This is a genomic window from Brevibacterium sp. (assembly GCF_052105255.1).
In the GTDB taxonomy this organism is placed as follows: Bacteria; Actinomycetota; Actinomycetes; order Actinomycetales; family Brevibacteriaceae; genus Brevibacterium; species Brevibacterium linens_B.
Genome location: NZ_JBQDYQ010000001.1, coordinates 113,319 through 155,788 on the forward strand (window position 1 = coordinate 113,319; position 42,470 = coordinate 155,788).

Sequence of the window (42,470 nt, forward strand, 5' to 3'; positions counted from 1 at the left end):
ACGGTCACCGAGATCATGACCAACGGCCATGACATCACGCACGGCGGCTACATCTTCCTCTTCGCCGACACGACCTTCGCGATGGCCTGCAACTATCCCGGATCGATCACGGTCGCCTCCGGCGGCGACATCGACTTCCTCAAACCCACGTACCTAGGTGACGAGCTCGTCGCTCGCGGCCATGAGGTCATCAAGCAGGGCCGCTCGGGCATCTACGACGTCACCGTCACCCGCGGCGACGACATCATTGCCACCTACCGCGGCCGCTCCCGCACGCTGCCCGCCCGCAAGTAGACCCGGCCAACCGCACGACTTTCCGACCCGCGTCCGGCTCCCCGCCGAGCCGGACGACCCCCACCGAACCACCCGTCGACGACCGGACACCGAAGAACGGTGGACCACCTCGGCGGTCTTTGGATCTGACACACAGAAGAGATTCGCAAGGAGACGATGATGACTGAGACCGACCTCGACGCCGGCGAACGGATGAGCCTGGACGAGCTGCGCGCCGACCAGCTGACAAACCTCAAGACCACGGTGACCTCGGTGTACGAACGGGTGCCGTTCTACCGGAAGGCCTTCGACGACCTCGGCGTGACTCCCGCCGACATCACGAGCCTCGATGACATTGCGAAGCTGCCGTTCACGACCAAGCAGGACCTGCGTGACAACTACCCGTTCGGGCTCTTCGCCGTCGGGCAGGAGCAGGTCGCGCGCATCCACGCCTCCTCGGGAACGACGGGCCTGCCGACGGTCGTCGGGTACACGATGGGCGATCTCGATCGGTGGGGCAGCCTCATCGCGCGGTCCATCCTCGGTGCCGGCGGCAAGCGCGGGCAGTTGATGCACAACGCCTACGGCTACGGCCTGTTCACCGGCGGTCTCGGCGTCCACGGGGCCGAGCGCCACGGCTTCACTGTCGTCCCGATCTCCGGAGGTCAGACCCCGCGCCAGGTGCAGCTCATCCAGGACTTCAAGCCGGACATCATCACGGCCACCCCGACCTATCTGCTCACGATCCTCGACGAATTCCACAAGCAGGGCATCGACCCGACCTCGACGAGCCTGAAGACCGCGATCTGCGGTGCCGAGCCCTGGACGGACGAGATGCGCAAGGAGATCGAGAGTTCGTTCAACATCAACGCCGTCGACATCTACGGCCTCTCCGAGGTCATGGGACCGGGTGTGGCCTGCGAATCCGCAGTGACGAAGGACGGCCCGACGATCTGGGAGGACCACTTCTACCCGGAGATCGTCGACCCATTCACCGGTGAGGTGCTGCCCGACGGGCAGGAGGGCGAACTCGTCTTCACCTCGCTGACGAAGGAAGCGCTGCCGATCATTCGTTACCGTACGCGTGATCTCGCGACCCTGCTGCCGGGCACCGCTCGCCCGAACTTCCGCCGCATCTCGCGCATCACCGGCCGTTCCGATGACCTCATGATCATCCGCGGCATCAACGTCTACCCCGCGAACGTCGAGACCGTGCTCTTCGAGTTCGCGCCGCTGAGCCCCCACTTCCAGCTCGTCCTCACCCGCCCGGTTCGGATGGACGAGATGACCGTCGAGGTCGAAGCCCGCGACGGCGTCGGTGCCGTCGAGCTCGAGGGTCTCGACAGGCTCGTGGCCGCCCGCATCAAGGAGCGCCTCGGCGTCTCCTGCACCATCGACATCAAGCTGCCCGGCGACCTGCCGCGTTCGGTCGGCAAGATGAAGCGCATCATCGACCGCCGCGAAGGCGTGCGCTGAGATGAGCGCCCCGGATTCGCAGCATGCGCACCGACCTGTGACCGGCATCGCGGCGTGCCGCCCGGCACCTCGTTAGACTGGTGCGCATGCCTGAATCCCCCTCACCTGCGCAGACTTCGCCGGAGACAGCGATGACTGCGAATCCGGCCGCCGCGGCAGACACCCAGTCGTCGACATCGTCAACGGCGTCCGCGTCGACCCCCGCCGAGGCATCCGCCGCCAAACGCTCGCGCCGTGGCCGTCCCGGCTACGATCGTGAGACGCTCATCAACAAGGCCACCGAAGTCTTCGTCTCCCGCGGCTATGACGGCACGTCGATGGACACGGTCGCTCGCGAGCTCGGCATCACGAAGTCCGCGATCTACCATCACGTGAAGTCGAAGGAAGAGCTGCTGCACCTGGCGATCAGCCGCGGCATCCGCGCCCTCGATTCCGCTGTGGAGACCGAGAGCCTGCGTGAGAACGTCACCGCGCTCGAACGCCTGCAGCTGGCCGTGCGCGCCAGCGTCGTCATCCTCATCGAGTACCACCATTCGGTGACCTTGCTGCTGCGCGTGCGCGGAAACTCACCGCTGGAACGCGAAGCCCTCGAGGCCCGACGCAATATCGATTCGAAGGTCCGCGCTCTCGTCGAGGCCGCCATCGCCGAGGGCGGTCTGCGCTCGGACTTCACCCCCGGGCTCATCACCCGACTGCTCTTCGGCATGGTCAACTCGATCACGGAGTGGTACCGGCCCAGCTATCCCGTCGACCCCGACACCATCGCCGAGGCGGTCACGACGATGGCCTTCCAGGGGCTGGAGGCCTAGCTCGAATCGATCATGGCGTTCCGCCGGGAGCATTTGCCGGCTCATCAGGCGCGAATCACGTGCCCGCCGAAATACTGGGCAATCAGCTCGAAGTCTTCATCGTGGTGCGGCACTACGAGTCCATGCACCTCGGCCGTGGCAGCGATGAGCAGGTTCGGAACCGAGATCTGCACCAGACCTCGATACGGTCCAACCACTGCTCCGCCTGCCGCCTGCGGCTGATCCGCGCCAGCGCAGACTTGTCGATCAGCCACGAAGACGCCTTCAGTCCCATGTGCCACTCATCTGATGCTCGTCTGCCAGCAGATCGAATTTGCGCAGATCATCGATCGTCGCTGTCTCATCTGAGCGTGAGGCTTCGCGATCGATTGTTCGGCGCAGATATTCCGCACGGGACAATCCCGCGCGGCTGCAGTCATCCGCCGCGGGAACACTCAGCACAGCGAGAAGGCCCAGTTCCGGACGTTCCGTGCGGTCGAACTGCTCGAAATCCCGCACAGGACGTCCGGAACTCGACATCCTTTTGGACCCTCAGCACTCCTTGGCCACCAGCGTGAGCACGTCGTAGTTCGCGACGGGCTCCTCGTTCTGGTTGACGACCTGCGCGTCCCAGCGGACCTCGCCGTATTCGTCGGTCTCACGCGGGGTGATGCGCTTGGCGGTGAGCGTCACCTTAAGCTTGTCACCTGGGGAGACGGGCGTGATGAAGGTGAGCCCCTCGAGTCCGTAGTTCGCGAGCACCGGGCCCGGGTCCGGCTGGACGAAGAGTCCGGCGGCGAAGGACACGATGAGGTAGCCGTGGGCCACGCGTCCCGGGAAGAACGGGTTCGCGGCGGCCGCCTCCTCGTTCATGTGGGCGTAGAACGTGTCGCCGGTGAAGTTCGCGAAGTGCTCGATATCGTCGAGCGTGACCTCGCGCCATTCCGAATCCAGCGTGTCGCCGATGCGCAGATCGGCAAGCGACTTCGTGAACGGATGCTCGCCGAGGCGGCGCTCCGATCCGTTGACCCATTCCCCGCCGATGGCGGTGAGCATGTCCGGGGAGGCCTGGATCGCGGTGCGCTGCATGAAGTGTGTGATACCGCGCAGTCCGCCCATCTCCTCACCGCCGCCGGCCCGTCCTGGGCCGCCGTGGATGAGGTTCGGAAGCGGCGAACCGTGACCGGTTGACTCTTCGGCATCGTCACGGTCGAGGACGAGCACGCGGCCGTGCCACGGGGCGATCCTGCGGACGAATTCGGCGGCGAACTCACGGTCGTGGGTGACGACGGAGCCGACCAGGGAGCCACGGCCACGGGCGGCCAGACGGACGGCATCCTCGGTGTCGGAATAGGTGATGATCGAGGTCACGGGCCCGAAAGCCTCGATGTCGTGGACGGCATCGGACCAGGCGTCATCGGCCTGGAGGACGGTGGCCGCGACATAGGCTCCACCGTGTTCGGCGGCCAGACGGTCGGATTCCTCACGTCCGCCGGTCAGCAGGTGGGCTCCCCCGGCGATGATCCGGTCGACCGCCTCGAGGACGTCGGTGCGCTGTTTGTCTGAGACGACGGGACCCAGGCGGGTGGATTTCTCGCGCGGATCGCCGACGCCCTGGGTGGCGAGCTTCGCGATGATCGCTTCGCCGACCGCCTCGGCGTGGGCCTTAGGCACGAACGTGCGGCGGATCGCGGTGCACTTCTGTCCGGCCTTGACGGTCATCTCGGCGACGACGCCGGAGACGAAGAGGTCGAACTCCTGCGTGCCGGGCGCGGCGTCGGGACCGAGCAGGGAGAAGTTGAGCGAGTCCGCCTCGACGAAGAAGCGGGTGCCGCGCTGGGTCACACAGTCGAGCGCGGACAGCGTGCGGGCGGTGTTCGCAGAGCCGGTGAAGGCGATCGCGTCCTGTTCGGCGAGGTGGTCGAAGAGCGGGGTGACGTCACCGCTGACCAGCTGGATCGCGCCGTCGGGGAGCAGGCCGGACTCGATCATGTCGGCAACGACGGCGCGGGTCAGGTGGGCGGTGTCTGTGGCGGGCTTGACGACGACGGGGATGCCGGCGACGAACATCGGGCCGAACTTCTCGAGCATGCCCCAGACGGGGAAGTTGAAGGCGTTGATCTGCAGCGCGAGTCCCTGTCGGGAGGTGAGGATGTGGCGGCCGACGAAGGTGCCGTTCTTCGACAGACGCTCGACTCCGCCGTCGAGGTGGACGGTCGAGTTCGGCATCTGGCGGCGGGCGACGCCGGAGTAGGTGAAGAGGGTGCCGATTCCGCCTTCGATGTCGACGAAGGCGTCGCGCTTCGTGGTGCCGGTGGTCAACGAGATCTCATGGTAGTTCTTCGTTCGCTCCATGAGGTAGGTCGCGAGCTTCTTCAGTATCACACCGCGCTGGTGGAAGGTGAGTGCCTGCAGCGCCTCGATGCCGGTGGTCCGGGCATGATCGGCGACGGCGGCGAAGTCGATTCCGGCCGAGCTCACCGAGTGCAGGAGCTCTCCGGTGCCGGCGTCGCGGACGGGTCGGGCGGACTCGGACGCTCCGGGTGTGTGCCAGCCTCCGGCCACATAGGAACTGAGGATTTCGGTCATGCTCTGCTCTCCCTCGCGGAACGACGTCTCCCGGTTCACGGTGGCCGATGTCGGCACCGCTGCCGATTCTCAGAAATATACTAACCAATTGGTCGGTAATTGTCATCGGTCGATGAGCGAACGAGCGACATGTGACACCGTTCACTCACTGCTCTATGATCGGAAGCAATTACTGACCAAACAGTCACCTGAGGTCAGTGAAGCACCGGCAATGTCGCCCGCAACGAAAGTTTCCGCATGTCCTCCACAGCACCCGGCCCTGCCGCAGCGCAGCCGCTCGCACCCCATACGATCTCCCGCGAGGAGCGCAAGGTCCTTGCCGGCACCCTCGTCGGCACGACCATCGAGTGGTACGACTTCTTCATCTACGCTCAGGCCGCCGGCCTCATCCTCTCCGCCCAGTACTTCGGCCCTCTGGCCGCGGACAATCCGGCGCTCGGTCAGATCATGGCGTGGGCGTCTCTGGGCATTTCGTTTCTCTTCCGCCCCCTGGGTGCGATCATCGCCGGCCACCTCGGCGATCGGATCGGACGCAAGAAGATGCTCGTCCTCACGCTAATCCTCATGGGGGCCGCGACCTCGCTCATCGGACTGCTCCCGAACTACGCGATGATCGGTGTCGGCGCCCCGATCCTGCTCACCCTGCTGCGGATCCTCCAGGGCTTCTCCGCCGGCGGCGAATGGGGCGGCGCCGCACTGCTGTCGGTCGAACACGCCCCGATCTCCAAACGCGGCATCTTCGGTGCCTACCCGCAGATCGGCGTGCCCGTGGGCATGATTCTCGCCACCGGCGTCATCTGGATCCTGACCACCGTGCTCAGTCCCGAACAGTTCGCGAGCTTCGGCTGGCGGATTCCGTTCCTCTTCTCCGTGGTCCTCGTGCTCGTCGGCTATTACATCCGCCGCCAGGTCGAGGAGTCACCGGTCTTCGCCGAGCTCGCCGAGCGCAAGGCCGAGTCCTCGGCTCCGCTGGGCACCCTGTTCAAGAAGAACACGAAGGAAGTCGTCCTCTCCGCGCTCATCTTCATCGGCAACAACGCCGTGGGCTACATGATCATCGCGTTCTTCGCCGCCTACGCCTCACGCCCCATCGCCGAGGGCGGATCGGTTGGCCTCGACCGTGCACCCGTACTGTTGGCGACGACGCTCGCGAGCTTCGGCTGGCTGGTGTTCACGATGTGGGGCGGTGCACTGTCGGACAAGCTCGGTCGCGTGCGCACCTTCCAGATCGGGTACGTCCTGCTCATCGTCTGGCTCATCCCGACCTTCCTCATGATCGATATGGCCAACATCTGGATGTACGGCATCGGCATCTTCGTCCTCACCGTCGGCATGGGCCTGTCGTATGGCCCGATGTCGGCGATGTATGCGGAGATGTTCCCTGTCGAGGTCCGCTACTCGGGCGTCTCGATCGGCTACGCGCTCGGAGCGATCCTCGGCGGTGCCTTCGCCCCGACCATCGCCGAGACCCTGCTCGCCGAGACCGGAAAATCGATCTCGATCGCAATCTACATGATCATCGTGTGCATCATCTCGCTCATCGGCGTCAGCCTCGTCAAGGAGACCAAGGGCAACGACCTCGGCTTGACGAAGCACCACTGATCACACGGCACTGAGGTGGCACCGTCCAAGCGGGATCAGCCGACCCCGATAACCGGTTCACCGTAGGCGATGACCTCGGCGTCGACTGTCAGCAGCTCCAGCCCTTCGGTGCGAGCCTGAGCGATGAGGATTCGGTCGAACGGATCCTGGTGGATCGGCGGAAGATCACCGACGGCTATCGCATGCGCCGAGGTGATCGGCAGCTCCCGATATCCGTTCTCCATCAATCCTCGCCGCAAGATTCGGGGATTGATGGAGAAGTCACCCTTCGCAAGTGACGATTTGATCGACACTTCCCATATGCTCGCCGCACTGAACAGCAGGTCGTTGGACTCATCGCCGATTCGGTCACGCGCTTCCGCGCTCAGCTTCTCAGGCTCGTAGGCCGCCCAAAGGAGGAGATGCGTATCAAGCAGAAGCAGCATCGCCGTCCCCGAAAAGAGCAGCGATTCGGTCATCTTCAAGATCGTCGAAGTCGTCGGGGACCGATCCGTGACCGGCAAGGAATCCCAAACGCCGCTCTCGCCCGTCTTCGTCGTACCGAACGAGCCGAGCAACTGGTTTCCCCGCGCGGGCAATCGTCACTGATTCTCCCGCCGCAACAGCTTCGAGCAGGCGGGAGAACTGCGTCTTGGCTTCGTGGATGTTAACCATCGTCATCGGCTTCTCCATTCGCAGATCAGACTTAGTCCACTTGACTTAGTCTATCATCGGTCCGATTGCGGCGGGCTGAGCGACCGCATGACCGCGCCCGTGCGCCCCGCGGGCGGATCCACCCCGAAATCCCCGGAAGAATCACGGCGGATCCACCCACAGGAGACACCTGCCCGGTAACTCTCGCATAGGCTGATGAGATGACTGAGCTGACGTACTGCGACATCGAAGCCGCCTGCGCACGGATCGCCGGCCAGGTACGCCCGGTGACCGTGGCCCCGTCTGGTGAGGACGGCCTGCTCTTCGCCCTCGAGTTCATGCAGTACACCGGCACATTCAAGGCCCGCGGCGCGCAGAATTTCATCCGGGCTCACCTCGAAAACGGCACCTTCCCCGAGGCGGGAGTGACGATCGCCTCGGGCGGCAATGCAGGCCTTGCCTGCGCCTGGGCCGCCCGTGCCGCCGAAGTGCCCGCGACCGTCTTCCTCCCGACCACGGCCCCGAGCGTGAAGGTCGAACGGCTGCGTTCCTATGGGGCGCGTGTGGAGTTGGTCGGTTCCGAATACGCCGAGGCGGCCGCCGCCTGCCAGGAATTCGTCGACTCATCGGGTGCGTTGGCCTCCCATGCCTACGACCATCCGCTCGTCGCGGCCGGCGCGGGCACACTGATGACCGAGATCCTCACGCAGGTGCCCGACCTCGACACGGTCGTCGTCTCCGTCGGAGGCGGCGGACTGTTCGCCGGCGTCGCGACTGCGGCAACTCATCACGGAGTGCGCACTGTCGCGGTTGAGCCGGAGAACTGCCGAGCGCTGAATGCAGCGATTGAGGCGGACGAGCCGGTCGACGTCACGGTCGATTCGGTGGCATCGGATTCGCTCGGTGCCCGTCGTGCCACACCGCTGGCGCTGGAGGCGGCACGGTCGGATCGGGTCACCTCGGTGCTGGTCAGCGATGAGGCGATCATCGGAGCGCGGCAGCACCTGTGGGATGACCACCGGCTGGCGGTCGAGCATGCGGCGGCCACGGCATCGGCGGGAATCCGCGGTGACGACGGCGAGTCGGCGAGCGACGGGAAAACTGTGAGCGGCTATGTGCCGGCTGAGGGCGAGAAAGTCTGCGTCGTCCTCTGCGGGGCGAATACGAGCCTCGGCGATCTCTGAGACGCAGTCAGCGCGGTCGAAGGCAGGAAGTCAGCGCTTTCGGTCGCGGTCCTTGGACTTCAGCGAAGCCTTGATGAGGCCGAAGATCGCGAGCGCCACGACGACGGTGATGATGGCCTTGACGAGGAACCACGCAATGGAGAACGCGACGTTGACCACCCACCACGCGATGATGATGGCGATGATCGCGCCGATGACGCTCCACACGGTACTCATCTTCATGCCTCAAGCCTAGACCCGAGTGCACAGCCGTGCAATGCGCGCGGTGATCGTCCCAGCCGATCTTCAGCACGGAGGCAGTTCGTCAGCCGAGCGCGGCACCGGACCGAACTGCGCGGGCCGACCAGCGGCAGTCGGCGAAGCCCACCTCGATCGGGTGGTCGAAGGCCGCTGAGACCTGCTCGGAGGTGACTACCTCGACGATGGGACCGGCGGCGGTCAGCCGACCGTCGGAGATGAGCGCGGCATGAGTGGTGGTCTCGGGAATCTCTTCGATATGGTGGGTGACCAGCAGTGTTGCCAGCTCCGGCGAGCGCAGCGACAGGGCGTCGATGGTCTCGAGCAGCTGTTCGCGGGCGGCCACGTCGAGGCCTGTGGTCGGTTCGTCGAAGAGCAGCAGCTGCGGGTCGGCGATGAGCGCACGTGCCACGAGCGCACGGCCCCGCTCCCCCTGCGACAGCACCTTCCACCCGGCATCGGCACGGGAGCCCAGACCCACCTCGGCGATCTGGGCATCGGCCTTCACAACATCCTCGGGTGAGGGTTCCCACCGTATGGGGCGCTCGACGGTGCCGGTCAGCCCGGTGAGCACGACCTCGCGGACGGTGAGGTTCGACCGCAGCGGATGGCGCGGGTTGACGTGTCCGATGAGGCGGCGCAGGGCTGCGAGATCGACCCGGCCCATGCGTCCGTCCGGTTGGGCCCATTCGATTCTAAATCTCCCCTCACCGAGACGGCCCCCACCCTGTGATTCCGACGTTTCGCATGGTGGATCAGGAGTTCGCCCCACTGCCGCGGTCTCGTCAGTGCGGTCTCGTCAGTGCAGCGTCGGGCCATAATGGAGACATGCACAACGGCGCCGATTCGAATGAGGACCTCCGCGAGGAATATCGCATCAAGATGCGCGGTCGGCTGCTGCGCCGGTCGGCGTCGTTCAACGTCGCCCACGCCGTCGACAGCCTCGAACCCGGCACCGGCGCGCAGAGCATCCAACGCGCGCTCACGCTGCTCAACCTCGTCGGGCTCATCGCCGGCGAACGCCGTGAGGGCGCGAGCCTGTCCGAGCTCGCCTCGATCAGCGGTCGACCGAAGGCCAGCGTCCACCGCATGCTCCAGGCGCTCATCGCCATGGGCTACGTCGAACGCCTCGAAGAGGGCGGGTATCGCCTCGGCGTGCAGTCGCAGATCCTCGGCCAACTGGCCCAGAAGTCGGTCGATCCCCTGGTCACGGAGTCCGAGTCGAGTCTGCTGCGCCTGGCCGAACTCAGCCAGGACACCGTGTTCCTCACCCTGCGCACGGGCAGCTATTCGATCTGCGCCCGCCGCGAGGAGGGCTTCGGTGAGATCTTCAACAACGCCCTGTCCGTGGGCGACCGACACCCGCTGGGCATCGGCGCCGGATCGCTGGCGATCCTCTCCGAGCTCTCCCCCGCCGAGGTGGACGCCCAGTTCGAGGCCAACGCCGAAATCCTTGCCGAGAGGTATCCGAAGGTCTCCGTCCCGCACCTGCGCGACATCATCGATCAGGCCCGCATCGACGGCTTCGTCCACAATCCGGGGCTCTTCGCCAAGGGGTCGTGGGCGGTGGCGGTGCCGCTGCGCATCCGCGGTTCCCGCCCACGTGCGGCCCTGTCGATCGCCTCGATCGCCGACCGTGTCACCGGGTCCCGAGTCGAACGCCTCGTCGCTCTGCTCCGCCGGGAGTCGAAGGCCATCGCCGAGGCGCTGAGCTCCCAGACCGACCCTGTCCCGGACTCCGGCGACCTCTGACCGACGCCGCGCTTCGGTGCCGTGCGTGACCTCCAGTAGCGTGATGGGCATGCCGGAGACTCCTGACGCTGCGACCGTGTCCCTGACGATTCCCGACCTGCGCGACCTGTGCATCGCTGCGGTCACGGCGGCCGGCGGCTCACCCGCACTGTCGCAGTCACTGGCGGAGGCGACCGTGGCCGCCGAGCGACGGGGTAAGACCGCCGTCGGCACGGCGCACCTCTTCGACTACCTCGACGGTCTCGATGCCGGCCGCATCAACGGGCAGGCACGGCCGCGAGTGACGAACCGCCTGCCCGCCGCGCACCACGTCGATGCCGACCGCGGCACTGCGCAGCTCGCTTTCGATGCCGCTTTCGACGGCTTCGCCTTGTCTGCCGCAGACCTCGGCATCTCCGTGCTCAACATCGCCAACGCCTTCACCGCCGGCGAACTCGGCTATTACACGACCCGATTAGCGGAGCGGGGTCTGCTGGCGTTTGCCGGCGCCAACTCGCCCGCGCTGATGTCGCTGTTCGGCTCACCGGGTGCGGCAACCGGAACGAACCCCTTCTCATTCGCCGTCCCGCACCCCGATGGCCCGCGCATGTTCGACCAGGCGACCAGTGCGACAGCCTGGGTCAACGTCCGCGACGCTGCCGATCGAGGAGAAACGATCCCCGAGGGGTGGGCACAGGACCCGAGCGGGGCGGCCACGGTCGATGCCGAGGCCGCCCTCGCCGGTTCCCTGCTGCCGTTCGGCGGGGTCAAGGGCAGCAATGTGGCTCTCATGATCGAGCTCCTCGCCATCCACGGCGGGGGCCGCTTCTCCGTCGACGCGCCCGCCTTCGACTCGGGGCAGGAGAACCCGGGCACGGGACTGTTCATCATCGCGATCGCGGCAGACCCTTTCGACCCCGACTATTCGCAGCGGGTCACCGACCACCTCGACCGCCTGCACTCCAGCTTCGGCGTCGACTTCGGTCGCAAACGCAGCCTCGAGGTCATCGAACTGCCCCGCGACCTCCATTCAGCACTCCTCAGCCGCAGCTGAGCGGTCGGCGCACCTTCCCAGAACTCGGATGGCCGGATTGGGCTCAGCGACCGGCCCTTCAGGCGCCCAATCCGGCACGGATGCGGCGGACGGCGTCGTCGAAGGACTCTTCGGTCACCTCGGCGGCCGCCCCCGGATCGCCGGCGTCGACGGCATCCATGAGTCGGCGCTGGTGCTTGAGCAGCGGCGCCTTGGCGTCGGCCGCGATCTCCCGCCTGGCACCGACGAGTTTGTACGCCCGACAGCGCAGCCACAGGGTCCGGATCGTCTCGACGAGGACGGGATTGCCCGAGGCGGAATAGATCGTCGCGAGCAGCTCTTCGTCGTGGTCGAGATACTCCGAGGCATCACCGGAGTCGAGAGCCGCCTCCATCGCCGCGAACTCCTCGTCGAGGCGTGCCCGTCCCGCCGCATCGAGCTTCTGCGCGCCCTGGTCCGTCGCTTCGACCTCGAGGATGCGACGCACCGAATAGATCTGCAGCAGCTCCTCGGCGGTGAATTCCTTGACCACGGCCCCACGATGCGGACTGGTCTCGACGAGCCCGACCTCCTCGAGCCTGGCCAGTGACTCCCGCACGGGCATGACGCTCGTGCCCAGGGATGCCGCGAGCTGGCGGATCCGCAGTCGATCTCCGCTGCGATATTCGCCGGAGAGGATGCTCGCCTGCAGCGCTTCGAACACTTGGTCGCCGATGCGCGGGCCGACCTCGGTCTGGGTCTCGCTCATAGTTGACAGTCTATCCACGCCGAGGCGGCATGCGGCCCCTTCAATGAGCTCCGTCCCCTCGGCACCGTGCATACGCCGACCGCTCAGGTTGCCGTCGACCGCTCGCCGCATAACGCGGTACAGCGACGGCAACCTGAGCGGTCGGTGAGGAAGAAGGCTCAGCGCAGGACGATGGTCCTCTTGCCCGAGAGGAACACACGGCCGTCGCAGTGCCACTTCACGGCGTTGGACAGCGCCTTGCACTCGGCATCGCGGCCGGCCGCGACGAGGTCCTCGGGAGTGAAGGCATGGTCGACCTCGACGAGCTGCTGGGCGATGATCGGACCCTCGTCGAGTTCGGAGTTGACGAAGTGCGCGGTCGCCCCGACGGTCTTGACCCCGCGCTCCCACGCCTGGTGGTAGGGCTTCGCCCCCTTGAACGACGGCAGGAACGAGTGGTGGATGTTGATGGCCCGTCCGGTGAGTTCGCGGGCGAGGTCGTCGGAGAGGATCTGCATATAGCGGGCGAGCACCACGAGGTCGACCTCGAAACGGTCGACGAGTTCGAGCAGATTCGCCTCGGCCTCGGGCTTCGTCTCCTTCGTCACCGGGATCCGGAAGAACGGGATTCCGTGCCATTCGACGAGCTCACGGTGATCGGGATGATTCGACACGACCGCGGCGATCTCGATCGGCAGCTCGCCGACCCGGGCGCGGAAGAGCAGGTCGTTGAGGCAGTGCTCGAACTTCGAGACCATGATGAGCACCCGCCGCTTCTGACCCTGCGGCCACAGCTGCCAGGTCGCCCCGAACTCCTCTCCGAGCGCCTCGAAGTCGTTGCGCAGCGCTTCGATCCCGTTGCCGGGCTCGTCGGAGACGCTGAAGTCGATGCGCAGGAACAGCTGCTGGGTCGACTGGTCATCGAACTGTTTGAGTTCCTTGATATCGCCGCCGTGGGTGAGCAGAGCGCCGGTCACCGAGTGGAGGATGCCGGGGCGCTCAGCGCATTCGAGGGTGAAGATGTAGTCCTGCATGTCTGAATCTTCCTGTTCAGTAGTGCCGAGTCCGGGGTGGTGCAATATCTGCAGGCGGCGCGAAAACTGGGAATCGTGCCGATCAGCATTCGATGACATTGACGGCGAGTCCGCCGCGCGATGTCTCCTTGTACTTCGATTTCATATCGGCTCCAGTCTGCCGCATGGTCTCGATCGCCTGGTCGAGACTCACCCGATGGGAGCCGTCACCGTGCATGGCCAGCCGAGCCGCATTGATCGCCTTCACCGAGGCGATGGCGTTGCGTTCGATGCACGGCACCTGCACAAGGCCGCCGACCGGATCGCAGGTCAGCCCGAGGTTGTGCTCGAGTCCGATCTCGGCGGCGTTCTCCACCTGCTCCGGTGTTCCGCCGAGCACGGCGCACAGTCCTGCGGCAGCCATCGCGCAGGCCGATCCGACCTCCCCCTGGCAGCCCACCTCGGCGCCGGAGATCGAAGCATTGCGCTTGAACAGGATTCCGATGGCCCCGGCAGTGAGCAGGAATCGCACGACGGCATCGTCCGACACGCTCGCATCGCCCACGCCGTCGCTCCCGCCGATGACGAACCGGTCCATATAGTGCAGCACCGCGGGAATGATGCCCGCGGCCCCGTTCGTCGGTGCGGTGACGATGCGTCCGCCCGAGGCGTTCTCCTCGTTGACGGCCAGCGCGTAGAGGTTGACCCATTCGAGGGCGTCGAGGGAGCCCGATGCCCGATAGTCCGCGGCTTCGAGCTTTGCCTTCAGTTCCGGGGCGCGGCGGCTCACCTTGAGTCCGCCGGGCAGCGTCGTCTCGGCGCGGGTGCAGCCGTTGTGCACGCATTCGCGCATCACCGCCCAGATCTCGAGCAGTCGGGCCCGCAGGGTCTCATCAGTCTGGCGGGCTCGTTCGTTGACCGCCATGAGATCGGCGATGGACAGTCCGTGCGCCCGGCACTGTGCAAGCAGCTCATCGGCGGTGGAGAATTCGATGACGTCACCGTCCCGCGCTGATCCCCGCGCACTGTCCTCGCCGGATCCGGGACCGCTCGCGGCCGCGTCGATCGCCTCGGCGGCGTCCTTCTCCGCGGCGAGCTCCTCGGCGGTGACGACGAAGCCCCCGCCCACCGAGTAGTACTCGCGCTCGATGAGCTCACCGGCCGCCTCGGCGCTGATGCGCATCCCATTGGGATGGCCGGGCAGGGATTCACGCAGGTGCAGCGTGAGGTCCGATCGAACATCGAAGGGCACATCCCTTCGCCCGCCGAGGTTGAGCGTCCCTTCCTCGCGGACCCTGGCGACCAGCGGGCCCACGGAATCCGGGTCGAGCGTCTCCGGTTCCTTCCCGCTCAGTCCGGCCAGCACGGCGGAGTCCGAGCCGTGCCCGATTCCCGTCGCCCCCAGCGACCCGAAGAGACCGACCCGGATCGCGTCGACGCGATCGAGCAGACCCTCTGCGGCGAGTTCGTCGACGAAGCGCACCGCCGCACGCATCGGTCCCACCGTGTGCGAGGAGGAGGGCCCGATGCCGATCGAGAACAGATCGAGGACCCCGAGTGCCATCAGCCGGCGCCCCCTTCAGAACCCGCCGACGAGCCGTCCGCACCGGCCGCCGCCGCATCCTCATCGAGGAATTCGGCCATTCCGTCGAGCAGCCAGCGGACCGTGAAGTCTGCGAAGCTCGCTCGCGGGTAGACACGGTATTCGAGCACCGAGGAGTGATGGAGGATGACCGGCACCGGGCCGAGCGAGGTCACGATCGCCGTGCCGACGCCGAAGGCCCGCGGGTGGAGGTCGGCGCGGCAGCTCTTCTCGAGCACCTCGCGAGCCTTGGACCCGCTCAGCTGCAGGATGGTGCGGTTGGCCGAGAGGTCGAGGGCCTGCCCGGGCAGTCCTGCGAGTCCCGCCTCGGCGACGAGGGTCTCTCCCGGCTGCTGCTGGCGGGAGACGTCGACGGCGAGGAACTCGTCGGGGCTCAGCCACAGGACGTGCAGACCTGCCTGGTCCCCGGTGACCTCGCCGACGCGGCGCGGCAGGGGCAGACCGAAGGTGTCCTCGAGGGACTTCCACGATGCGGAGTCCGGTTCGGCGCGCAGCCCGAGCTGCACGGAGAACGGCAGTTCGCGCAGGGCCACTGCCTTGCCGCCGGCCTGGCTGGCCGCGGCCATCTCACGGCTGAGGTGGGCGGCCGGGGAGACACGCAGATCGTCGAGACCCGCGGTCGACTTCGCAGGTGAAGTGGTGTAGGTGGTGTCAGCCATCGCGGCGGTTTCCTTCCGGATCGTAGAAGACGGGCGAGGTGATCTCGACATCGATCAAGGTGTCTCCCAGCGGGGACTGAACGATCTCACCTTCACGGTTGCGGCCGTTCTCGACCATCGCCAGACCGAACGGACGGTCGAGGCTCGGCGAGATATAGGACGAGGTGACGTGCCCGATCATCGGCACCGGACCGGCCTCCGGTGTGACCGGGGTGCCCGAGGTGATGAGCTGGGCGCCTTCGGCCAGGCGGGTCGTGCCGTCGACGGGCAGCACTCCGACGAGGTGCTTGCGGTCCTCACGGGCCGTGTCGACTCTGGAGTAGGAGCGTTTGCCGATGAAGTCCTTGACCTTCGACACGATCCACTCCATGCCCGCGTCGGCAGGCGTCACGGTGCCGTCGGTGTCCTGACCGACGATGATGAAGCCCTTCTCGGCACGCAGCACGTGCATGACCTCGGTGCCGTACGGGGTGATGTCGAACTCGGCCCCCGCCTCGGCGACGGCCTCCCAGACGGTCAGCCCGTAGAACGTGTCGACGTTGATCTCGAAGGCGAGCTCACCGGAGAACGAGATCCGGCAGATCCGGGCCGGGATGCCGTTCGCCAGCGTGGTCTCGCGGAAGCCCATGAACTCGAAGGCGTCGTTGGAGACGTCGAGGTTCGGGGCGACCTTCGCGATGACGTCGCGCGACCGGGGGCCGGCCACGGCGACGGTCGACCACTGTTCGGTCACCGAGGTGAAGACGACGTCGAGGTCCGGCCATTCGGTCTGATGCCATTCCTCGAGCCATTCGAGGACGGTCGCCGCTCCGCCGGTGGTCGTCGTCATGTAGTAGCGGTCCTCGGCCACGCGCAGGGTCACCCCGTCGTCGAAGATCATGCCGTCGGGCTTGCACATCAGCCCGTAGCGACCCTTGCCGACCTTGAGCTTCTTGAAGCCATTCGTGTAGATCTGGCCGAGGAACTCTCCGGCGTCGGCCCCGCGGATCTCGATCTTGCCGAGCGTCGAGGCGTCCTGGAAGCCGACGGATTCGCGCACGGCCTTGCCCTCGCGCAGCACCGCCGCCTCCATGTCCTCACCCGGCTTCGGGTAGTACCAGGGCCGCTTCCACTGACCGACGTCTTCGAACTCGGCGCCGTGGGCGACGTGCCAAGGGTGGATCGAGGTGACGCGGGCGGGATCGAAGAGTTCGCCCTTACGCCGTCCGGCCAGTGCCGCGAAGGGCACCGGGGCGAAGGGGGCGCGGAAGGTCGTGTGCCCGACCTGACCGAGGTCGTCGGCCTCCCCCAGCACCGAGGCGATCGCGCCGATCGCGTTGACCGCGGAGGTCTTGCCCTGATCGTTCGCCGTCGAGATCGAGGTGTAGCGCTTGATGTGTTCGACCGAACGCATGCCCGCACCCATCGCCCGCTGCACATCGGCGACGGTCTGGTCACGCTGGAAGTCGATGAAATGCGTGCTCAGGTTCGTGTGATCGTCCTGCGCGGAGGTGACCAGCCACAATGGGCGCGCCGGGGCATACGCCATCGCCGAGGCGGCAGGGACGGTGAGCGCGGCCGGGAAGCCGGTGCGGTTCGCCGCCTGGTTCCCCGCCTCGGCGCCCTGCCGCAGAGCCGCTTCGAGCGAGTAGTCCCCGGTCACGGATCCGACCGTGAACTGGTCACGCACGGGCGTCGTCGGCACGAAGGCCGCAATGTCGACGTTCCAGTGGATCGCGCCCTTGCGCTGACCGTGCAGATGGATTACCGGCGAATGTCCGCCGGAGACCGCGAGCAGATCGACGGCGATGCTCTCACCGTTCTCGGCTGCGACGGCGTCGGCGTCGAGCTCGGCGACGGTGAGGGAGCTGATGCGTCCGGCAGGACCTTCACCGGCGGTGCCGGTGACCGCGGAGCCGAGGATCAGCCGTGTGCCCGTGGCTGCGGTGACGGATTCGGCCACCGCCGAGGCGGTCGGACGGGAATCGATGACCGCAGGGACGGTGATGCCTGCCGCGTGGAGGTCGGTGACGAGATCATAGGCGGAGTCGTTCGTCGTCGCCACGGCCACGTTCTGCCCTGCGGCGACCCCGTAGCGGCCAAGGTAGGTGCGCACGGCCGAGGCGAGCATGATGCCGGGGCGGTCGTTGTCGGCGAAGACGATCGGACGGTCGTGAGAGCCGGTGGCGAGCACGACCTGACCGGCGCGAATGTGCCAGACCTTCTGGCGCACTCCGTGACCGCCGGCGGCGGCAACCGCGTCGGTGCGGTCTTCGAGGGCGACGAAGTAGTTCGAGTCGTAGCTGCCGAAGACCGTGGTGCTCGGGACATAGGTGAGTTCTTCGTGCTCGGCGAATCCGGCGACGGTGGACTCGACCCACTCCAGGGCGTCGACGTCGTCGATGGTCTCGGCCGTGGCCGGTCCCGCCGCGAGCAGCGAGCCGCCGGGCAGCGACTGGTCGTCGAGGAGCAGGGTACGGGCACCGGACTTGCCGGCCTCGCGTGCGGCGGCGAGTCCGGCGGGGCCGGCGCCGACGATGAGGACGTCGGTGTGCACATGCTTGTGCTCGTAGGTCAGTTCGTCCTGGCCGGGGTCGAGGATGCCGAGTCCGGCGAGGTAGTCGGCCTCGAGCCCTTCGGCGATGGCGACGCGGGTGGCGGGCAGCATCGACTCGGAGACGTCTCCGGGGAACCGGGAGTGCACGCGCACGAGCGCATTGGACTCCTCGACGCCGGCGCCGAGGATGCCGCGGGCGCGTCCGAGGTAGGTCGAATTGCCGCAGTCGATGCGGCCGGAGGCGATCAGCGCGCTGGCGATCGTGTCACCGGCGAAGCCCGAGTAGGCCTGTCCGTCGACGGTGAAGTCGATCGGGCGGGTGGTGTCGATGCCGGTGGCAGAGGGCAGACGAGACGCGGAGTGCAGACGGGTGGTGTTCGTCATCGAACCTCTCCTTGTGTGTCGGGACGGGGCGAGCCGATCGGGTAGATCGCGGTGAAGTCGTAGGTGGCCGTGTCGCGGACGGCATTGAACCACTTCCGGCAGCCGGCGCTGTGGCTCCACATCTCGGCGAAGGCGCCGCGGCTGTTCTCACGGTAGAAGAGGTACTCGGCCCATTCCCTGTCGGTCAGGGCGTACGGGTCTTCGGGGTAGGCAACGTGGGCCTGTCCGCCGTAGTGGAATTCGGTTTCGTCGCGTGGCCCGCAGTTCGGGCAGTGGATGAGCAGCATGTCGGTGTCTCTTTCCTTCCGCTCAGTGGGCCACGGCTGCGGCGCCGTGTTCGTCGATGAGGTGGCCGGTTTCGAAGCGGTCGAGGGCGAATGGGGCGTTGAGCGGGTGGGGTTCGTCGTTCGCGATGGTGTGGGCGTAGGTGAAGCCCGCCGCCGGTGTTCCCTTGAAGCCGCCGGTGCCCCAGCCGCAGTTGGCGTAGAGTCCGTCGACCTCGGTCTTCGACACGATCGGTGAGGCGTCGAGGGTGACGTCGACGTTGCCGCCCCAGGTGCGCAGCACATGGGCGCGGGCGAAGATCGGGAAGAGCTCGACCGCGGCGGCCAGCTGTTCCTCGATGACGTGGAAGCCGCCTCGTTGGCCGTATCCGTTGTAGGAGTCGACGCCGGCGCCCATGACGAGTTCGCCCTTGTGCGCCTGGGAGACGTAGACGTGGACGTGGTTGGACATGACCACGGTCGGGTGCACGGGTTCGAAGAGTTCGGAGACCAGTGCCTGCAGCGGGTGAGTCTGGATCGGCAGGCGGATCCCGGCCATGTCGGCGAGCACCGAGGAGTCCCCGGCCACGGCCAACGCGACCTTCTCGGTGGCGATCGGTCCGCGGTTCGTCTGCACGCCCACGACCTGATCGCCGATGCGTTCGATGCCGGTGACCTCGCAGTTCTGGATGATGTCGACACCCATTTCGTCGGCCTTGCGGGCGAAGGCCCAGGCGACGTGATCGTGCTTGGCGATGCCGGCGCGCGGCTGATAGGTGCCGCCCATCACGGGGTAGCGGAGGTCGTCGCCGATGTTGATGATCGGGCAGACTTCCTTGACTTGGCTTGCATCGAGCCATTCGGCGTCGACGCCGTTGAGCGTGTTCGCATTCACCCGGCGCTGGGATTCGCGGACATCCTGGAGGGTGTGGGCGAGGTTGAGCACACCGCGCTGGGAGAAGAGGAAGTCGTAGTCGAGCTCTTCGGGCAGCTGCTCCCAGAGCTTGAGGGACTTCTCGTAGATCGCGGCGGATTCGTCCCACAGATAGTTCGAGCGGATGATCGTCGTATTGCGGGCCATGTTGCCCCCGGCGAGCCAACCGCGCTCGAGAATGGCGATGTTCGTCATTCCGTGGTTCTTCGCCAGGTAGTAGGCGGTGGCGAGGCCGTGTCCGCCGCCGCCGACGATGACGGCTTCGTAGGACTTCTTCGGCTCCGGATTGCGCCACAGGAAGTCGGGGTGTTCGGGAAGCTGGTCAGCCATCAGCGTGCTCCGATCTCGGTGAGGGTGGGGTACAGGGGGTGGTCGTTCGCGAGTCGGGTGACGCGTTCGCTCAGTTCGGCGATGATCTCCGGGCTCGCGCCGTTCTCGTCGGTGCCGGCCTTGAGCACTTGCGCGATGATGTCGGCGACCTCGACGAAGGCTGCGGAACCGAAGCCGCGGCTGGCCAGTGCCGGGGTGCCGATCCGCAGTCCGGAGGTGACCATCGGCGGTCGGGGGTCATCGGGGACGGCGTTGCGGTTGACGGTGATGCCGATCTGGGCGAGCAGATCTTCGGCCTGGGCTCCGTCGAGGGTCGAGTTGCGCAGATCGACGAGGACGAGGTGGACGTCGGTGCCGCCAGTGAGGACGGAGATCCCGCGCTCGGCGACATCGCTTTCGGTCAGGCGGCGGGCGAGTTCAGAAGCCCCGGCCAGGGTCCGCTTCTGCTTGTCGACGAACGTGTCGGTGGCGGCCAGGCCGAAGGCCACGGCCTTGCCGGCGATCACGTGTTCGAGGGGCCCGCCCTGCTGACCGGGGAAGACGGCGGAGTTGATCTTCTTTGCGATGTCCGCGTCATTGGTGAGGATGATGCCGCCTCGGGGGCCGCCGAGGGTCTTGTGCGTCGTCGAGGACACGACGTGGGCGTGCGGGACCGGTGAGGGGTGGAGGCCCGCGGCGACGAGTCCGGCGAAGTGGGCCATGTCGACCATGAGGTAGGCACCGACGGAGTCGGCGATGCGGCGGAACTCGGCGAAGTCGAGCTGCCGGGTGTAGGCCGACCAGCCGGCGACGATGAGCTTCGGCTGGTGCTCGCGGGCGAGGCGTTCGACCTCGGCCATGTCGACACGTCCGGTCTCGGCGTCGAGGCCGTAGGGGACGATCGAGTAGAGGCGGCCGGAGAAGTTGATCTTCATCCCGTGAGTGAGGTGGCCGCCGTGAGCGAGGTTAAGGCCGAGGACGGTGTCGCCGGGACGGATGAGGGCGTGCATGACCGAGGCGTTGGCCTGGGCACCGGAGTGCGGCTGGACGTTGGCGTATGCGGCGCCGAAGAGGGCCTTGACGCGGTCGATGGCGATGCGTTCGATCTCATCGACGTGTTCGCAGCCGCCGTAGTAGCGGCGGCCCGGGTAGCCCTCGGCGTACTTGTTCGTGAGCACCGACCCTTGAGCTTCCATGACGGCCGAGGCGGTGTGGTTCTCCGAGGCGATCATCTCCAGGCCCTCGCGCTGCCGGGCCAGTTCGGCGTCGATGAATCCGGCGATCTGCGGATCAAGTTCAGCGATCGAGGTGCTCAGTTCGACGGGTTCGCGGCTGGGGAAGGTCCCAGCGGAAGCGCCTGCCGGGGCACTGGCCGTGCCGGCTGCGGCGGGATTGGCGAGTTGCTCTGTCATGGATCTCCTTCGACCTGTCGCGATCAGCCCTTCTCGTCTGATCGTCAACTAATATATCAGCTGCGTTCCTGTAGTGTAGGCAGAGAATTCCAACCGATGCAATACATCTGCCGCAGAGATTATGAGGGGTCTTCCCATGGGCACATCCGCCGACGCGACGTCACCGACGACGTCCTTGGCGAATCACGCCTACGAGATCCTGCGGCACCGGCTCATCATGCTCGACATCGATCCGGGCGATCCGATCAACGAGGCGGTCCTTAGTGCCGAGCTCGAGGTCGGCCGCACGCCGATCCGCGAGGCCCTCAAGCGACTCGAACGCGATCATCTCGTGGTGTCCTATCCGCGGCGCGGCACCTTCGCCACCAACGTCGACCTCACCGATCTGTCGACGATCTCCGAGATGCGCGAAGCACTCGAGCCCATCGCCGCCAGGCGTGCGGCTCGCAACCTCACGCCGGAGCGTCGCGCGGATTTCACGGCAGCGATCGCCGATCTCAAGGCACTCGAGGCGACCGACGAGCAGCGGACCCTCATGGAACGCGATCTCGACGTCCACCGCCTCATCTACAGCTCGGTGGACAATCCGCACCTATCGGAGACGCTCATCCGCCTCGACGACCTTGCTACCCGCATCTGGTGCCTCGTCATCCCGGGGATTCCGGATCTCGTCACTCACATCCGCGAGCACATCGATCTGCTCGAGGCGATCCTCGACGGGGACGAACAGACCGTGGCCGCCCGCGCCGCCGAGCACGTCCGCGAGTTCGACAAGACCGTCCGCTCCACCTTGCGCTGACGCCGGCCAGGACCGGACCCGCGCTTCACGGTCCCGTCATCGCACACTGTTGCAGAGTCGCTACCGCTCTGAGCCACCAAGCCGCAACGACACCCGCTCCGCAGCCTGCACACACTGATTGCCGAGCTGGGCGATGCGGGAGGCATCGGTACGGAACTTCGGTGCGGCGATGAGGACGGCCGCGACCACCTCGCCGCGATGGTCGTACACGGGCGCGGCGATGCCGACCTCGTTCGGCGAGGTCTCAGCATCGTTGAGAGCATAAGCGGTGCCGGTGGTGGGTTCCGGGCCGTCGCCGGCGTCGCGGAACACCTTCACCGAGGCACTTCCCTCCGTCCGGTATCGCGACCCCAGGCTGGACGTGTGCTTGACCGGCTCTGGACTTGGCACCTGTTCGACGGTGACCGCCTCGGCGCCATCCCATACCATCAGCGCACTCGTCTCAGACGTGGCCCGCGTGAGCGCCTGCAGGATGGGATACGCCGCCCTGCGAACATCAAGATCGGCCAACAGAGGGCCCGCAATCGCAATGATCCCCAGCCCCAGTCGATACCGTTTGGACGGAGCCTGTTCGACGATCCCCTCCTGCTCGAGTGAGGCGAGAATGCGCGACACAGAGCTTTTGTGCAACCCCACGCGCGGTGCGATCTCGGTGACACCGAGCTCCTGTCGGTCCGGCGCGAAACAGCGCAGGATGGCGACGGTGTTTTCGATGACCGAGGCACCGCGGCGAGGGTTGTCAGGCGATTGTCGGGACATGGTGTGAGTATATTCGGCGGCGCGGCCTCAGGCCGGAATGATGTTGTGTTCGGGACCGAAGGGGAACTTCGTGATGTCCTCGGATTCGTCCTCCCCGACGACGACGATGTCGTGTTCGCGGTATCCGCCGGCGCCCGGCTGCCCCTCGGGAATGGTGATCATCGGTTCCATGGAGATGACCATGCCCGGCTCGATGACGGTGTCGATGTCCTCGCGCAGTTCGAGCCCGGCCTCGCGCCCGTAGTAGTGGCTGAGCACACCGAAGGAATGCCCGTAGCCGAAGGTGCGGTTGGCGAAGAGCCCGTGCTCGAGATAGATCTCGTTGAGCTCGGCCGCGATGTCCTTGCACACGGCGCCCGGCTTGATGAGTTCGATGCCGCGCTTGTGCACCTCGACGTTGACATTCCACAGCTCGAGCGAACGCTCATCGGGCTGGCCGTAGAAGAGTGTGCGCTCCAGTGCCGTGTAGTAGCCGGTCGGCATCGGGAAGCAGTTGAGGCTGAGGATGTCACCCTTGCGGACCTTGCGTGTGGTCGCCCAGTTGTGGGCGCCGTCGGTGTTGATCCCCGATTGGAACCACACCCACGTGTCTCGAACCTCCTGGTCGGGGAAGGTCTTCGCGATCTCGTGGACCATCGCCTCGGTGCCGATGAGAGCGACCTCGTATTCGCTGATCCCTTCGGTGATCGCCTCTCTGATCGCCTCGCCGCCGAGGTCGCCGATTCTAGCGCTGTGCTTGATCACCTCGATCTCCTCGGCAGACTTGATCATCCGCTGGCGCATGGCCTCGTGGGAGACGTCGACGAGCGTTGCGTGCGGGAATGCACCCTGGATCCGGTTGCGGTTCTCCAGCGGCAGATTGTCGTCCTCGACGCCGAGGCGGCGGGGATTGTCGATCCCACGTTGACGCAATCCCTCTTGGATCGCGAAGTAGTAGTTGTCCCGACGCCAATCGGTGTAGACGATGTTTTCGCCGTAGCTGGTCCGCCAGGGCATGCCGGCGTCGATGTTCGCAGTGATGGTGACCGTGTCGTCGGGCGTGACGACCATGGCATAGGACCTGCCGAAGTAGGTGAAGAGGAAGTCCGAATAGTACTTGATGTTGTGGTACGAGGTGAGGATCACGGCGTCGAGCTCCTTCTCGGCCATGATCGAGCGCAGTCCGGTCAGCCTGCGCTCCATCTCCGCGTCGGAGAACGTCAGTGGTGTCTTCGACCCGTTGTGCAGGACCTTGATTCGCTCCAGGTCGGCGACGGAGGCGTTGTCGGCGAAGGTGGTCATCGTTTTCTCCTATTCGTTCGGCACGGCTGCGCGTCGGGCACTGCCGCATGTGATTGACAGCTGCGCGTCCGGCGAGCTGTGAGAGTGGCGGCTGCGCTCGTCAGACTTCGCGCAGGGGTTTGTGGAAGGTCTCCTTGGCGCATATGACGGCGCCCAAGCAGACGGCCGCGGCGGCCATGAGGTACCAGCCGGGAGCCAGGTTCGAGTTAGTCACCCCGATGAGCAGAGTGGCCATGAACGGCGCCGTACCGCCGAACAGCGCGTTCGAGACGTTGAAGCTCACGGCGAATCCGGTGTAGCGGATCCGGGTCGGGAACATCTCCGCGAGGAAGCTCGGCAGGGTGCCGTCGTTGAGCGTGAGCATGGCCCCGAGGGCGATCTCGATGAGGACGACGACGGCGAAGCTTCCGGTATCGAGCAGCATGAAGGCAGGCACCGTGAGGACGATGAAGCAGATGGAGGCGATGGTGAGCATTCGTTTGCGCCCGAACCGGTCGGAGGCCAGACCGGTGAGCAGGATGAAGCCGATGTAGGTCACAAGAGCAATGGTCGTGGCGATGAATGATTCCGTCGCCCCGTAGCCGAGTTCCGTGGTGAGATATGTGGGCATGTAGGTGAGGACGACGTAGAAGCCGACGGCATTGAGCAGGACCGCGCACATCGCGATGAGCAGCGGCCGCCAGTGATCACGGAACATCGCGAACACCGGGGCCTTGATGACCTCATCCTGCTGCGCGAGCTCACGGAAGGCCGGGGTGTCCTCGAGCCGGGTGCGGATGTAGCGTCCGATGAGCCCCATGGGCGCGGCGAGGAAGAACGGGAGCCTCCAACCCCAGGTCTCCAGCTGAACGTCGGTGAGGGCAGAGGACAGCACCGCGGCCAGCACGGAGCCCAGCAGCAGGCCGGTCGCCGTGCTGGCGGGAACCACTGCCGCGTACAGTCCGCGTCGCCGCGGTGGTGCGTATTCGACGAGGAACGCCGAGGCGCCCGCATATTCGCCTGCCGCAGAGAATCCTTGGACGAGGCGGACGACGAGCAGCAGCACCGGAGCGAGGAAGCCGGCGACCGCGAAGCTCGGCAGCAGACCGATCGCAAAGGTCGAGACCGACATGATGAGGATCGACACGGACAGTGCGGAGCGACGTCCGATCTTGTCCCCGATGTGCCCCCAGATGAAGCCGCCGATGGGACGAACGACGAAGGAAACGGCAAAGACCGCGAAGGTCGACAGGAGAGCGAGATTGCCTTCGGACCTGGGAAAGAAGACGAGCGAGATCGTGGTGGCGAAATAGCCGTATACCCCGTAGTCGAACCATTCGACGAAGTTGCCGACGAAGCTGGCCGAGACGACACGTCGCAGCGTCCGCTTCTGTTCGAGTGTGGGGTGCTCGGACGATGACGGCCTCGTCTTCGCTGCGTCATTGTCCTCTGGAGCCAGGTCCGACTTCATTGTCTTCTCCGATGTGGTGGGCGGCTGAGATTCCGCGAGTTGCATTTATTGCAACTCGGTTGCATCCAACACTAAGGTCATCACAATCCCCGGTCAAGAGATTTCTGTCAGGAATGCGAAAGGACAGCGATCAGGCCCTGTCGGATTCAATATCCGACAGGGCCTGATCGCCGTCCATCTCGGCCTGACCGGCCGAGTGATGAGTGTCTGTCCTACCTGCTCGAAACGCGTCCGAAGAGATTCGCGATCGGCGCCAGCAGCAACGGCCTGGCCGCGAACCACCCAGCCACGACCACGACCATCGCGACGAGGAACCAGATGAGGCCGGCCCAACCGAGCACGTTAGTGCCCGCGAACATGTACCCGAGATTCTGCCGCAGTCCGGTCGTGAACACGAGAAACACGTGGACGAGGATGAAGAACACGAAGAACAGCATCGTCGGGAAATGGATCGCCCGAGCCAACGGCGCCGGGTAGAACTTGTTCAGCGTCGCAGCGTTCTTCGGCCACCACTCGCTCATCCGCACACCCGTGATCGCCGCCAACGGAGCCGCGATGAACACAACGATGAAGTACATCAGCTGCTGGAGAGCGTTGTAGTTGACCCACGCCTCTTCCATCGGCCATTCCATCGTCGCGTACTGCAGCATCGCCGAGACCGCGTTCGGGAACACTTCCCAACTGGTCGGCACGATGCGCGCCCAGTGCCCGGACACGAAGAGCAGCACGACGAAGACCACACCATTGGCCAGCCACAGCAGATCGAGGCTCGTGTGCAGCCAGAGGTTGATGCTGATCTTCTTCCCACCCTTCTTCGGGGTGTAGAACGCCGGCGGCTTCTGCTGGTGACGCACCTGCAGACCCGAACGGATGATGAGCACCATGAAGAAGATGTTGAGGAAGTGCGTCCACCGCACCCAGCCCGGGAAACCGGGATCGACGAATTCCGGGATGTGGTATTCGCCCGGGTAGCGCTCGAGGAACTCCGGCACGCCCGGCAGAGTCGTGACACCACGGGCGGCGAGGATGAGGATCCCGGCCACGACGATGAGTCCGCCGAGTCCCAGTCCGACGATCTTCGACCACTGTCCCAGCGACTTCGAACCGATCATGACCGGTTCCTTCTTCGCTGCGGGCTTCGCCGAGGCAGTACTGCCCGAACCGGACGATGTGGCCTTCGCGGCCGGTGCCGTCTTCGCAGCCGGCTTGTCCGCGGTGCGTGCGGCAGCCTTGTCGTCCGCCTTCGCGGCGGGCTTGGCCATCGGTTTGCGCTGGGCAGGCTTGTCCGCGGTCTTCGCCGCGGGGTTGCCCATCGGCTTGCGCTGAGCGGGCTTCTTCTCGGCTTCGTCGGATTTCTTCTCCGACGCCGAGGCGGCTCCCGCTGCGGCGGCACCTGCACCGGCGGCGGCTCCCGCACCTGCGGCTGCCGCACCGACGCCGCCGATTCCGGTGCGTCGGCCTTGGGGTTTCTTCTCAGCGGATTCGTCAGCTGCAGCCGGCTTCGCCTCGGCCGGCTTGCCCGCCGTGGCAGACGCAGCATCGGTCGACTTAGCGTCAGCGGCCTTTTCTTCAGCCGGAGCCGAAGCGGCGGCCGAGCCTGCGGCGGGCTTGGCAGCGCGTGCGGGTGCAAAGCCTTCCGGTGGCCAGGGGTCTCCCCCGGCGGTGCGGGGAAGTCCGCGGCGCAGCGGAACATCGGAAAGTTCTCCAGAGCCCGAGCCGCCGGCAGCTGCGGCCACACCGGCACCGGCAGCGCCCGCGCCAGCTGCGGCGGCAGCCGCAGGAGCAGCGGACGAGGACTCGGAGGTGGAATCGGCCGAAGTGGCAGCCCGAGCGGCTTCGGCAGAGTCGGTTTGAGCAGCGGATTCTTCTGCGGTGCTCTCGGCGGGCGCGAAGCCTTCCGGCGGCCAAGGATCTCCACCGGCGACACGCGGCAGTCCACGGCGCAGGGGGACCTCGACGGCGGGTGCAGATTCGGCAGAGGCAGCATCAGCGGCGGCAGGTTCTGCCGCAACCGACTCATCGTCCGAACCGGAAGCGGCGACGGAGGCGCCGGCAGCCACTCCGGCACCAGCCGTCACAGCGGCCGCAGCCGGAGCAGCCGAGGACTGTTCGTCCGATTCAGCGGACACCGCATCCTCGGTCGAATCCTCGACAGCGACATCCTCTTCAACTGCTGGTTCGTCCGGAGCCGACCGTTCAGCAGACGCAACGGGAGCAGCTGAGGCACCGGTGGCTTTCACTCCGGCAGGAGCAAGACCTTCCGGCGGCCAAGGCTCTCCACCCTCGACGCGCGGAAGACCACGACGCAGAGGCACCTCGGCAGAAGTAACTGCCTCAGCAGGCTCCTCGACCGAATCCTCAACGGGCTCTTCGGCTTCGGCGGAAGCCTCGGTCCCCGTCGATTCCTCGGCGTCGGTCACATCGGACTCGACCGCCTCGGCGGGGGAACCTTCATCCAGTTCCTCCGTCTCGGCAGTCTCCGGCAACCACGACGCACCCTCTTCCAAGGGTTCGCCGATGGTGCCCTCCGGGGGCCAGGGGTCTCCGCCTTCGACCCGGGGCAGACCCGAGCGCAGCGAACTGGAATAGGTTGCCATATCAGGACTTGTTCTCGTTCAATGATTCGATGACCTGGGGAACGACCTTGAACAGGTCGCCGACGATGCCGAAGTCGGCGATGTCGAAGATCGGGGCTTCGGCGTCCTTGTTGACCGCGACGATGGTCTTCGAGGTCTGCATTCCTGCCTTGTGCTGGATCGCGCCGGAGATGCCGAGCGCCACATAGAGCTGCGGGGACACCGACACACCGGTCTGGCCGACCTGGTGCGACTGGGCGATGTAACCGGCGTCGACGGCCGCACGGGAGGCGCCGAGGGCTGCGCCGAGGGTGTCGGCGAATTCGCCGACGAGCTCGAAGGACTCCTCCGAACCGACGCCGCGACCACCGGAGACGACCTTCTGCGCACCGCGCAGCTCGGGACGCGAGGAGGTCTCGACAACGGCTTCGAACGAGTCGATCGCGGCCGAGCGCTTACCGGAATCGGCGACCTCGAGGGGCTGCGTGTTCGCGGATTGTGCTTCTGCGCGAGCTTCGATTGCTCCCAGACGCACGGTGACGATCGGAGCACCGAAGGTCGGAGCCGAGGATGCGGTGTAGCCGCCGCCGTACACGGAGTGGTCCACCACGATGCCCTCGGAGTCGCGTTCGAGTCCGACGGCGTCGACGCACACGGCAGATCCGCTGCGCACAGCGTAGCGACCGGCGATGTCACGACCGTCGAGGGTATTGGGCACGAGCACAGCGTCGGGAGCGGTGAGCTCCGCGGCTGCGGCCACGGCGTCGACGGCTGCGGTGCCGAGGTTGCCCTCGGTGGTCGCGGCGGTCAGTGTTGCCACGGCACCGAGTTCGGCGGCCTTCTCGGCAGCGGCGTCGGCACTGCCGGCGGCGAGCACGAGGGCGACGGGCGAGCCGATCTCAGCGGCACCGCCGAGCAGTTCGGCGGCCGGCTTCTCCAGCTGACCTTCGGCATCGGCGGTGAGGACGACGAGAATGGAATCCTGCGGGAATTCTGACATGACGATTCTCCTTAGGCCAGACGGTTCTTGGTGAGGTATTCGGCGAGTTCGACTCCGCCATTGCCTTCGTCGACGACCTTCTCGCCAGCCTCGCGCGGCGGCTTCTCGGCGACGGCGACCATGATCGAGCGGGCCACGGACTGGTCCTCGGCATCGATGTCGAGATCGGCCAGGCTGATGACCTCGAAAGGCTTCTTCTTCGCCGCCATGATGCCCTTGAAGTTCGGGAATCGGGCCTCGGGAAGCGCCTCGGTGATGGAGATGACGGCGGGCAGTTCGGCCGAGACCTGCTGCTTACCGCCTTCGATGGCACGGCTGCCGGAGACCTTGCCATCGCCCAGTTCGACGGTCGTCAGGCCGGTCACGTGCGGGTAGTCGAGGTGCTCGGCGAGCATCGCCGGCATCATGCCGCCGTTGCCGTCGGTGGAGACGTTGCCGGTCACGACGAGGTCAAACTCACCGCGGCGCAGAGCAGCGGCGAGCACCTCGGCGGTCAGCCCGAGATCAGCGCCGGCCAGTCCTTCGTCGGCCACGTGCACAGCGTTGTCGGCGCCCATGGCCAGACCCTTGCGGATCGTCGCGGTCGCGGTATCGGGCGCCATCGAGATGACAGTCACCTCGGTGTCGCCGTCGGAGTCCTTCTGCGTCAAGGCGACCTCGAGGGCACGCTCACCGATCTCATCGAGGACGGCTTCCGAGGCGCCACGATCGGCGAGCCCGGTTTCCAAGTTCAACTTGCGGTCGCCGTACGTATCCGGGACCTCTTTGACCAACACCGCGATCTTCAAGGATGACTCCTTAGGTTCGTGAAGCAGTTCCAGCTGCGTGAGACTTTCGTCTCATAATCTACAGGTGGCTAATTTCCGTCCGTTGACCGGGTCCGGGTTAGAACCGATCATGTCCATCACCCATGGTACGTGGTAGGCACCACAGATATCTCCGATACTGTACGAACGATCGACAGAATTTGTCCAGTGCGTCGGACTCCCCAGACTCGCGGGCTCCCCTCGCCGAGGCGGTCCCCTGTCGTCGACGTCGGGACCTCGACGCGGCGCCGCCACTCGCCGAGGCGGGGCCCTAGAATGGGAAGCAGACCGACCATTCCTCCTGGTGCCCATCGCCGACTCTCCGGGCGAATGCATCCGGGCAGGCGGGACGCAGAGGTCGCAGGCAAGACGCAGACATCAACGGTGAAGGAGCGCCTCGTGGCATTCGACCTCGACGACATCGACCGCAGCATCATCGCCGCCCTCGTCGAGGACTCGCGCCTGAGCGTGCGCCAGCTGGCCGAACACGTCCACATCTCCCGCTCCGCCGCGCATAAGCGCTTCACCACCCTCATCGAATCGGGTGCGATCAGGAAGTTCACCGCCGAGGTGGACCGCGAGGCCCTCGGCATGACAGTCACCGCGGTTGTCGTCGTCAAGATCGACGACCACCCCTGGCCGCAGGTCCGTGACGACCTGGCAGCCCTTCCCTTCGTCGAGAAGGTCCAAGCCGTCAGCGGGGATATCGACGCCTTGGTGACGGTCAACGCGCCGGACAACACTGCACTGTCGCAGGTGATCCTGCGCCGCATCCACGAAGTCCCGGGCGTTGTGTCCTCCCGCTCACTCCTCATCCTCGATGAGGCCGAGGGCCGTCGCCCCGGCGCGGGCTGAGAACGGTCACAGCACCTCTGACTGAACGAAGCCCCCGGCGCCGGAATTTGCGCCGAGGGCTTCATGACGTGAAACAGAGAGAACCGCCGACGCCGCCCAACACTTCAAGCCAGCGTGTCAACCGCCTTAGGAAAGACCAGCGTTGCGTAATTCTCATAGGCTAGCCTAACCCGGGGATCGGGAGTGCACAACAGGCTGAGCCGGACTTTTTCAGCCATTGCGCTTGCCCCGTCTTATTCGCGGGGTCCCGACAGCAGCATGAGCGCGGCACCGGCGACGATGCGCTTGTACACCGGCTCGACAGACAGCGTGTCTCCGTCGGCTGTGAGGAGCCCGAGCTCGGTGAGCTCCTGCAGCTCGTCGGCCAGCAGTGTGGAGAGCCGATCGGTACGCTCCTCGTCGATGTCGAGTTCGGGACGTTCGGGTGCGGAGTCCGGAGTGATGATCTCGATGAGGCGTTGGGCGATCGTGATCGCCGGGGCGCCGTAGTCCTCTCCGGGAACGAGGTTGATCACGTCGAGCAGCCGCTCGTAGATGAAGGCGCCGATGACCGGCAGAGCGGTATCCGCGCTCACCTCACCCTTCTTCCACTCGTCGGCGGCGCTTCCCGGGCGGACCTTGGTGCCGGTGATCTCGGTGATCTCAGCACTCTGCATCACGGCCCACATTGCTTCGAGGACGGGCACCTCATCGGCGCTGCGCGCATAGTTCACGCCGTCTTCGTACCGGGCGTTCGACGCAACTCCGATGGCTTTGATGCCGAACTTTTCGGCCGCCTCGGCGATATCGGCCCGCTTCACCCGTCCCGTACCGGTCAACGGGCGGGAGTCGCCGATCCATTCGAGAATGCCGGCTACACCGGCGACGAGGCGATTGTGCGGCATGGGCTGCGCGAGCTGCTCCTCACTCAGGGCATTGGCTTCGACCGCGGCCATCAGGGCCGAGGGCAGCGGGTCGGTGCGCATGCTCGCGGCCTCGGCTCGGGCGCGGGCGGCGTTCCAGCGTTCGGGGTTCTCGTCGGTGTCCATGCGGAAGCGGAGATAGTTGTCGAGAGCTTCGAGGCTGTCGAGGAAGATCACCGTCGACGGCGATTCGCCATCGGTCTTCTCGGCCTCCTCCTGTCCGTCGACTGCGAAGCCTTCCAGGACGTCGAGGAGGTCGTCGATTCCCTCCGGTTCGTCGATATCTGCGCGGGAGGACACGGCGATGCAGAACAGGAGGTGGGCGATGTCGAAGACCTCCGAGTCCTCGTCGACGTCGTCGTAGGTCTCGGCCAGCCAGTCGCGGAAGCGCTGGTAGAGCGGCATTTCGTAGACGGTCTTCTCGACCTCGTCCATTCGTTCGTCGACGCCCTGCCGGTCGGCGTGGGGGTTCGCCTGTCCGCTCGCCTCGGCGCTCGATCCTCCGAGCCACTCAGGCAGGACCTGTTCTGCGGCAGGGCCGTCCTGGACGTTTTTGTCGTCCTGGAACACTCGGTCGGTGGAACCGTAGGTGCCGGCGACCGGTTCCGGATAGCCGTCGAGCGGCATGAGCTCGTCGACGACTTCCTGCTCCGAGACCTTGTTTCGCTTGGCCAGTCGTACGACCGCAGCGGCCACGGCGAGCATGGCCCCTTCGAGGACGGGACGTCCGCTGTTGTTGGTGATGAGGCGGTCGAGACTGTCGACGACGCGTCCCTTCTGTGCCAGGGCCAGGATGTCGCGGGCGACGTTGCGGGATTTCTTCGTCGGCCACTTCGGTGCCATCACTCCGCCGAGCTTCGGCCCGTGCACGTCGTCGGTGAACCATTCGTCGACGAGGCCCATCGCCGTCCCGGTCACCTGCGCGACGCTCGGGCTGAAGTCTTCGGGGTCGGAGGGCAGGGAGGCCACAACAGCCTCGGCGCGTTCGGTATCGCCCTCGACGAAGGCAAGGGCGAAGGACCGCAGCTTCCCCAGCGCCAGTCCGCGGTGGGCACCGACCGGGGTGAACAGGCGGCGGTTGTATTCCACCTGCGCCTTCTCCATGGCGGCGTGGAATTCGGCCTCGGTGAAGTCCGCATTCGGATCATCGATGTCAACGCCTTCGGCCTTGAGGAACGGCGCCAGCTCCCGCATCGTCCGGTCGCCCATGCCGGGGTTATGGCTGGTTCTGCCGCCCGCTGCCATTCCGTAGAATTCGGGACCGTCGAAGAAAGTAGACACGCACTGCTCCTGCCGAGGATGAACTGAAGCAATAACGTTAACAAGTCCGACCTCGTCCGCCATACAACTGCCCCGGCATGGCCCCGCGGCATTGCCGAGATCACACTCCGGGCCTGAACCGACCTTGCTGCACTGTCCAGCCAAACGTCCACTCGGCCCGCCGGAACCGGCCCCTTCGTCCCGAGTTCGCGACACGTTTGGCCGCCCGTCCTCACCTGCACCTCAGCCATGGAATCGTGACTCGGCTCACGCCAACATGGGGCCATGACCATTGACGTTCCCACCACAGGCCGCTCACTGCCCCAGCTGCAGCCGATCAGCTTCATCGGCGCAGATGGCCGGCTCACCGACACTCCGACCGAAGGGCTGCGGATCCCCAGCGATGCCACCCTCACCGGCCTCTACCGGCAGATGGTCCTCGTCCGCCGGTTCGAAGCACAGGTCACGCACCTGACCCGACAGGGTCGGCTCGCGACCTACCCCTCCGCGGCAGGTCAGGAAGCCGCCGAGGTCGGGGCCACCACCGCGCTGGCCCCGAACGATTGGCTCTTCCCCACCTACCGCGATTCGGCAGCGCTGCTGACCCGCGGTGTGCCCGTGGCCGAGATCCTCGCCGCCTTCCGCGGGGACTGGCACTGCGGTTTCGACCCGCACGAATATCACGCCTCACCTGCGGCGACACCGCTGGCAACGCAGACCCTTCATGCCACGGGATTCGCGATGGCCGCGAAGCTCAAGGGCGAGGATACAGCGACCCTGACCTTCCTCGGCGACGGCGCCAGCAGCGAAGGCGACACCCACGAGGCATTCAACTTCGCCTCCGTGTGGCAGACCCCGACGGTCTTCGTTCTGCAGAACAACCAGTACGCGATCTCCACTCCCCTGCGGGAGCAGACAAACGCGACGATGCTCGCCGATCGCGCCGCCGGCTACGGAATGCCGGGCCTGCGCGTCGACGGCAATGACGTCGCCGCCGTGTTCGCCGCTGTGTCCGCCGCTCTCGAACGTGGTCGGAACGGGGACGGTCCGACCCTTATCGAGTGCCTCACCTACCGGATGGAGTCGCACACGAACTCCGACGATCCGACGAAGTACCGCGACACCGAGGAGGTCGAGCACTGGAAGCAGTTCGATCCCATCGACCGTCTCGAGAAGTATCTGCGGCAGACCGGTGCCCTCGACAATTCAACAGTCGCAGAGGTCACTGAGGCGGCCGAGACCCTCGCCGCGTCCGTCCGCGATGCGATGAGCCAAGAGGCCGAGGTCGACCCGCGCGAGCTCTTCGCCCACGTCTATGCGGCCCCACGCACGGCCCTTGCCGAACAGCAGCAGGTCCTCGAAGCCGAACTCGCAGCGGCAGGCCACGCATGAGCGTCACGGCACCCGAGGCGACATCCGCCCCCGCCCCGTCGTCGGTGACGATGACGAAGGCGCTCAACCAGGCGCTGCGGGATTCCCTGGCCGACGACGACACCGTCCTCGTCTTCGGTGAGGATGTCGGCCGCCTCGGCGGGGTCTTCCGGGTCACGGAAGGACTGCGGGCCGAATTCGGGTCGAACCGGGTCTGGGATTCCCCGCTTGCGGAGTCTGGCATCATCGGCACGGCGATCGGCATGGCGATGAACGGCATGCGCCCGGTCGTCGAGATGCAGTTCGACGCCTACGCCTACCCCGCGTTCGAGCAGATCGTGTCCCATGCGGCGAAGATGCGGAACCGGACGAAGGGCCGGGTCAGCCTGCCGATCACGATTCGGATTCCCTATGCCGGCGACATCGGCGGGGTCGAGCATCACTCGGATTCGTCCGAGGCCTATTGGACGTCGACGCCGGGGCTGACCGTCGTCACGCCATCGAATCCGGCCGATGCGTATTCGCTGCTGCACGAGTCGATCGCCTCCGATGATCCGGTCGTGTTCATGGAACCGAAGTCCCGGTACTGGATGAAGGAGACGCTGAGCCTGCCCGTGACGACGGCGCCGATGAATCGGGCCGAGGTCATCCGCGAGGGCACCGACGTCACCCTGCTCGCCTATGGTCCGACGGTGCGGACGGCGCTCGATTCCGCCGAGGCCGGGGCCGAGCACGGACTGTCCATCGAGGTCATCGACCTGCGCACGCTCTCACCGTTCGATGATGAGAAGGTGTCTGAGTCCGTGCGCAAGACCTCGCGCGCGGCGATCATCCACGAGGCCGCGCAGTTCGGCGGATACGGCGCCGAGGTGGCCGCCCGCCTCACCGAACGCAACTTCCCTTACCTGTCGGCCCCGATCCTGCGGGTCACCGGGTTCGATGTGCCCTATCCGTCGCCGAAGCTCGAGGAGTTCTACTTGCCCACCGTCGAACGCGTGCTCGATGCGCTCGAGTCCTGGGATTGGGAGCTGTGATGAGTGCTGATCTGAATACCGGTATGCGCGACACGGGGACGCGCGAGTTCATCCTTCCCGACCTCGGGGAGGGCCTGACCGAGGCGGAGCTGATCTCCTGGAAGGTCGAGATCGGGGACGAGGTCCACGTCGATCAGATGGTCGTCGAGGTCGAGTCCGCGAAGTCCGTCGTGGAACTCCCCTGCCCGTACGCCGGGCGGATCGTCAGCCTCCATGCGAATACCGGGGACACCGTCAGCGCAGGTCAGGTCCTGCTCTCCGTCGCCGAGGCGAGGGCCGAGGCAGGCGCGGGTGCTGGGGCGGGCGCGGATGCTGAGTCGGCGGACAGCGAATCGAGCGGCGCGAACCTCATCGGCTACGGCACGTCGGAGCCGAAGACCCGGTCGACGAAGAAGCGCTCATTCGGCGGCAAGCACGCGGCAGCGCCCCCTGTTCCGACCGTCATTCCAGATGCTCCTCCGCAGCCGCCGACAGAAGTGCCGGTTCCCGCCAACGACCCGTCGTCGACCGGAACTGATGCGTCATCGGCAGTGATCAGCGACCATGTCTCTCCCGTGTCGTCTCCCCTCGTGCGCAAGCTCGCGAAGGATCACGGCATCAGTGCCAAGAGCCTGCCCGGCACGGGCCACGGCGGGGTCGTGACCAGGGCTGATGTCATGGCCGCGATCGAGTCCGGGGCAAGTGCCGCTGCCCACGTCCCCGCGGGGACGTCACCGGCGAAGGTGCCTTCGCCTGCAGCGAGCTCCGACCGGAGCGACCGCGATACCCGCACCCCGATCACGGGACTGCGGAAGGTCGTGTCCGAACGCCTGACGAAGTCGCGGCAGGAGATTCCCGAGGCCACGATCTGGCTCGACGTCGACGCCACCGAGCTGCTGGCGACGAAGCAGGCGCTCGAGGCCCGCACGGGTGAGAAGTATTCGCTGTTGTCGCTCGTCGCCCGCTTCGTTGTGGCCGGTCTGAAGAAGTACCCGATCATCAACTCGTCGATCGACACGGCTGCCGGTGAGATCGTCACCCACGGCGACATCAACCTCGGCCTGGCCGCGCAGACTCCGCGCGGACTCATGGTCCCCGTCGTCCACGGGGCCGGCGAGATGAGCCTGCGGCAGCTGCGCGACTCCGTGTCCGAGACCGTCGGGAAGGCCGCCTCGGGGAAGTTCGATCCGTCCGAGCTGACCGGCGGCACGTTCACCCTGAACAACTACGGGGTGTTCGGCGTCGACGGTTCGGCCCCGATCATCAACCTCCCCGAGGTGGCGATGCTCGGTCTCGGCCGGATCAAGGACCGCCCGTGGGTCTCACACGGCGAGCTGACGGTGCGCAAGGTGATGTACCTGTCGTTCGTCTTCGACCACCGGGCGTGCGATGGTCAGGAGCCCAGTGAGTTCCTCACCTTCGTCGCCGACTGCATCGAGAATCCGATCTCACTGCTGCCCGAGCTCTGACCGGCGAGGGCAGGGCTGCGCGAACGTCTTCCTCAGAGATCTCCGCACGGTCTCCGCTGTGCTTCCACGCCAGGTCGGCGATGGCCAGAAGACGAAGGGGGTTGCCGTCCGCCGCTTCGACGACGCGGCGGATGGCAGCCTCGGTGATCGTCTTTTCGGTGTCAGCGATCGACGCCGACACGACTTCCCGCACACTGTCGTCGCTCAGCCGTTCCAGGTCGACCCGCGCCGACCGCGCCAGGTAGGGAATCGCGTCCGCCGCGAACAGCGCATTCATTGCGTCGGCGGGACCGGTGAACGCGAGCGCGAGAGGAATGCTCTCGGCAAACGCGTCCGCCACCGTACCCGCCACCTGTTCCAAATCCCGCAACGGTGCCCGATCGATATCGTCCACCGTGATGAGGACTCCTTCAACCGCTCCGTCGCCGAGCAGAGAAGGAATCTGCGCCTCGGCCAATCGCTCGGCAAGCCCGTCTTCACCCGGGAGGTGCACGGTGGCCCAGCTGCGCGACGTTGCCACTTCCTCGAACACCGTGAGCATGCTGCTCTTCCCCATACCCGACTCACCAGTGACGAGCGTGGATCGCCCCATTGCGCCGTGACCGTTGTCGAGCGCATACGCAAAATCATTGATGAAGGACTGCCGTTCGACGAGCACAGGCGGGAGCGTTCCCGGCCGCAGGGCGAAGGGAGACTGTCGTCGAGCGGTCATCTCTGCCAGCATAGCCGTCCGGTTCCACACTTCGGTTCGCTGACGTTCGGGCCGATCGATTCCGAGGGCGCGCTTCGAGGTGAAGGCCGAGCGCCTCAGTCACTCATCCAGCAGAGCGGCCGCGTACATCGGGCGGGCTGCGTCGGCGCTCGGGGGATGGAAGAGTCCGGCCGTGGCATCGCGGAAGAGGCGCGAGAGCTCGTGCTTGTTGCCGAACCCGCTGCCGCTCGTGGACATGAGCGCGGCCTCGGCGCTGCGGCGGGCCGCCTCGGCGGACTTGATCCTCGCCCCCACCAGACGCAGCGGCCAGCCGGCACCGTGGTCGATGAGGTTATCGAAGTCCCGGGCGTAGGCGTCGATCATCGCCGTCACGGGCATGAAGTCGAGGTGCGCATCGGCTAGGCGGGTCCGGGCCTCGGGCACCTCGGCGAAGGTGACGTCGGCCTTCGCGGACTTCCGCTTGTGCAGTCCAGCCGCGCCCAACTCGAGCGCCCGCGCCGCGACTCCGGCGTAGACGGCGGCGATGAGCAGCTGGAAGTTGCTCGTGATCGCGAAGGTGAGCAGGTCGGGATGCTTGCCGGCGGGGATGACACGGGAGACCCGCTCAGGCTTCATCGGCACGTGGTCGAGGATCGTCGCCCGCGACTGCGAGGCACGCATTCCCAGCACATCCCAGTCATCGGAGACCGTGATCCCGGGCGCATCCCGTTCGATGAACCCGTAGACGAGCCGCCCCTCGGCGGGTTCCTCGGCATCGGGGCCGGCGATCCCGTCGTCGTCGGCTGCCACGGCGCCGTGGACGATGAGCCTCGTCCACACGGGCGAGAGCGAGGTGAAGATCTTCACCCCGGTCAGTTCGTATCCGCCGTCGGTCGTCGGCACCGCCTCGGTGGTCGAACCCTGCAGGACCCAGTCGTTCGACGGCTCCGAGATGCCGAAGGCGAAGATCTCACCGGCCATGACCTCGTCGAACACCCAGTTCAGGGAGTCGTCGCCGCGGTCAGTCAGCGCCTTGACCACCCCGGTGGTCATGAGGTGCATGTTGATCGCCAGGGCCGTGCCGGGCGCTGCCGCTGCCAGCCGCTGCTGCAGTCGGCTGACCTCGAACAGGCTCAGCCCCGGCCCGCCGTGGGACTCGGGCACGAAGAGGGTGAGGTAGCCGAGGTCCTCCAGCTCGGCGAGGTCCTCGTCGAAGAATCGGTTCTCGCGGTCATAGACGTCGGCTCGTTCGCGGAATCGTTCGAGCACATCATCGGGCAGGTACCGCGCGGCGAGTTCGCTCACGCGTGTCTCACGGTCGGTCATCGTCTCTCCTCTGTTCCAGTGTCGTCAGGACGTCGGTTCGCCTGTTCTACAGGGCCTCAGCCCGACGCAGGATGATCGCGCCATTGTGCCCGCCGAAGCCGAACGACGTCGACAGCACGGTGTCCACGGCCACTTCGGCGAGGTTCTGCCCGCCGTTCATGTCACGGGCGTGACCAGCAACGATGTGCCATTCGGGGAATTCGCTGTCGTCGAGGTTGAGCGTCGGGGGCAGCGTCTGATCACGCAGCGTCAGGGTCGCGATGATCGCCTCGACGACCCCCGAGGCGCCGAGGAGGTGTCCCGTCGTCGATTTCGTGGCCGAGATCGGGATCGTCCCTCCGGCCTCTCCCAGGGCTGCGTCGAAGGCGGCGAGTTCGGCTCGGTCTCCGGCCGGTGTGCCCGTCGCGTGGGCGTTGATGTGGTCGATATCGCCGGGTTCCAGCCCTGCGTCGCTCAGGGCCTGGACCACCGCCGAGGCGGCTCCCCGTCCGCCCGGATGCGGATTCGTCGGGTGGTGGGCATCGCTGGCGGCGCCGAATCCGGCGAGTTCTGCCCAGGCCGTCGCCCCACGTGAGGCCGCCGAATCAGCGGATTCGAGGAGGATCGCGGCCGCGCCCTGGCTCATGACGAAGCCGTTGCGGCCCCGGTCGAAGGGGCGGCTGGCGGCGGTCGGATCGTCTTCGTATCCGGCCGCGAGCGCGCGCATATTCGCGTTCGAGGCGAGATTGACCGGGCCAAGGCAGTCCTCCATGCCGACGACGAGCACGGCGTCGGCGTAGCCGTGGCGGATGCGGCGCATCGCCTCGCCGAGGCCGATCGCCCCGGAGGCGCAGGTCGCCGAGACTCCCTGCCCGGGCCCGCGCAAGTCGAAGCGCTGGCTGATGAGCGCTGCCGCGGAGTCCGGTGCACCGTGGATGGACAGGGTCAGCGGAACGGACCTGGGGCCGTCCGCGTCGAGGCGTCGCGTGGCCTCCTGCATGGCGTCGACGGGCCCGGAACCGGTGGCGGCGATGACGGCCACGCGGTCGCGGTCCCACGGCAGCTCCTCGGCCGGGGCGGGGAATCCCGCGTGGTCGAGCGCCTGGTCGGCGGCGGCGATGGCCCAGTGCTGGACGGGGCTGAGACGGCGGGCGAGCGCCCGGGGCAGAACCGCCTCGGCGTCGAAGTCCGTGATCTGCCCGCCGATCCGCACGCCAAGGTCGTCGAACCGTTCACCTGCGAGGACGTCGATGGCGCTGATGCCGCCGCGCACAGACTGCCAGAGGGTTTCGGGGTCCTGGCCGCTCGGAGTGATGGCGCCGAGTCCGGTGATGGCGACGTCGCGCATGCCATCCGTCCGGTGCCGATTGCTCGAGAAGGCGTTCACAGTCGCTGTGCCTTTCCGCTCATGACCAGGTCAACGGTTTCGTGGCGGCGAATCTTCCCGCCGACCGTTCGCGGCAGTCGGTCGAGTGAGTAGAACCGTCGCGGCACGAACTGCGGGGCCAGTTCCGCCCGGGCGTGAGCGAGCAAAGCTGATTTGTCGAGCGGAGTCGAGTTCAGACCAGGCGTGCCCGAGCCCCTGGGTCCGTCGTCGGAGGCAGGTTCCCCAAAACCCGGTTCGATGACGAGGGCGACGGTGCTGCCGAGACCGTTGTCGGGCAGCGCGATCGCGCAGACTTCGCCGAGGCGGCCCTGCCCCGACCCCCGACCCCCGCGGTCGAATTCCTCGAATGCTCGTTCCACCTCGGGCAGGGACACCTTGTGTCCACCGGTGATCGCGATGTCACCGGCCCGTCCGGCGAGCTGGAGGAGTCCGTTGTCGATCCGCCCCTGGTCACCGACCGTTGCCCAACCGTCGGGACGTCGCAGCTGAGCGTCGGTGGTGCCCGTGACATAGCCGTTCGAGCAGGCGGCGGCCTTGATCCAGACCGTGCCGATCTCTCCGTCGGGAAGCCGATCGCCGGATTCGTCGCGGACCTCGACGCCGATGGTGTCATAGATCGAGATCCAGGTGCCGTCACCGTCACGACTGTCGCCGATGAACCCGATCTCGGCGGCACCGTAGTAGCTGATGAGCCGGGCGTCGGGGAGGACGTCAGCGAGGGCCGAGCGGATGGATGCCGGCAGGTTCGCTCCCCCGGTGACGACGAGGTCGAGACCGAGGAAGTTCTCCGGTGTTCGGCGGGCCGCCTCGGCGAGGGCCTTCACGACGGCGGGCACGGCGACGACGCGGGTGATGGCTTCGTCGGTGATGCGCGAGCCCATGGTGAACGGGTCGAAGTCGTCGGCGACGTGGACGCTGCCGCCGGTGGCGAGGGATTCGATGACGGCGTAGAGGGTGAGGCTGTAGGACACGGGACCAGGCGCCAGGGTGGCCACCCCGGGGAAGGGTTCGAGGTGGGCCGAGGACACGGAGACGTTGTCGCGGTACTGCTGCCGGGTCTTGATGAAGGCCTTCGGGTTGCTCGTCGTGCCGGAGGAGAAGAGCATGAGGAACGGCTCGTCGGCCTCGCGGACGCTCGGCGGTGCGGTGTCGGCAGGATCGATGGCGGCTTCGCGGGCCTGGAAATCGGCGGCGGTGATGACGGTTCCGGTCCAGCCGGCGGCGGCGAGCGCCTCGGCGAGGTGGGTCGAGTCGCTGATGACGACACCGACTCCCGTGGTCGTGATGACTCCGACCTGGTGGCTCAGCGGCCAGCGGGGATCGATCGTGGCCGAGACCGCGCGGAAGCCGGCGAGGCCCGCGATGATGCGGGAGGTCTCGAACGCCGAGGTGAGGCTGACGGCCGTGATCGGGATGCCGTGAGTCTGGGGAGCCGGGATCGGCGAGTCGGACTGGGCATGGTGGAGGGCGTCGACGGCGGCGAACATCGTCCGCGAGCCTTCGGCGAGCTGCGAGTAGGTCAGCTGTCCGTCCCCACCGACGATGGCAAGCCGATCGGGGTCGACGTCGGCGACCTCGAGGATCGTCGCGGTGATCGGCATGCTTCCCTCCGCAGTCTCGCTCCACGGCCGTCCGACCGAGCCGCCTGGCACCAGTATAGGAGTCGGTCGACTCCGCCAATTGAGCAGCTGTACGCGTCCGCGTCGATCGTGCTTCATCACCCGGTCATCTGCAACGCCGAGGACGACTGCTGGCGGACTCATGCTGGCGGCGACCCTGGTCTCGTTCACGCTGTGGTCGTTCGACTTCGTCGGAGCCGGGTCCAACCGGCTCGTCCTCATCACGACGATCGTCTTCGACACGTTCATGGCCTTCAACATCGGCGGCAATGACGTGGCGAACTCCTTCGGCACCTCGGTGGGCGCCGGAACGCTGAGCATGAAGCAAGCCCTCATGGTCGCAGCGGTCTTCGAGGTCAGCGGCGCCGTCCTCGCCGGCGGCGAGGTCACCGACACCGTCCGCAGCGGCATCAGCTCCGTCGGCAACTTCCTCATCATGGCGATGATCGGTGCGGGCCTGTGGTTCATCGGCCGCAATGTCATCAGGACGGTCGGCACGGGGCTGACGAAGATCCATCCTGCCTCGGGCTTCGCCGCCGAA

At 66.4% G+C, this 42,470-nt stretch carries 39 protein-coding genes (1 of these 39 only partly in view); 13 read left to right on the forward strand and 26 right to left on the reverse strand.

All coding sequences use genetic code 11. The features are described 5' to 3' along the window. The 3 genes from paaI to ACTIIH_RS00535 all read left to right on the forward strand — a co-directional run. Positions 1-294: the 3' portion of a hydroxyphenylacetyl-CoA thioesterase PaaI gene (paaI, locus tag ACTIIH_RS00525; RefSeq protein WP_441450006.1), read on the forward strand. 210 nt of this gene lie to the left of the window's left edge; the window shows 294 of its 504 coding nt (coding positions 211-504); its start codon lies beyond the left edge, outside the window; the stop codon is at positions 292-294. A 159-nt stretch (positions 295-453) separates the two neighbouring features. Continuing rightward, positions 454-1,749 (forward strand): AMP-binding protein, encoded by a 1,296-nt coding sequence (locus ACTIIH_RS00530; protein WP_441450007.1) that lies wholly within the window; start codon positions 454-456, stop codon positions 1,747-1,749. An 86-nt stretch (positions 1,750-1,835) separates the two neighbouring features. Continuing rightward, positions 1,836-2,558, forward strand: coding sequence for a TetR/AcrR family transcriptional regulator (locus ACTIIH_RS00535; RefSeq protein ID WP_441450008.1), 723 nt, complete (start codon positions 1,836-1,838; stop codon positions 2,556-2,558). 44 nt (positions 2,559-2,602) lie between these two features. On the opposite strand, the gene ACTIIH_RS00540 is transcribed toward ACTIIH_RS00535, so the two are convergent. Genes ACTIIH_RS00540 through paaZ form a run of 3 tightly spaced genes read right to left on the reverse strand, consistent with a single transcriptional unit; the run spans position 2,603 to position 5,126 of the window. Beyond that, positions 2,603-2,812, reverse strand: a complete 210-nt coding sequence (locus tag ACTIIH_RS00540; protein WP_441450009.1) for a hypothetical protein — start codon at positions 2,810-2,812, stop codon at positions 2,603-2,605. Between the two features lie 10 nt (positions 2,813-2,822). Then, complete coding sequence (locus ACTIIH_RS00545; protein ID WP_441450010.1) at positions 2,823-3,056, reverse strand: hypothetical protein; 234 nt, start codon at positions 3,054-3,056, stop codon at positions 2,823-2,825. Positions 3,057-3,089: 33 nt separating this feature from the next. Further along, positions 3,090-5,126 (reverse strand): phenylacetic acid degradation bifunctional protein PaaZ, encoded by a 2,037-nt coding sequence (gene paaZ / locus ACTIIH_RS00550; RefSeq protein ID WP_441450011.1) that lies wholly within the window; start codon positions 5,124-5,126, stop codon positions 3,090-3,092. A gap of 237 nt (positions 5,127-5,363) precedes the next feature. On the opposite strand from paaZ, the gene ACTIIH_RS00555 reads away from it, so the two are divergent. Continuing rightward, the gene (locus tag ACTIIH_RS00555; protein WP_441450012.1) at positions 5,364-6,728 is read left to right on the forward strand and encodes an MFS transporter; all 1,365 of its coding nucleotides are present in this window, start codon (positions 5,364-5,366) and stop codon (positions 6,726-6,728) included. Between the two features lie 35 nt (positions 6,729-6,763). Here ACTIIH_RS00555 and ACTIIH_RS00560 read toward each other — a convergent pair whose 3' ends face one another. Further along, complete coding sequence (locus ACTIIH_RS00560; protein WP_441450013.1) at positions 6,764-7,186, reverse strand: type II toxin-antitoxin system VapC family toxin; 423 nt, start codon at positions 7,184-7,186, stop codon at positions 6,764-6,766. Then, positions 7,137-7,400, reverse strand: a complete 264-nt coding sequence (locus ACTIIH_RS00565; RefSeq protein WP_441450014.1) for a type II toxin-antitoxin system Phd/YefM family antitoxin — start codon at positions 7,398-7,400, stop codon at positions 7,137-7,139. Before ACTIIH_RS00565 ends, ACTIIH_RS00560 begins: the two co-directional genes overlap by 50 nt. 182 nt (positions 7,401-7,582) lie before the next feature. Between ACTIIH_RS00565 and ACTIIH_RS00570 the strand changes: the two genes are divergently transcribed. Then, positions 7,583-8,545: a serine/threonine dehydratase gene (locus ACTIIH_RS00570; RefSeq protein WP_441450015.1), complete on the forward strand. Its 963-nt coding sequence runs from the start codon at positions 7,583-7,585 to the stop codon at positions 8,543-8,545. Between the two features lie 30 nt (positions 8,546-8,575). Here the strand turns inward: ACTIIH_RS00570 and ACTIIH_RS00575 are convergent, their stop codons facing one another. Both ACTIIH_RS00575 and ACTIIH_RS00580 read right to left on the reverse strand, forming a co-directional pair. After that, positions 8,576-8,767 (reverse strand): hypothetical protein, encoded by a 192-nt coding sequence (locus ACTIIH_RS00575; protein WP_441450016.1) that lies wholly within the window; start codon positions 8,765-8,767, stop codon positions 8,576-8,578. An 82-nt stretch (positions 8,768-8,849) separates the two neighbouring features. Beyond that, the gene (locus ACTIIH_RS00580) at positions 8,850-9,449 is read right to left on the reverse strand and encodes an ABC transporter ATP-binding protein (protein WP_441450017.1); all 600 of its coding nucleotides are present in this window, start codon (positions 9,447-9,449) and stop codon (positions 8,850-8,852) included. Positions 9,450-9,610: 161 nt separating this feature from the next. Here ACTIIH_RS00580 and ACTIIH_RS00585 point away from each other — a divergent pair, with 161 nt between their 5' ends. Together ACTIIH_RS00585 and ACTIIH_RS00590 are read left to right on the forward strand one after the other, a co-directional pair. After that, positions 9,611-10,534, forward strand: a complete 924-nt coding sequence (locus ACTIIH_RS00585) for an IclR family transcriptional regulator (protein WP_432790299.1) — start codon at positions 9,611-9,613, stop codon at positions 10,532-10,534. 49 nt (positions 10,535-10,583) lie between these two features. Continuing rightward, complete coding sequence (locus ACTIIH_RS00590) at positions 10,584-11,567, forward strand: Ldh family oxidoreductase (protein ID WP_441450018.1); 984 nt, start codon at positions 10,584-10,586, stop codon at positions 11,565-11,567. A 58-nt stretch (positions 11,568-11,625) separates the two neighbouring features. On the opposite strand, the gene ACTIIH_RS00595 is transcribed toward ACTIIH_RS00590, so the two are convergent. From ACTIIH_RS00595 to glyA, 8 genes are all read right to left on the reverse strand, one after another. Next, positions 11,626-12,294, reverse strand: coding sequence for a GntR family transcriptional regulator (locus tag ACTIIH_RS00595; RefSeq protein WP_441450019.1), 669 nt, complete (start codon positions 12,292-12,294; stop codon positions 11,626-11,628). A gap of 158 nt (positions 12,295-12,452) precedes the next feature. Further along, positions 12,453-13,307 (reverse strand): formyltetrahydrofolate deformylase, encoded by an 855-nt coding sequence (gene purU / locus ACTIIH_RS00600; protein WP_441450020.1) that lies wholly within the window; start codon positions 13,305-13,307, stop codon positions 12,453-12,455. An 82-nt stretch (positions 13,308-13,389) separates the two neighbouring features. Beyond that, the gene (locus tag ACTIIH_RS00605) at positions 13,390-14,850 is read right to left on the reverse strand and encodes an L-serine ammonia-lyase (protein WP_101555029.1); all 1,461 of its coding nucleotides are present in this window, start codon (positions 14,848-14,850) and stop codon (positions 13,390-13,392) included. Next, on the reverse strand, positions 14,850-15,548 hold the full coding sequence (locus tag ACTIIH_RS00610) for a sarcosine oxidase subunit gamma (protein ID WP_101555030.1): 699 nt from the start codon (positions 15,546-15,548) through the stop codon (positions 14,850-14,852). Before ACTIIH_RS00610 ends, ACTIIH_RS00605 begins: the two co-directional genes overlap by 1 nt. After that, a complete protein-coding gene (locus ACTIIH_RS00615) occupies positions 15,541-18,468 on the reverse strand; it encodes a 2Fe-2S iron-sulfur cluster-binding protein (RefSeq protein ID WP_441450021.1) in 2,928 nt (975 codons plus the stop codon). Before ACTIIH_RS00615 ends, ACTIIH_RS00610 begins: the two co-directional genes overlap by 8 nt. Then, positions 18,465-18,755: a sarcosine oxidase subunit delta gene (locus ACTIIH_RS00620; protein WP_025777259.1), complete on the reverse strand. Its 291-nt coding sequence runs from the start codon at positions 18,753-18,755 to the stop codon at positions 18,465-18,467. Before ACTIIH_RS00620 ends, ACTIIH_RS00615 begins: the two co-directional genes overlap by 4 nt. Before the next feature lie 22 nt (positions 18,756-18,777). Beyond that, positions 18,778-19,995 (reverse strand): sarcosine oxidase subunit beta family protein, encoded by a 1,218-nt coding sequence (locus ACTIIH_RS00625; protein WP_101555033.1) that lies wholly within the window; start codon positions 19,993-19,995, stop codon positions 18,778-18,780. Continuing rightward, on the reverse strand, positions 19,995-21,386 hold the full coding sequence (gene glyA, locus ACTIIH_RS00630; RefSeq protein ID WP_441450022.1) for a serine hydroxymethyltransferase: 1,392 nt from the start codon (positions 21,384-21,386) through the stop codon (positions 19,995-19,997). Before glyA ends, ACTIIH_RS00625 begins: the two co-directional genes overlap by 1 nt. A gap of 136 nt (positions 21,387-21,522) precedes the next feature. Here glyA and ACTIIH_RS00635 point away from each other — a divergent pair, with 136 nt between their 5' ends. Beyond that, the gene (locus ACTIIH_RS00635; protein ID WP_441450023.1) at positions 21,523-22,185 is read left to right on the forward strand and encodes a GntR family transcriptional regulator; all 663 of its coding nucleotides are present in this window, start codon (positions 21,523-21,525) and stop codon (positions 22,183-22,185) included. 60 nt (positions 22,186-22,245) lie between these two features. Here ACTIIH_RS00635 and ACTIIH_RS00640 read toward each other — a convergent pair whose 3' ends face one another. From ACTIIH_RS00640 to ACTIIH_RS00665, 6 genes are all read right to left on the reverse strand, one after another. After that, positions 22,246-22,944, reverse strand: a complete 699-nt coding sequence (locus tag ACTIIH_RS00640) for an IclR family transcriptional regulator (protein WP_441450024.1) — start codon at positions 22,942-22,944, stop codon at positions 22,246-22,248. 27 nt (positions 22,945-22,971) lie between these two features. After that, positions 22,972-24,225, reverse strand: coding sequence for an aminopeptidase P family protein (locus ACTIIH_RS00645; protein WP_441450025.1), 1,254 nt, complete (start codon positions 24,223-24,225; stop codon positions 22,972-22,974). Between the two features lie 100 nt (positions 24,226-24,325). Beyond that, on the reverse strand, positions 24,326-25,675 hold the full coding sequence (locus ACTIIH_RS00650) for an MFS transporter (RefSeq protein WP_169250878.1): 1,350 nt from the start codon (positions 25,673-25,675) through the stop codon (positions 24,326-24,328). A gap of 212 nt (positions 25,676-25,887) precedes the next feature. Then, a complete protein-coding gene (locus tag ACTIIH_RS00655) occupies positions 25,888-28,272 on the reverse strand; it encodes a cytochrome b/b6 domain-containing protein (protein WP_441450026.1) in 2,385 nt (794 codons plus the stop codon). A 1-nt stretch (position 28,273) separates the two neighbouring features. Beyond that, the gene (locus ACTIIH_RS00660) at positions 28,274-29,251 is read right to left on the reverse strand and encodes an electron transfer flavoprotein subunit alpha/FixB family protein (RefSeq protein WP_441450027.1); all 978 of its coding nucleotides are present in this window, start codon (positions 29,249-29,251) and stop codon (positions 28,274-28,276) included. Between the two features lie 11 nt (positions 29,252-29,262). Further along, positions 29,263-30,039 (reverse strand): electron transfer flavoprotein subunit beta/FixA family protein, encoded by a 777-nt coding sequence (locus ACTIIH_RS00665; RefSeq protein WP_441450028.1) that lies wholly within the window; start codon positions 30,037-30,039, stop codon positions 29,263-29,265. A gap of 417 nt (positions 30,040-30,456) precedes the next feature. On the opposite strand from ACTIIH_RS00665, the gene ACTIIH_RS00670 reads away from it, so the two are divergent. After that, complete coding sequence (locus ACTIIH_RS00670) at positions 30,457-30,912, forward strand: Lrp/AsnC family transcriptional regulator (protein WP_441450029.1); 456 nt, start codon at positions 30,457-30,459, stop codon at positions 30,910-30,912. Between the two features lie 233 nt (positions 30,913-31,145). On the opposite strand, the gene ACTIIH_RS00675 is transcribed toward ACTIIH_RS00670, so the two are convergent. After that, positions 31,146-33,095: a hypothetical protein gene (locus tag ACTIIH_RS00675; protein WP_441450030.1), complete on the reverse strand. Its 1,950-nt coding sequence runs from the start codon at positions 33,093-33,095 to the stop codon at positions 31,146-31,148. Positions 33,096-33,359: 264 nt separating this feature from the next. Between ACTIIH_RS00675 and pdhA the strand changes: the two genes are divergently transcribed. Genes pdhA through ACTIIH_RS00690 form a run of 3 tightly spaced genes read left to right on the forward strand, consistent with a single transcriptional unit; the run spans position 33,360 to position 36,927 of the window. Next, positions 33,360-34,466: a pyruvate dehydrogenase (acetyl-transferring) E1 component subunit alpha gene (gene pdhA, locus ACTIIH_RS00680; protein WP_441450031.1), complete on the forward strand. Its 1,107-nt coding sequence runs from the start codon at positions 33,360-33,362 to the stop codon at positions 34,464-34,466. Beyond that, complete coding sequence (locus ACTIIH_RS00685; protein ID WP_441450032.1) at positions 34,463-35,479, forward strand: alpha-ketoacid dehydrogenase subunit beta; 1,017 nt, start codon at positions 34,463-34,465, stop codon at positions 35,477-35,479. The genes pdhA and ACTIIH_RS00685 overlap by 4 nt, the downstream gene beginning before the upstream one ends. Continuing rightward, complete coding sequence (locus ACTIIH_RS00690; protein WP_441450033.1) at positions 35,479-36,927, forward strand: dihydrolipoamide acetyltransferase family protein; 1,449 nt, start codon at positions 35,479-35,481, stop codon at positions 36,925-36,927. The genes ACTIIH_RS00685 and ACTIIH_RS00690 overlap by 1 nt, the downstream gene beginning before the upstream one ends. On the opposite strand, the gene ACTIIH_RS00695 is transcribed toward ACTIIH_RS00690, so the two are convergent. From ACTIIH_RS00695 to ACTIIH_RS00710, 4 genes are all read right to left on the reverse strand, one after another. Next, entirely contained in the window at positions 36,872-37,639 is a 768-nt protein-coding gene (locus ACTIIH_RS00695) for a phage tail protein (RefSeq protein WP_441450034.1), read from the reverse strand. The two genes, ACTIIH_RS00690 and ACTIIH_RS00695, sit on opposite strands and share 56 nt — an antisense overlap. A gap of 99 nt (positions 37,640-37,738) precedes the next feature. Further along, entirely contained in the window at positions 37,739-38,944 is a 1,206-nt protein-coding gene (locus ACTIIH_RS00700; protein WP_441450035.1) for an acyl-CoA dehydrogenase family protein, read from the reverse strand. Between the two features lie 46 nt (positions 38,945-38,990). Continuing rightward, on the reverse strand, positions 38,991-40,271 hold the full coding sequence (locus ACTIIH_RS00705; protein WP_441450036.1) for a beta-ketoacyl-[acyl-carrier-protein] synthase family protein: 1,281 nt from the start codon (positions 40,269-40,271) through the stop codon (positions 38,991-38,993). Positions 40,272-40,306: 35 nt separating this feature from the next. Continuing rightward, a complete protein-coding gene (locus ACTIIH_RS00710; RefSeq protein WP_441450037.1) occupies positions 40,307-41,911 on the reverse strand; it encodes a class I adenylate-forming enzyme family protein in 1,605 nt (534 codons plus the stop codon). A gap of 160 nt (positions 41,912-42,071) precedes the next feature. Between ACTIIH_RS00710 and ACTIIH_RS00715 the strand changes: the two genes are divergently transcribed. Next, a partial coding sequence (locus ACTIIH_RS00715) for an inorganic phosphate transporter (protein WP_441450038.1) occupies positions 42,072-42,470 on the forward strand: 399 nt, incomplete at its 3' end.

Excerpts from the sequence above, each read along its gene's own strand:
- ACTIIH_RS00530 (WP_441450007.1), top strand. The coding sequence starts at position 454 with ATGACTGAGACCGACCTCGACGCCGGCGAACGGATGAGCCTGGACGAG.
- ACTIIH_RS00535 (WP_441450008.1), top strand. The coding sequence starts at position 1,836 with ATGCCTGAATCCCCCTCACCTGCGCAGACTTCGCCGGAGACAGCGATG.
- paaZ (WP_441450011.1), bottom strand. The coding sequence starts at position 5,126 with ATGACCGAAATCCTCAGTTCCTATGTGGCCGGAGGCTGGCACACACCC.
- ACTIIH_RS00555 (WP_441450012.1), top strand. The coding sequence starts at position 5,364 with ATGTCCTCCACAGCACCCGGCCCTGCCGCAGCGCAGCCGCTCGCACCC.
- ACTIIH_RS00560 (WP_441450013.1), bottom strand. The coding sequence starts at position 7,186 with ATGACCGAATCGCTGCTCTTTTCGGGGACGGCGATGCTGCTTCTGCTT.
- ACTIIH_RS00565 (WP_441450014.1), bottom strand. The coding sequence starts at position 7,400 with ATGGAGAAGCCGATGACGATGGTTAACATCCACGAAGCCAAGACGCAG.
- ACTIIH_RS00570 (WP_441450015.1), top strand. The coding sequence starts at position 7,583 with ATGACTGAGCTGACGTACTGCGACATCGAAGCCGCCTGCGCACGGATC.
- ACTIIH_RS00575 (WP_441450016.1), bottom strand. The coding sequence starts at position 8,767 with ATGAAGATGAGTACCGTGTGGAGCGTCATCGGCGCGATCATCGCCATC.
- ACTIIH_RS00580 (WP_441450017.1), bottom strand. The coding sequence starts at position 9,449 with ATGGGCCGGGTCGATCTCGCAGCCCTGCGCCGCCTCATCGGACACGTC.
- ACTIIH_RS00585 (WP_432790299.1), top strand. The coding sequence starts at position 9,611 with ATGCACAACGGCGCCGATTCGAATGAGGACCTCCGCGAGGAATATCGC.
- ACTIIH_RS00590 (WP_441450018.1), top strand. The coding sequence starts at position 10,584 with ATGCCGGAGACTCCTGACGCTGCGACCGTGTCCCTGACGATTCCCGAC.
- ACTIIH_RS00595 (WP_441450019.1), bottom strand. The coding sequence starts at position 12,294 with ATGAGCGAGACCCAGACCGAGGTCGGCCCGCGCATCGGCGACCAAGTG.
- purU (WP_441450020.1), bottom strand. The coding sequence starts at position 13,307 with ATGCAGGACTACATCTTCACCCTCGAATGCGCTGAGCGCCCCGGCATC.
- ACTIIH_RS00605 (WP_101555029.1), bottom strand. The coding sequence starts at position 14,850 with ATGGCACTCGGGGTCCTCGATCTGTTCTCGATCGGCATCGGGCCCTCC.
- ACTIIH_RS00610 (WP_101555030.1), bottom strand. The coding sequence starts at position 15,548 with ATGGCTGACACCACCTACACCACTTCACCTGCGAAGTCGACCGCGGGT.
- ACTIIH_RS00615 (WP_441450021.1), bottom strand. The coding sequence starts at position 18,468 with ATGACGAACACCACCCGTCTGCACTCCGCGTCTCGTCTGCCCTCTGCC.
- ACTIIH_RS00620 (WP_025777259.1), bottom strand. The coding sequence starts at position 18,755 with ATGCTGCTCATCCACTGCCCGAACTGCGGGCCACGCGACGAAACCGAA.
- ACTIIH_RS00625 (WP_101555033.1), bottom strand. The coding sequence starts at position 19,995 with ATGGCTGACCAGCTTCCCGAACACCCCGACTTCCTGTGGCGCAATCCG.
- glyA (WP_441450022.1), bottom strand. The coding sequence starts at position 21,386 with ATGACAGAGCAACTCGCCAATCCCGCCGCAGCCGGCACGGCCAGTGCC.
- ACTIIH_RS00635 (WP_441450023.1), top strand. The coding sequence starts at position 21,523 with ATGGGCACATCCGCCGACGCGACGTCACCGACGACGTCCTTGGCGAAT.
- ACTIIH_RS00640 (WP_441450024.1), bottom strand. The coding sequence starts at position 22,944 with ATGTCCCGACAATCGCCTGACAACCCTCGCCGCGGTGCCTCGGTCATC.
- ACTIIH_RS00645 (WP_441450025.1), bottom strand. The coding sequence starts at position 24,225 with ATGACCACCTTCGCCGACAACGCCTCCGTCGCCGACCTGGAGCGAATC.
- ACTIIH_RS00650 (WP_169250878.1), bottom strand. The coding sequence starts at position 25,675 with ATGAAGTCGGACCTGGCTCCAGAGGACAATGACGCAGCGAAGACGAGG.
- ACTIIH_RS00655 (WP_441450026.1), bottom strand. The coding sequence starts at position 28,272 with ATGGCAACCTATTCCAGTTCGCTGCGCTCGGGTCTGCCCCGGGTCGAA.
- ACTIIH_RS00660 (WP_441450027.1), bottom strand. The coding sequence starts at position 29,251 with ATGTCAGAATTCCCGCAGGATTCCATTCTCGTCGTCCTCACCGCCGAT.
- pdhA (WP_441450031.1), top strand. The coding sequence starts at position 33,360 with ATGACCATTGACGTTCCCACCACAGGCCGCTCACTGCCCCAGCTGCAG.
- ACTIIH_RS00685 (WP_441450032.1), top strand. The coding sequence starts at position 34,463 with ATGAGCGTCACGGCACCCGAGGCGACATCCGCCCCCGCCCCGTCGTCG.
- ACTIIH_RS00690 (WP_441450033.1), top strand. The coding sequence starts at position 35,479 with ATGAGTGCTGATCTGAATACCGGTATGCGCGACACGGGGACGCGCGAG.
- ACTIIH_RS00695 (WP_441450034.1), bottom strand. The coding sequence starts at position 37,639 with ATGACCGCTCGACGACAGTCTCCCTTCGCCCTGCGGCCGGGAACGCTC.
- ACTIIH_RS00700 (WP_441450035.1), bottom strand. The coding sequence starts at position 38,944 with ATGACCGACCGTGAGACACGCGTGAGCGAACTCGCCGCGCGGTACCTG.
- ACTIIH_RS00705 (WP_441450036.1), bottom strand. The coding sequence starts at position 40,271 with ATGCGCGACGTCGCCATCACCGGACTCGGCGCCATCACTCCGAGCGGC.
- ACTIIH_RS00710 (WP_441450037.1), bottom strand. The coding sequence starts at position 41,911 with ATGCCGATCACCGCGACGATCCTCGAGGTCGCCGACGTCGACCCCGAT.